Source organism: Blautia sp. BIOML-A1 (genome assembly GCF_009883055.1).
In the GTDB taxonomy this organism is placed as follows: Bacteria; Bacillota; Clostridia; order Lachnospirales; family Lachnospiraceae; genus Blautia_A.
Map to the genome: position 1 here is coordinate 57,672 of NZ_WWVR01000003.1, position 57,671 is coordinate 115,342.

The 57,671-nt window shown below is 42.7% G+C and carries 50 protein-coding genes and 1 riboswitch (2 of these 51 cut by a window edge); all 50 genes read right to left on the reverse strand.

Features of this window, described 5'->3' with window-relative positions:
• Nucleotides 1–298: the 5' portion of a hypothetical protein gene (locus GT674_RS02805; RefSeq protein ID WP_055066296.1), read on the reverse strand. Its footprint begins 1,364 nt before the window's first position; only the first 298 of its 1,662 coding nucleotides appear in the window; the start codon lies at nt 296–298; its stop codon lies beyond the left edge, outside the window.
• Entirely contained in the window at nt 298–1,668 is a 1,371-nt protein-coding gene (locus tag GT674_RS02810) for a DUF4430 domain-containing protein (protein ID WP_161284338.1), read from the reverse strand. Before GT674_RS02810 ends, GT674_RS02805 begins: the two co-directional genes overlap by 1 nt.
• A 13-nt stretch (nt 1,669–1,681) precedes the next feature.
• Nucleotides 1,682–4,006: a DUF3488 and transglutaminase-like domain-containing protein gene (locus tag GT674_RS02815; RefSeq protein ID WP_055066298.1), complete on the reverse strand. Its 2,325-nt coding sequence runs from the start codon at nt 4,004–4,006 to the stop codon at nt 1,682–1,684.
• Complete coding sequence (locus GT674_RS02820) at nt 3,919–5,106, reverse strand: DUF58 domain-containing protein (RefSeq protein ID WP_055066299.1); 1,188 nt, start codon at nt 5,104–5,106, stop codon at nt 3,919–3,921. The genes GT674_RS02815 and GT674_RS02820 overlap by 88 nt, the downstream gene beginning before the upstream one ends.
• Nucleotides 5,103–6,038, reverse strand: a complete 936-nt coding sequence (locus GT674_RS02825; protein WP_055066300.1) for an AAA family ATPase — start codon at nt 6,036–6,038, stop codon at nt 5,103–5,105. Before GT674_RS02825 ends, GT674_RS02820 begins: the two co-directional genes overlap by 4 nt.
• Nucleotides 6,039–6,052: 14 nt before the next feature.
• Nucleotides 6,053–7,021, reverse strand: coding sequence for a prenyltransferase/squalene oxidase repeat-containing protein (locus tag GT674_RS02830; protein WP_055066301.1), 969 nt, complete (start codon nt 7,019–7,021; stop codon nt 6,053–6,055).
• A complete protein-coding gene (locus tag GT674_RS02835) occupies nt 7,018–7,776 on the reverse strand; it encodes a sugar phosphate isomerase/epimerase family protein (protein ID WP_055066302.1) in 759 nt (252 codons plus the stop codon). The genes GT674_RS02830 and GT674_RS02835 overlap by 4 nt, the downstream gene beginning before the upstream one ends.
• Nucleotides 7,773–8,642 (reverse strand): ECF transporter S component, encoded by an 870-nt coding sequence (locus GT674_RS02840; RefSeq protein WP_055066303.1) that lies wholly within the window; start codon nt 8,640–8,642, stop codon nt 7,773–7,775. The genes GT674_RS02835 and GT674_RS02840 overlap by 4 nt, the downstream gene beginning before the upstream one ends.
• On the reverse strand, nt 8,609–10,342 hold the full coding sequence (locus tag GT674_RS02845; protein ID WP_161284339.1) for an ABC transporter ATP-binding protein: 1,734 nt from the start codon (nt 10,340–10,342) through the stop codon (nt 8,609–8,611). Before GT674_RS02845 ends, GT674_RS02840 begins: the two co-directional genes overlap by 34 nt.
• 5 nt (nt 10,343–10,347) lie before the next feature.
• Nucleotides 10,348–11,094: an energy-coupling factor transporter transmembrane component T gene (locus tag GT674_RS02850; RefSeq protein WP_330585446.1), complete on the reverse strand. Its 747-nt coding sequence runs from the start codon at nt 11,092–11,094 to the stop codon at nt 10,348–10,350.
• A gap of 299 nt (nt 11,095–11,393) precedes the next feature.
• Complete coding sequence (locus tag GT674_RS02855) at nt 11,394–12,248, reverse strand: leucine-rich repeat domain-containing protein (protein WP_161284341.1); 855 nt, start codon at nt 12,246–12,248, stop codon at nt 11,394–11,396.
• A 305-nt stretch (nt 12,249–12,553) separates the two neighbouring features.
• Nucleotides 12,554–13,087, reverse strand: a complete 534-nt coding sequence (locus GT674_RS02860) for a DUF4430 domain-containing protein (RefSeq protein WP_161284343.1) — start codon at nt 13,085–13,087, stop codon at nt 12,554–12,556.
• Nucleotides 13,088–13,161: 74 nt separating this feature from the next.
• Nucleotides 13,162–18,357: an Ig-like domain-containing protein gene (locus GT674_RS02865; RefSeq protein WP_161284345.1), complete on the reverse strand. Its 5,196-nt coding sequence runs from the start codon at nt 18,355–18,357 to the stop codon at nt 13,162–13,164.
• 61 nt (nt 18,358–18,418) lie between these two features.
• Nucleotides 18,419–20,455 (reverse strand): leucine-rich repeat protein, encoded by a 2,037-nt coding sequence (locus tag GT674_RS02870; RefSeq protein ID WP_161284346.1) that lies wholly within the window; start codon nt 20,453–20,455, stop codon nt 18,419–18,421.
• Nucleotides 20,456–20,484: 29 nt separating this feature from the next.
• On the reverse strand, nt 20,485–21,024 hold the full coding sequence (locus tag GT674_RS02875; RefSeq protein ID WP_161284348.1) for a hypothetical protein: 540 nt from the start codon (nt 21,022–21,024) through the stop codon (nt 20,485–20,487).
• 217 nt (nt 21,025–21,241) lie between these two features.
• A riboswitch (adenosylcobalamin (AdoCbl) riboswitch) is annotated at nt 21,242–21,369 on the reverse strand.
• Between the two features lie 298 nt (nt 21,370–21,667).
• Nucleotides 21,668–22,366 carry a class B sortase gene (srtB, locus tag GT674_RS02880; RefSeq protein WP_161284350.1) on the reverse strand — a complete coding sequence of 233 codons (699 nt, stop codon included), beginning with the start codon at nt 22,364–22,366 and terminating at the stop codon, nt 21,668–21,670.
• Between the two features lie 68 nt (nt 22,367–22,434).
• A complete protein-coding gene (locus tag GT674_RS02885; protein WP_243149038.1) occupies nt 22,435–28,953 on the reverse strand; it encodes an LPXTG cell wall anchor domain-containing protein in 6,519 nt (2,172 codons plus the stop codon).
• Between the two features lie 155 nt (nt 28,954–29,108).
• Nucleotides 29,109–30,374, reverse strand: a complete 1,266-nt coding sequence (locus GT674_RS02890) for a hypothetical protein (protein ID WP_161284351.1) — start codon at nt 30,372–30,374, stop codon at nt 29,109–29,111.
• Between the two features lie 64 nt (nt 30,375–30,438).
• Nucleotides 30,439–31,599: an ERF family protein gene (locus GT674_RS02895; RefSeq protein ID WP_161284353.1), complete on the reverse strand. Its 1,161-nt coding sequence runs from the start codon at nt 31,597–31,599 to the stop codon at nt 30,439–30,441.
• A gap of 36 nt (nt 31,600–31,635) precedes the next feature.
• Nucleotides 31,636–32,349 (reverse strand): hypothetical protein, encoded by a 714-nt coding sequence (locus tag GT674_RS02900; protein WP_055066312.1) that lies wholly within the window; start codon nt 32,347–32,349, stop codon nt 31,636–31,638.
• 16 nt (nt 32,350–32,365) lie between these two features.
• Complete coding sequence (locus tag GT674_RS02905) at nt 32,366–32,884, reverse strand: hypothetical protein (RefSeq protein ID WP_055066313.1); 519 nt, start codon at nt 32,882–32,884, stop codon at nt 32,366–32,368.
• 56 nt (nt 32,885–32,940) lie between these two features.
• The gene (locus GT674_RS02910; RefSeq protein ID WP_055066314.1) at nt 32,941–34,053 is read right to left on the reverse strand and encodes a hypothetical protein; all 1,113 of its coding nucleotides are present in this window, start codon (nt 34,051–34,053) and stop codon (nt 32,941–32,943) included.
• Between the two features lie 18 nt (nt 34,054–34,071).
• Nucleotides 34,072–34,203, reverse strand: coding sequence for a hypothetical protein (locus tag GT674_RS17595; RefSeq protein ID WP_005423021.1), 132 nt, complete (start codon nt 34,201–34,203; stop codon nt 34,072–34,074).
• A gap of 476 nt (nt 34,204–34,679) precedes the next feature.
• Nucleotides 34,680–34,907 carry a cold-shock protein gene (locus GT674_RS02915; RefSeq protein ID WP_005423033.1) on the reverse strand — a complete coding sequence of 76 codons (228 nt, stop codon included), beginning with the start codon at nt 34,905–34,907 and terminating at the stop codon, nt 34,680–34,682.
• A gap of 113 nt (nt 34,908–35,020) precedes the next feature.
• On the reverse strand, nt 35,021–35,524 hold the full coding sequence (locus tag GT674_RS02920) for a hypothetical protein (RefSeq protein WP_049940373.1): 504 nt from the start codon (nt 35,522–35,524) through the stop codon (nt 35,021–35,023).
• Nucleotides 35,484–36,173, reverse strand: a complete 690-nt coding sequence (locus GT674_RS02925) for a hypothetical protein (RefSeq protein WP_161284354.1) — start codon at nt 36,171–36,173, stop codon at nt 35,484–35,486. Before GT674_RS02925 ends, GT674_RS02920 begins: the two co-directional genes overlap by 41 nt.
• A 68-nt stretch (nt 36,174–36,241) precedes the next feature.
• On the reverse strand, nt 36,242–36,898 hold the full coding sequence (locus GT674_RS02930) for a hypothetical protein (RefSeq protein ID WP_117592333.1): 657 nt from the start codon (nt 36,896–36,898) through the stop codon (nt 36,242–36,244).
• Between the two features lie 18 nt (nt 36,899–36,916).
• A complete protein-coding gene (locus tag GT674_RS02935) occupies nt 36,917–37,369 on the reverse strand; it encodes a zinc-finger-containing protein (RefSeq protein WP_055066318.1) in 453 nt (150 codons plus the stop codon).
• A 91-nt stretch (nt 37,370–37,460) separates the two neighbouring features.
• Nucleotides 37,461–38,423, reverse strand: coding sequence for a S1 RNA-binding domain-containing protein (locus GT674_RS02940; RefSeq protein ID WP_110925766.1), 963 nt, complete (start codon nt 38,421–38,423; stop codon nt 37,461–37,463).
• Nucleotides 38,424–38,639: 216 nt separating this feature from the next.
• Nucleotides 38,640–38,918 (reverse strand): type II toxin-antitoxin system RelB/DinJ family antitoxin, encoded by a 279-nt coding sequence (locus tag GT674_RS02945; protein ID WP_055066319.1) that lies wholly within the window; start codon nt 38,916–38,918, stop codon nt 38,640–38,642.
• Between the two features lie 436 nt (nt 38,919–39,354).
• Nucleotides 39,355–39,459 carry a helix-turn-helix domain-containing protein gene (locus GT674_RS18220; RefSeq protein ID WP_442859853.1) on the reverse strand — a complete coding sequence of 35 codons (105 nt, stop codon included), beginning with the start codon at nt 39,457–39,459 and terminating at the stop codon, nt 39,355–39,357.
• Nucleotides 39,460–39,578: 119 nt separating this feature from the next.
• The gene (locus GT674_RS02955; protein WP_243149039.1) at nt 39,579–39,941 is read right to left on the reverse strand and encodes a sigma factor-like helix-turn-helix DNA-binding protein; all 363 of its coding nucleotides are present in this window, start codon (nt 39,939–39,941) and stop codon (nt 39,579–39,581) included.
• Nucleotides 39,942–40,098: 157 nt separating this feature from the next.
• Nucleotides 40,099–40,731, reverse strand: a complete 633-nt coding sequence (locus tag GT674_RS02960; protein ID WP_161284356.1) for an ABC-2 transporter permease — start codon at nt 40,729–40,731, stop codon at nt 40,099–40,101.
• Nucleotides 40,719–41,582, reverse strand: coding sequence for an ABC transporter ATP-binding protein (locus tag GT674_RS02965; protein WP_161284358.1), 864 nt, complete (start codon nt 41,580–41,582; stop codon nt 40,719–40,721). Before GT674_RS02965 ends, GT674_RS02960 begins: the two co-directional genes overlap by 13 nt.
• A 15-nt stretch (nt 41,583–41,597) precedes the next feature.
• Complete coding sequence (locus GT674_RS02970) at nt 41,598–41,969, reverse strand: GntR family transcriptional regulator (RefSeq protein ID WP_028087677.1); 372 nt, start codon at nt 41,967–41,969, stop codon at nt 41,598–41,600.
• A 332-nt stretch (nt 41,970–42,301) separates the two neighbouring features.
• Complete coding sequence (locus tag GT674_RS02975; RefSeq protein WP_055066323.1) at nt 42,302–42,487, reverse strand: hypothetical protein; 186 nt, start codon at nt 42,485–42,487, stop codon at nt 42,302–42,304.
• Between the two features lie 258 nt (nt 42,488–42,745).
• A complete protein-coding gene (locus tag GT674_RS02980) occupies nt 42,746–43,120 on the reverse strand; it encodes a hypothetical protein (protein ID WP_055066324.1) in 375 nt (124 codons plus the stop codon).
• A 140-nt stretch (nt 43,121–43,260) separates the two neighbouring features.
• On the reverse strand, nt 43,261–44,238 hold the full coding sequence (locus tag GT674_RS02985; RefSeq protein WP_227190737.1) for a M28 family metallopeptidase: 978 nt from the start codon (nt 44,236–44,238) through the stop codon (nt 43,261–43,263).
• 415 nt (nt 44,239–44,653) lie between these two features.
• Nucleotides 44,654–45,361, reverse strand: coding sequence for a hypothetical protein (locus GT674_RS02990; protein ID WP_242858927.1), 708 nt, complete (start codon nt 45,359–45,361; stop codon nt 44,654–44,656).
• The gene (locus GT674_RS02995; RefSeq protein ID WP_161284360.1) at nt 45,358–46,656 is read right to left on the reverse strand and encodes a hypothetical protein; all 1,299 of its coding nucleotides are present in this window, start codon (nt 46,654–46,656) and stop codon (nt 45,358–45,360) included. Before GT674_RS02995 ends, GT674_RS02990 begins: the two co-directional genes overlap by 4 nt.
• A gap of 2 nt (nt 46,657–46,658) precedes the next feature.
• Nucleotides 46,659–47,309: an ATP-binding cassette domain-containing protein gene (locus tag GT674_RS03000; protein WP_044925097.1), complete on the reverse strand. Its 651-nt coding sequence runs from the start codon at nt 47,307–47,309 to the stop codon at nt 46,659–46,661.
• 43 nt (nt 47,310–47,352) lie between these two features.
• Entirely contained in the window at nt 47,353–48,081 is a 729-nt protein-coding gene (locus tag GT674_RS03005; RefSeq protein ID WP_242650130.1) for an ABC transporter permease, read from the reverse strand.
• Between the two features lie 18 nt (nt 48,082–48,099).
• Entirely contained in the window at nt 48,100–48,873 is a 774-nt protein-coding gene (locus GT674_RS03010) for a hypothetical protein (RefSeq protein ID WP_242872571.1), read from the reverse strand.
• 118 nt (nt 48,874–48,991) lie between these two features.
• Nucleotides 48,992–50,476: a DUF6034 family protein gene (locus tag GT674_RS03015; RefSeq protein ID WP_161284362.1), complete on the reverse strand. Its 1,485-nt coding sequence runs from the start codon at nt 50,474–50,476 to the stop codon at nt 48,992–48,994.
• Nucleotides 50,477–50,575: 99 nt separating this feature from the next.
• Entirely contained in the window at nt 50,576–51,997 is a 1,422-nt protein-coding gene (locus GT674_RS03020; protein ID WP_161284363.1) for a sensor histidine kinase, read from the reverse strand.
• Nucleotides 51,994–52,659: a response regulator transcription factor gene (locus GT674_RS03025; protein WP_005423065.1), complete on the reverse strand. Its 666-nt coding sequence runs from the start codon at nt 52,657–52,659 to the stop codon at nt 51,994–51,996. The genes GT674_RS03020 and GT674_RS03025 overlap by 4 nt, the downstream gene beginning before the upstream one ends.
• A gap of 168 nt (nt 52,660–52,827) precedes the next feature.
• Entirely contained in the window at nt 52,828–54,714 is a 1,887-nt protein-coding gene (locus GT674_RS03030) for a beta-N-acetylhexosaminidase (protein WP_161209483.1), read from the reverse strand.
• 78 nt (nt 54,715–54,792) lie between these two features.
• Nucleotides 54,793–55,344, reverse strand: coding sequence for a hypothetical protein (locus tag GT674_RS03035; RefSeq protein WP_148445125.1), 552 nt, complete (start codon nt 55,342–55,344; stop codon nt 54,793–54,795).
• A gap of 249 nt (nt 55,345–55,593) precedes the next feature.
• Nucleotides 55,594–56,355: an ATP-binding response regulator gene (locus GT674_RS17740; RefSeq protein WP_330585452.1), complete on the reverse strand. Its 762-nt coding sequence runs from the start codon at nt 56,353–56,355 to the stop codon at nt 55,594–55,596.
• 318 nt (nt 56,356–56,673) lie between these two features.
• A protein-coding gene (locus GT674_RS03045; protein ID WP_118753126.1) for a L,D-transpeptidase family protein crosses the window boundary here: on the reverse strand, nt 56,674–57,671 show its 3' portion. 541 nt of this gene lie beyond the right edge of the window; the window shows 998 of its 1,539 coding nt (coding positions 542–1,539); its start codon lies off the right edge, out of view — the gene reads right to left on this strand; the stop codon is at nt 56,674–56,676.

The following is a 57,671-nucleotide window of genomic DNA, read 5'->3' on the forward strand; positions in this document are numbered from 1 at the left end:
TTGGCTCTGGTGCAGCAGTCGGTTCCGGCACAGCGGTTGGTTCCGGTATCTGGGTCGGCTCCGGTTCTGCAGTCGGCTCCGGTTCTGCAGTCGGCTCCGGAACGGCGGTAGGTTCTGCGGGTACCGATGGTTCTGCCAGCGTTTCCCCTTCCGAACTCTCTGTGCTGTCTGCTGCATAAACTTCCCTGACAAAGATCGCATCTGTTTCTGGTGCAGCCCCTCCTGCCAGAAGTCCTGCAGAAAGGGTTCCGATAATAAATTTGTTAATGATCGGTCTCTTTAAATTGTTTTTTTTCATTACCAGTCCCCCCATACTTCGCCATTATCCCCGACACCCAGATCTGCTCCGGAATACAGGGTAAAGCGAAGCCTTACTTCGTCACCGTCTGCCGGGAAATAGCCCGACATTCCAATGTTCATATATTCACCGTTTACAAAATACATCCAGCCGGAATTCATGGTAAAATCAAATTCTCCCAGCCAGTTGGCATCATGCCCGGACAGCTGGCAGTTTACTTCTGTCAGATGTGCCATCAGGTCATCCGGGATCGAAGCTCCGGAAGTGATGCCGCCGCGTCCGATAGCTTTCAGGTAAAAACCTCCTGTTGCACTTCCATCATTCCTCCAGTCAAACCCGCTGTTCTGCAGAAGCCTTAAGACCACGGAGGAAAGCTGTTCGCCCTGATAAAAGTCGATGGATGTCGCCGGCAGGATTGTCCCAAGTCCGACAGTCCCCGCCTCAATGCTGACCGTGATGGAGCCGGCAGGTTCTTCCTGGCTCTCATCCCCTTTATAGATGGTAAACGTTGGAAGCGTGGTACTCCATCCCTCATCATCCGTTGCCTTGATATCCACAGTGTTGCTGCCCTCATTCAGATCCAGACGGTAAGCCAGGATTCCCGGCGAAGGCTCCCCTTTTGAAGAAAGTCTTTCACCGTTTCCATTTACTTCCAGTGCCGTAGAGGATAAGCTGTTCCCGTACCAGTCTACCGCCTGTACATAAAATGTACGGTACGCGGCATTTACCGTTTCCCCGTCAGTCAGGTCTGTGGCGATCGTTGGATAATGGTCTTCCTCCGGTTCCTGTGTCGGTTCCGGCTCCGGAGATGGCGTCGGCGTTGCACTGAGCGGTACCTGCGCCCCATCCTGGTTCCGGTTATCGTCCTGGTCCGGTGTTTCTTTCCGGCTGTCATCATCCTGGTCACCATTTTTGTCATAATGGATGGTATTGTCTTTGGAGCTGTCATTATCCTCTCCTGTGGAGCCGTCTTCCGGATCGGTATCCCCTTTTTGGGTATCTTCCTTCTGGCTGTCCGGTTCCGGTGTCTGGGAAGCTTCCGGCTCTGATGTCGGCTCCGGGGTGACAGTCGCCTGTGCCTCTTCCTTTTTCTTTTCCGGTTCTTCCTCCGGTTCATCTTCCAGGATCTGTGCCTGTTCTTCAAAGGAAGATTCTTCACCCGTGGAAGCATCTTCCTGGCTTCCGGCATAAGCATATCCCTTTCCAAGATAGCCCTTTAAGGAGCTTTCACTGTTCACCCCCTGTACCGGATTTTCACTTTTCTCCGGTTCATAGTTTTTCATTCCCAGAAATAATACTCCAGCAAAAAGCAGGAGACAGACAATAGCTGTCAGAAAGGAAAGCCGGTTATTCTTTTTTCTCTTTTTCATGGTCATTTCCTCCTTAATACAGCCTTTCTATATATTTCATGATCCAGTTTCCATACCAGCTTCTGGCTTTTTTCAGTTCTTTTTTCATCTTCTGCACGCACAGAGCGGTATCCTTTCGTTCTTCTTTTGATACAGCATGGGGACTGAACGCAGCCTTTTCCCCGATAACGCTTGTTTTTCGGTAACACTTCATGGCATCTTCCGAATAAAGCTCAGGGCCATGATAATAAAGAAGCCGCGCATATCCGGCCATGGCGCGAACCGCCTGGCGGTCATCTTCACTTTCAAACAGTTTTCTCCGTCTTCTGTTTGCGTGGATGCGGAGCACACAGACCGTAAAGATAAATATCAGGCAGAAGAGGTCAAATACCGCAAGCAGGAGGATCAGAAGCTTTTCGATTCCGAACAGTGCCAGTTTTAAGCTCCAGTGTGTCTGGATGTTCTCCTGTGCAGGCGGTTCGTCCTGTGCTTCCGGGATGGCGGCTGCTTTGGCTCCTTTTGCCTCCAGGCCTGCCGTGAGGTCTGCTTCCTCCATGACATTATAGTATTCCGGTGTCATTTCTACCGGTACCCATCCAAGGCCGTCCATATAGATCTCGGTCCAGGCATGTCCATTCTTTCCCGGGACTTCTATCGTATCCCCCGGCTTTTTATCTTTGATATCTTCCGGTGTGATCAGATAGCCTTCCACATAACGGGACGGGATCCCGTAATAACGGAACATCAGTGCCGCTGCCGTGGCATAATGGACACTGTGGCCGATCCTGGTGTTTGTCAGGAAGTCCTCTGCAAAATCCCCCTGTCCGGTATACGGATCGGCTGCCGTGCTGTAAGTCAGGTTCTTTTCCAGATAGGAACGGATCCTGCTGATCGCTGTATAGTAATCGGTATGCCCCTGTTCCCGGTTTCCACCGTCCCCCAGTTCTTTGCGGAACAGGGTTTCCAGTGCACCGGACAGCTTCGTATCCTGGCTGTACACAAATGCGTTGTAATAACTCTCATCATCACGGTAGGAATCCCCTTCATCCCTGGCAAGTGCCTGATAGACCCTTGCCCCCAGCACCGTAAAATCTTTTACCAGGTTTCCATTTGCCTGATAGTGATAGTTTCTTGCTCCAAAGAGTCCTTTTGCTTTTAACATACTGTCAGCAAACGGTGTCTCTTTCCTGTATCCGACAGGCAGTTCTGTGATCTCATAAGGGGTATAGAGATAACGGCTGTCTGCCTTTTCATTTTTTATGTCCACTTCGGATACTTTGTCAGAAAGGGCATCATCATCTGCAAGTGCCCTTGCACGGCTTAGCTGGGTCTCCCCATAAAATCCATCCTGGTGGAGCCAGTAAAAGAGCGTCCTCTGTTTATAGGCATCCTCCGTATCCAGGCTTTCCCAGGAAGAACCGTCATACACGCTTCCCACAAATCCTCTCAGGTAGAGAGAATCCGGATTTTCCATGGTAACGGAAAGTGCCGTATCGTCTGAGGCACTCCAGGCACCGCATTCTTTCAGCTTTCCATCCGGAAGGGTATTGATCTTTCCTTTTTTGTACCGCAGGCTGCTGATCCCGTCCAGGGCCTCTTTTTTAGCTTCTGTGACAAGTGTCGAGGAACCATAGTCTTCGGACGGCATAAACTGTTCCAGAAGGATCCCGGCTGCCAGCATTACCGCACATGCCAGGATGCTTCCTGTCAAAAATGCCCGGCTGCTCTCTGCCCGGTGGCGTTTCCTTCCAGAACGGGAAAGGATAAGATTCAGTTCCAAAAGGATCCCCATGTAAAAAATAACTCCTGTGCCTGCATCCGGTTCCATACCAAGGATTCCCGAAAGGACAGGAAGTACCAGAGCCCAGGCAAGCACCAGTAGATAAAACTTCAATTTCAGGATAAGGAATCCGCAGACTGCCGCTGCCATTCCAAGATAAATAAGGAATACCATGCGGGCGGCATCCCCTCCCTGTATCCCGGCAGTCTCAAACCTTTTGAGGTAAATTCCTGCCCGGCTTCCCAGGATGTCTGCCATATCATTCCAGTATAATGCCATGCCGTCTAAGAGCTGTCCATGGAACAGGAAGATCCCTGCGATGGAAACCATTCCCAGTCCCAGCCGTCCATAAAGCCCATATTTTCCCATTCTTTCTGTTGCAGTACAGAACACTGCCATAAGAAGCACGCTTCCCAAAATCGGTGCCATGCGTTCCTGCTCAGTAAGGACACTCATAAAAAGCAGGAGCCCTCCGCCTGCACTAAGCCAGATCAGTGCAGTTTCCAGCAGGATACCGGACAGTTGTTTTCCATATGCTGTTTTTGACTGTCTTTTGGATTCTGTGATCCGTATTTCCATAATACCTGTTCTCCTCCACTGTCTCTGCCGCCTGTGCCGCATCCTACGATCGTCACTTCTCCCTTTGCTGCCAGGAGTTCTGCTTCTTTGTCCTGCGGGTCGCCGGTTATATATACATAGTTTGCAAAATTCTGTATTCCCGGGTCTTTCAGATATTCCCGTACTGTGACCGGCGTTTTTGCATCACTTCCATAACGCAGGAAGCGGTACAGGATGTTTTCGCGGTCCTCTTCTGTACGGATCTTCTCCAGCCGGAACTTCCCAGTGCTGTGGTCATAGACTCCGGCCTGGCAGGAGATCTTCTTTTCCATAAAGCTCTGAAGGACTGCTGAAAAGACTTCTGCCACCGTTTCCGCACGCTGCGGATCCCGGTCTGCCTGAAATGCTTCTGCCAGGATCAGTACCGTATCATCCACCGGGAAGCTTTTTTCCCGGATCATAATGTCATCCAGCTTTCCGGACAACTTCCAGTGGATCTGCCGGATACTGTCACCGGAACGATATTCCCGGATGTCATAAGTTTCTCCCGGATCATCCCCCGGGCGGCTTCCGGAATAGCGGAAACTTTCCATGTCGAATCCTTCCCTTGTAAAAAGGGAAAGCTCACCTTTTTGTCTTTCCGGCATTACAACGGTATAAGCGCATGTATCAGCCTTCCTTTTTAAAGAAAAGACACGAAAAAAATCCTGGCATTTCCAGTCAGAAAAACAAAATCTGATGCAGCCGCACCAGCTGCTTCCGGTCTCAAACCCGATGACCTGTTTTTCCTTTCCTCCCAGGGAAAAGGAAAGAGGGATCTCTCCTTTTTCACCGGTAAAAAGATTTTCCCATCTGAGCACTCCTGCTCCGCCAAATACCGGCCATGCAGACTGATTTTCCAAATACATTTTTCCATGGAAACACTCCATTCTCTCTGATGCCTTTGGGAGATGCAGTTTGATAACGGCTTTTTTTCCGGACAAAACCACACTCCCTGCAGAAAAGATCAAAATAAGAATGGTGAGCAAAAGAACCGCTGCAAAAAGCCATGTGCCTGTAATTACTGCTGCTCCTGCCATGCAGACCAGCCACAAGAGCCACAGGATCCTGTCCTTTATCATCCTTCCACCTTCGGTTCCGCCACGTCTGCCAGAATCTCAGAAAGGATCTCACGGGCAGATTTTTCCTGATACCTCGCCTTGGAATCCAGAATCATTCTGTGTGCCGCAACGTCCTTAAAGACATCCTGTACGTCCTTTGGAATAACATAATCCCTTTCTTTCATATAGGCGGCTGCCTTTGCCATCCTTACCAGTGCCAGGGTTCCACGCGGGCTTAATCCCAGCGTGATCAGCACATGTTTCCTTGTAGCTTCCGCAAGGTCTGCCACATAGTCGAGCACCTGGTCTGCTACATAGATCTCCTGTACCTCTTTCTGGAGTTCCAGCACCTCATCCCGGCTGACAACAGTTTTGGCATTTTCCAGTGGATTTTCCCTCTGTCTGTCCCTTAACAGTTCGACCAGGCTCTGGTGATCCGGATATCCCATGCTGACACTGATCATAAATCGGTCAAGCTGTGATTCCGGAAGGAGCTGTGTACCGGAAGAGCCCACCGGGTTTTCTGTGGCAATGACTACAAATGGGGATGGCACACAATGGGTTTCCCCGTCTACCGTCACCTTTCCTTCTTCCATTACTTCCAGAAGGGCAGACTGGGTCTTGCTGGAAGTACGGTTGATCTCATCTGCCAGCAAAAGGTTGCACATGACAGCCCCGGCACGATAGGAAAACTGTCCGCTCTGTTTGTCATACATGGTAAATCCGGTCACATCGGAAGGGACAACATCCGGGGTGAACTGGATACGGTTAAATTCCATCCCCATGAGACGGCTCAGTGCCAGTGCGGTCGTCGTCTTACCGACACCAGGAACATCTTCCAGAAGGACATGTCCCTTTGCGAGCACTGCCATGAGGATCTTATCTGTGATATCTTTTTTTCCTTTAATGATTTTCTCCAGCTGATTCTGAAGTTCTGTTATTTTCTGCGGCATTTTTTCCTCCATCCTTATCTGTGGTCTGTCATATCAAAAAAACTGTTTTCCTTATCCTGATAACGCTGGTAAGCTACCAGTGCACAGAATCCCTGGTCTGTTGCCATGGGGTTGCTTTCCCCGTCCAGGGTATGTTTAAAACTTCCATCCTTCTGATAAAAAGTCATCAGGGTATCATACAGGCCTTTTCCATCTTTCTGGAAGCGTTCATCCTCATTGCAGTCTACGCCTACCGCACTGAGGGCGATCACGGTCTGGGAAATAGATTCTGAGCTCTTTGCGCCAAATGCGGTATAACCGCCATCATCGTCCTGTATATCTGCCAGAAATTCCACACCCTTGTCAATGACTTCCTTTACATCTTCTTCATCCTGGTATGGTTCCAGGCTCTGCAGTGTCATGGCGGTCAGATCCACATCCCCGTCTTTGGCGTTATCATCCAGGGAAAATCCGCCATCTGCTTTTTCCCGTTCCAATATGTAATCCAGATATTTCTGTTCCAGTTCCCCGTCTTTATTGGCATCCGGGTCATCGGCATTTAAGGCAATCAGTGCATAAATGGCACCGTTTAATCCCTGGGAGACCACTGCATCAAAATCTTCCAGCGGCTTTTCAATATCGTAACCGCCAATATCCGTTGGATCCTTTCCTATGGATTTCAATGCCATGACTGCCCTGGAATACTCCGTATAACGGTTATCACTGAGCACGCCTTCCTGGTCTTTGACCCGTTTTTCAAGATTGGCACGATATTTTTCGAAATAGTTCTCATCCACCGTTTCTCCCGAACGGGCAAGTGCGATCACCGTCCATTCCCCGCCCAAGGTATCCGATGCCGGTGATGTTACGGTTTTCTGTTCATAAGCAGCTGTTTTTTTCAGTGCATCTTCCAGTTTTGGAGTCCCGCCCCCGCAGCCTGTCAAAAGCCCCGCTGTGGTAACTAACACCAGAAACTGGCATGTCCGTTTTTTTAATCTGTTCATAATTTTCCCCTCATTTTTTCGTTTATCTGTTTTATGCAAAGAATCACATCTTCTTTATTGGAACATTCTATCGTCCAGGTCCGTTCCTTTGTGCAGGGAAGAAGTTTTAAACCCTTTTCCCATGGAATTGTGCCCTTTCCTAAGCCCAAATGGGAATCCCTGTCCCCTGCATTGTCATGGATATGGACATGTCCGACATATGGAGCAAGTTCCTTCGCCCATTTAAGGACAGAGATTTCTGAATAGCAGTGTGCGTGCCCCATATCCAGACACAGCTTAAAGTTTGGATGATCCACGAAGTTGTATACATCCAAAAGAAGCCGCCAGTCTTCATCCAGGACATTTTCCATGACGACCTGGGGACCTTCCCGGTCTTTCAAAAACTCCTGGAAAAACCGGCCTGTCTGTTCCGCCCATCCTTCCCGGAAATATACCGTAGGGATCATCCCTGAATGATATACGATCTTTTTGGCTCCAAGGCGGATTCCTGCCTGGTAACACTGGTCAAACCGTTCCATGGTCACTTTCCTTATCTGACTGTCAAAAGATGCCGGGTTTAAGTCCAGAAATGGCCCATGCAGGGTAAGCGGTGGATTTCCCATCTGCTCCAGTCTTTTTTGATACTGTTCCATTTTTCTTTCCAGCCGGTCCAGATTGTCAGATATGGAAAACTCGATACTTTCCACACCGGCTCCATACTGACCGCAGATCTCTTTCATATCTTCATCACAAAGCAAATGGCTGACATAGATCAAAGCATTTCCTCTTTCCCGGACTCAATCAGCCCGTATTTTTTCTTAATGCGTTCCAGTTTTTCAAGAAGCGGCCTGCTCAAAAACCATAAAAAGATCACGGTTGACAGTGCATGCACCAGGTCCACCGGGATTCCTGAAATATAGAAAGCAACCAGGCTGGCCGGTGTGATGTATCCGTAAGACATTAAGATGCTTGCCGGATTCATGATCCCGCCATAGATGAGCACCACACTTAAAAATCCATAGATACAAAGATCCCGCTTCCTTGCTTTTAAGATTCCTTTCTGGTAAAGAATTCCTGCCAGGAAACCGATGATGCCAAAAGAGAACATCTGCCATGGCGTCCAGGGGCCCTGTCCCATAAACATGTTGGATAACATCATGATTAGACAGCCAACAAGAAAACCTGCTTCGCCTCCGAAAGAGACACCGGTAAGGATCACAATAGCAGCCACCGGTTTGAAACTGGGTACCATAAAGAAGGCTGCCCTCCCTGCGACACCGATCGCTGCAAGGACAGAGATCACCATGATCTCCCGTGCTTTTGGTTTGCGTCCTTCAAACATCATAAAAAACGGGAGCATTGCAGCCACGATCACAATCAGGCTGCATATCAGATATTTCCTTCCATGGAAAAACCGGACTGACAGATACAAAAGCAGTGGTACGACCAAAAGCATCAAAGCAAGGGCAAACCAGGTCCTCCGGTTCACTTTCCCCTTCTTTTCCATCTGCCGGATGATCATCCCATCGGAGGGAAGGGTATATTCTTCCAGATCTTCTGCTGGTTCCTCTTCTTGTGCTTCATTTGGGATATTTTCCCAGAATTCATCTATAAACTGGTCCAGTTGCTGCTCTGTAAGCACGTAACCACATCCTTTCCGGTCACAGCTTCCGGAAACAAATGCCTTGCCATCCGGTTTGCTGCGGTTGTGTAGAAATTATTTCCGGCAAAAAACTCCCGGGTATTCTGGCTGGTAACGATGTTTCCCTCAAAAAACAGGCCTACCCTGTCCGCATATTCTGCAACAAATTCCACGTCATGGGAGATCATAAAGATCGTCAGGCCATGCTGTTTCAGCCGGGTTAAGATCTTTCCGATCTCTTCTTTATATTCTGCATCCATTCCCTTCGTAGGTTCATCCATCAGGAGAATCCTCGGACGAAGCAAAAGGACTTTGGCAAGTGCCAGCCTCTGCTGTTCCCCGCCACTCAGATCATAAGGATGTCTTTCCAGAAGCCCTTCCAGCCTGGTAAGGCTTACGATCCCTTCTATGGCCTTTTCTTTTTTCATATGAATCTGATATTCCGAAGACATTTTTTCTCTCCTGCCCCCGATCACAGAATACAAATCTTCCAGGACTGTTTTCTTTAAGAAAATGCTCTGTGGGTTCTGCGGCATGACTCCCAAAAGCCCACAATACAGATCCCGGTCTTTATACGAACGGATATCCCGCCCTTCCAGAAGGATCTTCCCACGGTATGGACATCGCACCCGGCTTAAAAGAGACAGCGTAGTGCTCTTTCCCGTACCGTTTCCACCTACCAGTGCATAGAACTCTCCTTTTTTTACCTCCAGGGAAAGATCCCGGACAACATCCGGGCTGTCCTTTTCATACCGGAACCAGACATCTTTCGCCTGAATGGACAATTCTTTCTTCGAACTATCTGTTTTTGTGTATCTGACTTTTTCAGTGCTTTCGCTCTTTCGCTGACTATCCGAAGCAATTCCTTTTTCGTTACAGTAACGGGAGAGCCACTGTCTTCCCTCACTGACTGTCAGCGGACAGGTTGCCTGACTGTCTGTCTCACCATAGATCTGCATAGGAATCGGCATGGAAAGAAACATGCCATGTTTTTGTTCCTTTAATTTTACCCCGATTTCCCTGGGAGTTCCTTCCAGATAAACATTCCCCTTATCCATGACAAATACCCTATCCGCATAAGGGATGATATCCTGAAGCCGGTGTTCCGTAAGGAGCACCGTTGTTCCAATATCACGATTAATCTTTTTTACGGTTTCCAGAAAATCAGAAGCAGCGATGGGGTCCAGCTGAGACGTAGGCTCATCCAGTATTAAAAGGGAAGGATGCATTGCCATGATCGCAGCCAGGTTTAAGATCTGCTTCTGCCCTCCTGACAGCTCTGAGACATTTTTATAAAACCACTGATGGATGCCAAAATAGCTGGCCATCTCCGCAACCCGCAGCCGGATAGTCGCATTGTCATATCCCAGGCTTTCCAGTCCAAAGGAAAGCTCATGCCAGACTTTATCCGTTACGATCTGATTATCCGGGTTCTGCATGACAAAACCGATCTCCTGGCTCTGTGTCCGGTGGTCGATCCCCGAAAGCGGCATCCCCCGGTAAAAGATTTCTCCCTCTGACTTTCCAACCGGGGCCAGCACGGTTTTTAACTGGCGCAACAGCGTGCTTTTGCCGCATCCGCTCCGTCCGCAGATCACATTTAACGTTCCTTCTTCTATTTTCAGATTCGCATGGTCCAGAACCTTCCTGGAACATTCCGGGTATGCGAAGCTAAACTCCTTTACTTCTACAAGATTCATAATCATTATCCTTCCTGTTCCAGAGTTTCGTAGATTTTTTTGTAAGTCATATCCAGATCTGTTTCACAATGCTTCCGGCTTCTGGCAAAACGGATAGTCTCCGTCACATCCAGGATCACCGGAAGGAAACAAAAACATGCGAAACAGATGTATGTAAGCATTGCTTCAACTACTGGAACAGATACCGGAGCCTGATGCCCCTGAATGGTAAAACCAGCAAGTAAAATCCGGGGATCATAACTTGCATAAGAAGCCCCATTCATACAGCCAGTGGCAAATACAAGGAATAAAGCTGCCATCACTGCCAGAAGCCCCTTATCTTTTTTTGTAAACTTGTAAATGGAAAAAGCAGTCCTTCCTTTTAATCCATATCCCCTGCTCCGCATGGAATCCGAAGTCTCTATGGCATTTTCCAAAGCCCATGTGACCAGTATCGACAGCATGTTAAAGCCCGCACGGATACGGTTAAAAAGACTGCCCTCTGAAACATCCCTTCCCATAGATTTCTGACCGTTCCGGATCACTTTCAGCTGCCCCGTAAATCTGGGGACAAAGCGAAGTGCCATGGAAAGGATCAGAGAAAGGGCCGGTATCAGCTTTCCAAACAGGTAAATAAATTTATCACTTGTCATAACTTTATTATAACAGGAAAACCACTGGATCACTACGAACATGACCGCTCCAAGGACTACGCCATAGACTAAGGCCTCCAAAGTGATCCAGTTTCCACTGCTTTCTACATAATATAGCATCGTGACCCCATAATGATTGAAAAGTGGATTCAGAAGAGCCACGATCAAAAGACTGGGAAGGGTAAAGAGAAAGCTTTGCCTAAGTGTCCTTTTTCCTCCAAGCAGAAAGACGGAATAAGACAAAGCACCCGCATAAGAAATGCAGATAAAGACGGGATGCTGATTAAACATAGTAAATAACAGTACTACAGCAAAATAAAAAAAATTCAAAAATGGATGGCATGTGGAAAAAGCATCAATGATGGATTGATCCGCAGGCTGTCTGTTTCTTTTCTCGGTCTTATTTGTTGATAACACGTTTAAATGTACTCCCTCTTTAATCCCTGCTCTTCACAGTACAAATCCACTTTGCTTCCCTTTTTGCAACGTATCGTGCAGTTTTTGTTCACGATCTTTGAGCCAATATGCTCAGGATCATGATGTATCTCCAGATATTCCAGCCGGTTGCATCCATGAAAGACTTCCTCTCCAAGATACATGATATTTTCCGGAATATATACCTCTTTCAATTTCTTACATCCGAAAAAGGCCCTCTGATCTAATTTTTTAATTTCTTTTGGTAAGACTATGGTTTCAAAGCCACAGAAGTAAAAGGCTTCCAGACCAATTTCTTCCAGTGTATCCGGCAGCGTGATCTCCTTTAATTCCTTACAGCGGTAAAAAGCTCTTCTTCCTATACTCTTTAAATGCTCCGGGAATACCACTTTACTTAACTGCGTGCAGGAATGGAAACAGTACTCCGGAATCCTGCGGCATTCTGAACTGGTTTCAAATACTACCGTTTTAAGGGCTGTGCATCCTTTATAACTATAATCTCCTAAAATTTCCAAAGATGCCGGAAATGTTACTTCTCTGAGAGAATGATTTTCCGAAAAAGCACTCTCTTTGATTTCTTTAACGGTCTGTGGGAATACAACGGGCTTACGGAGCTGGCAGCTTGCAAAAGCTTCCTTTCCTATGATTCTGCAGCCGGATGGCAGGATTATCTCTTTTATTTTCCCGTTGCCCTTATAACAGCAATCATCAATATAAATATATTTTTCAGGAATTGCTGCTACCTGTTTGTTTCTTTGCATACTGGCAAGCTGTGCCGTAAATGTACGATGATTAAATCGCAGTATACTCCATGTTGCTTTATCATTTTGTGAGCACATATGATCTCCTTTCCAACGTTCGAATCATACAAACTGTATATCTTTTACATGTTTGTATTCTTTGCCTGACGTGTTGGATATACTGGCTCAAAATGCTTTCATAAGGCGTTTTTCATTCGATACATTTCACACAGAGAAAAGCAGCTCCGGAATCGCACCGGATTTCCTTAAATCGGCTGCCATCAGCCGAACCACGCTCGATTTTTTTGTTATTCTAATTATAACGATACGCCTTATTTCTGTCAATGTTCGCCAATGTTTCTGGTCTTTATCTCATACCAGTTTAACTATTTTTCACAATTTCTTTACTTCTTATCTTTGTATGGGTTTCCAACATCACTTCCAAGATTGCAGGTATACTTCCATTCAATCTTATCCCCATCTTTGGGCTTATAACTGGAAGCACCATAATTCGGGAACTCTCCATTTACACTGTACATCCAGCCGGAATTTTTTCCGCAGTCAAATTCATAAAGCTGATTGATGCCTTCCACGTAATAGCTTTTATATAACGGGGTGTATTTGGAAGAGAGCTGGATGTTCTTTTCCCCACAGATTTTTTTTAAGATGTCAAATACGGTATCGCCCGTAGTAAATTTAACTTCCATTTCCGGAAGTATCCAGCCGTCTTCCGGGACAAATTCTTTTTTGGTTTCTTTTAAATCACCGATATTGTCAAGAATCGTCTGGCAGTCTATCGAAATGGTACAGGCAGCAGGCTTTCCGGAATCCCCTTTCCCGATTCCACAGCCCGTAAGGAGACAGCTCCACAAAAGCAGAAAACAGCTGATTCCTATTACCCCGATCCGTTTCCAATATATTTTTTTCAGTTGCTTCATAATTATCCTCTATCGGATGAAAAGGTACCAAAAACACTATTTGATTTTTGATACCTTTTACACCCTTACTCTGTTTACTTAACTGTAATTTTTATCTTTTTTGTCACCTTTCCAGATTTAACTGTGATGGTAACGGTTCCTTTTCTCCGGCCTTTAACCACGCCCTTCGAGCTGACTGTTGCAATCTTCTTGTTGGAAGAACGGTAGGTCACTTTCTCCTGGGAAGTGATCGGGCTGACCACTGGTTTTAAAGTAACGCTCTTTCCTTTCTTGATGGTCAGTTTTTTCTTGAGGCCGCTGATCTTCGTAGTCTTTACCTTTGCAGTCTGGACTTTTACTTTCAGAGTCGCTTTCTTTCCACTCTTTAAGGTAACGGTGATCTTTGCCGTTCCTGTTTTGGTTCCGGCTTTGATCTTTCCTTTCTTATCAACGGTCACGATCTTTTTGTTGTTGGAAGCCCAGGACTTTATGGAATCCCCGTATGCCATGGAAACCTTCACCTTTGTGGTGGCCTGTTTCCGCTTCAAGGTAATGGAGGATACGTTCAGTTTTATAGTTGCCTTTAATTTGCTTCCATAGTTCCGTGTCTGTTTTTTACCGCAGAGGGAACAGGTTCCTTCCTGCTTCGCCGGACGGAATACCGTAGCTTTTGCCGTAGTTTTCCAGGTGTATTTATGCGTATGTGCAATTACAGGAATCGTTTCCGTCTTTTCGTATCCGCAGACCTGGCAGGTATATCTCATCAGTCCGGTTGTCTTATAAGTAGCAGCCTTGATCTGCTTTCCTTTTCCATAGGAATGTTTCTGGTAGCCACCCTTTTTCGTATTATCCGTGATGTCACATTTTCCGTACATGGCAACACACTCATGCCAGTGAGCGGTCTTATCAGATGTCCATTTGCTGTCCCATACATGGTCATGCTCCAGGGTATAATCATCCGTATAATGGAAGATGATCTCATCCCCGTCTTCCAGGTACTGCTCTTTCACGCCAAGGTCCGGATGGATTCCGTTTAAGGTATACATCCAGCCGGAGTTCTGTCCATTGGAAAATTCTGCAAGCTCCTGACCACCCTTCGTGATTCCCGCAATGTAGGTTTCATCCCTTAATGTACGGCAGCTCATTCCATTCTTGGCAAGCACTTCTTTTAAGAGTTCCAGGACATTGGCATTTCCATCGATCGTGTAATCTTTTGCTGCGATCCAGGTATCCAGATTTCCTTTCCGCAGGGTGTGTTCCTGATCCTCTTTCGCACTGCCATGAACAGAGTCTCCGAGAAGCGTAAAGCTTACCGTGATCGTACCGGCATCTTTTTTCAATACCTTAACGGTCAGTTCCACGAATGCTTCCTTATAGGAAATTTTCAGTTTCTGTTCCCCACGTTTATCCTTGTTATATCCCTCTATGGTAAGATCTGTCAGCGAAAGCTCCTGTCTGGTTCCGTCACTGATCACAGCAACCACTTTCATTCCACTGAGATCCAGGTCCTCCCCAAGGTAAAACTCTGTCCGGTAATCACCAGTCAGCTCCAGGGAATCCACATAAACACGCAGGCCTTCTGTAGAGACCAGTTTTTCCTGGTCTGCCCCCAGTGGATCATCCGTCCGGTTATATCCGGTCTGCCATCCGCAGCCTTCCACCTTCGGGCAGCTGGTGGTTTCTTTTTCTGTATTGACATAAGTGGCTCCGCTTGCCGTCTCATGGGTCAGACAGTTGGTATCAATGTATCTTACAAAACCGATCCCTTTATCTGCCCCGCAGTCTTTTGCATAATAATTGTTGGTGATGTCATCGATCCGGTTCAGGCTGTCATAAAAACCAATGATACCTCCTACATATGCTGCGTCTGCCTTTGTTGCCTGTACCTTTCCTGTAAAGGAATTGTTCTTAAAGGTATAAGTGCAGTTATTCCAGGTCTGTGCCACATAGAGGTCTCCACCAAGGATTCCTCCCACCTTGTCAGAACCGGTGATGCTTCCCTCTGAACTGCAGCTGTTGATAGTTATCTTGCATCCGTTCGGGGCTGTGGAATTGTCATAACCGCCGCCCACAATACCACCAGCCACTTCACCAGAAGCCTCTACGGTGCCATAAAATTTACAGCCGATCACAGAGCAGTTGCCCATGGCATTGTCCCTGGTTCCGATAATACCGCCTACATAACTGGTTCCGTAAACGATCGCATAACTTACACAGTTTTCTACTGTACCCTGCATACGTCCGGCAATGGCCCCGATCTCATTCTCATTTCTGTCATATCCGATGACAACATCTTTCTCAATCGTACAGTTCCGTACCGTTGCCTCAAAGGCTGAAGAACATCCGGCATAAGGGCTCATCGTCTTATTAGCACCCAGAAGGCCGGATTTCAGGGTACTGGAACCACTTTTCAGGGTAACATTGTCGATCTCAACTGCCATTCCGGAAAGTCCCACACCTTCAAAGTTATTGACAAGGCCATAACCGGCAATCTTCTTTCCATAGATGTTCAGGTTACGGATCCTTGTATTACGGACATAACCAAAGAGAGGCAGCCCGCCCTCCGGTACTGTTACAGTATGGTTATTTCCATCAAAAATACCGCTGAATGCATTAAGGTTCTCGCCATTTTTCAGGTCTTTCCTTCCATCCTTAGTCACACCGATAGGCTTCCATCCAGTTGGCAGGGTGATGTCTTCCGTAAGCTGGAAGTATGTATTTTCAAAGGAAAATCCCTCTGTATTTACTTTGTCCCGCAGTGCTTCTACATCTGAAGCTGTCTTAAGGAGATATGGAGAGCTTTCACTTCCGTTTCCCTCCCATGGGAGAGGAGCTTCTGTGACGGTGACACAGGCAATATCCGAACAGATCTCTTCACTCGATATCTTTACACCATCACCATTTATATATGCTAGAATATTTGTTTTTACTTTACAGTAATAGTAAGTTATTCCTGTTTCTTTTATTTCTGGACTATATGTATTTTCAGTCGCTCCAGATATTAATATTCCATCTTGCGTTGAATTTACTCTATTTTGATACCACTGATACTCTGTTTTAACGCCAAACTCGTTAGATTTTTGTACAACTATTTCCAATTTTTCTGTAATAGGGATTCCCTTGACATAGGTTGTGTCTTTAGGCTGTTGGAGTATTACAGGCTTATCTGCTACATGTGGGTATACTCTTGCTGAAAAAACGTTACTTGTCGCAGTATAAAGATGTGTATTTATTTCATAAGAAACAAGGCATCTATAGTATCTAGAATACTGTGGCTGAGTTGTATTTATTGTGTATGAATTTTCAACTGCATTCTCTATTTTATCATAATCTTTAATATCCGAACTTGCACTTGAACTTACATACCATTGATAAGAAAGTTTTCCTTCATTTTCCTGTAAAACAGAAGCTTGCACTATAAACGGCTCAGCTTTCTCGCCTTGCATAATCCCTACTCCATTTGGCTCCCTGTTATCAGTAAGTATTGGAGTATAGTCAATTTCTCCCGGCTTTATGGTAAGCGTATATACTGTATCTTCTGAAACATACTTTGCATCATCTTTTTTTAATGTTATGACAGCTGTATACTCCGAATGACTATTCCAATCGGGCGTGAACCGTAAAGCCCCTCCAAGTGGTCTTGTAGTAAGTTCAACGCCATCCATCGCAATCAATTCCGGATTTTCCGCAATTGAGCCATAGCAGTCATTGTCACTTCCGGCAATGTCAATATATTCCGTATTTTTCGGTACAGTCACCTCGAGGTTTTGACTTTCTGTAGTATCCTGCAATCCTGTAGAAAGTTCGTGTCCCCAGGAATCACTGACTGTCAGCTCATTTAAACGTGCTTTATAATGTATCGGAACTTCAACAGATTGTAAAATATTTCCATTCTTTCTTACTTCAAAGCCAATAGAAAGAATTGCTTTTGAAGAATATTTCACACTCGTATTTTTTAATAGAGTTGAGGAATCCTGTGACAATTTCACTCTTTTTACTGTGTCATCCAATGGACTGGTGTAAACTGCATATAAAGTACAACCCTCTGGAATGCTTTCCATTGTACTTACATTTACATAAAACTCGCCATGACTGAATCCTGTTGGAAAGTTAAATGCTTGTGTCCCATCAAAAGTGTTGACTGATTCCTCTTTTACCTCAGTTTCACTTTTTTTAATGCAAAGTTCAACGCCGTTGATATAATCGCCTTTATCACCCTCATCAGGAACAACTGTGACGTTTGCATATGCTGCTGAAATCGCAGTACTCTCTGTCCCATTATTATTGATTTGTTTTTCTGCTGTAATAAAGTAGGGAGTTTCTCTTGCTTCCAGCACTGGAAGTGTTACTTTTCCCTCTGCATCTGTTATAATGTTTTCCTGCTTTTTTCCATCTATATAGATAGACGCTCCCTCGCAGTTTGAATATGCACGTCCGGCATCATCTTCCTGTCTGAGTCTGAGAACGATCGGCTGTCCTTCTGTAACTGTCTGTTCTTCTTCTGTAAAAAATGCAAGTTTATCCTGGCCATTTTTCTGTTGGATAAAAAAATGCATTTCGTCACCATTTTCTACAGTTCTTCCAAGCGCAGAACCATAATTGGCACTGTTACGATTTAACGAAGACTTAATATATGGTACATTCTTTTTGTCATATCCCCACAACCGGTAAATCACGCCATCAAATATACCTGCGTCATCCGCGTGGTAATCATACCCAGCTTCTGCTCCACCTGGGTAATACAAGTCATGTGCTGCTTTCAAAGCATCGTCCATGGTATAAGAAGACTGACCAGTTAAGGTCACGGTGCGTCCTGCCATTGGATTTCCGTCTTTATCATTAAGAAATTTTCCATCTTTGCTGATACTGACAGTTACCTGTATTTCTTCTTTTGCAGTACCATCTTCGGACTGGTCTGTTCCATCACTGAAAAGTGCAGTACTTCCATCCGTGAATTCATCTTCATCTGTAAATTCACTTACGCCAGATTCTTCCATATCAAGATCAGAACTGGTATCAGTTTCCTCTCCTACGTCAAACGAATCTTCCGTTGGAATCTCTTCCTCGATATCAATCTGGTCTTTCGAATCTGATGCTTCTTCTACATCGGTTTGATCACCTGATGAATCACTTTCTTCTGAAATATCCTGCTCATCTGTAAAATTTTCTTCAGATAAATATGGCGTATTATCCACCCATTCTCCCGCAAAGGCATTTACAGGGAGCTGTAATGCAAGAAGAAAAACAAGTAGCCATCCAGCTATCCTTTTCCACAACTTTGTTTTTTTCATTTTGTCCCTCCTTAAAAAAAAGCTCCTCTTCCTCACGGAAGAAGAGCTCTTCAACTCTTAATTATTTTACCTTGACAGTCACTTTAACGGATTTAGATCCGGATTTTACTGTTATTTTTACAGTACCTTTTTTCTTTCCGGTTACAACGCCCTTGGAAGAAACGGTTGCAATCTTTTTGTTGGAACTTGTATAAGTAACCTTCTGACGGGATGTGAATGGAGTTACGACTGGCTTCAGTGTCACTCTCTTTCCTTTCCGAACAGTTACATTTTTGGACACTGTAATTTTGGAAGTTTTTACTGCTACTGTCTGAACTTTTACCTTAACAGTCTTCTTCAGTCCGCTGGCAAGGGTAATCTGCAGTTTCGCAGTTCCCCTCTTTTTACCAGTGATCTTGCAAGTTCCGTTAGACTTGCCTCTTACTGTGAAGATCTTGCTATTGGAAGATTTCCAGGATTTTACAGAATCACCTTTTGCAAGTCCGGTAACTTTAAGTCTGGAAGTAGACTGTTTTACTTTTAAGGTTACAGTAGAGGCATTAAGAGTTGCTTTCGGTGCAAGCTTTTTGCCTATATTTCTGGTTTCACTCTTATTGCATGCAGAGCATTTTCTGGTCTGAACTTCTGGTTTAAATACTGTAGCTGCTGTTGTTCTTTTCCAGTTGCTCCACTTATGTCCTGTCGCTTTAATAGTTTCGGTCTTTGTTTCGTTGCATCTGCTGCAGGTATAAGTAAGAGTACCATCTGCTGTACAGGTTGCTTTCTTGGTTACTTTGGAAACAAAATCATGTCCAAGTGCCGGAATCTCCTGTACATCCTCTTTGGCATCACAGGCTGTACAGTGTTTGCTCTTTTCACCAGCTTCTGTGCAGGTTGCTGCTTTATCTACCACATAATCCTCGGACCATGTATGACCAGTAGCAGGAATCGCATTTTCCTCTGTCGGATAAGAATAGTGTTCTCCGCATACTTCGCAGACACCAACTTCTTTCCAGCCGTTTTCTGTGCAAGTTGCATCTTTTGATTCTATAGCATCTGCTTTGCAATGAACAATAGTTCCCGCTGGAATTGTCGATCCTGACCAATTTGCAGCCGGAATCATAGAATCCCATTGTTCTTTTGTTCCAGTATAACAAGCTGATTTCAGATTTGACTTATTAAATGCATTTCTTCCAACACTAGATACATTTTTAAAGTCAAAAGCCTTTATTGCTGTCTTTTGAAAACATTTCATCGGAATGTTTTCAATATTGCCTTCACAATTAAATGTGATTAATGATGTGCAACCATCGAATGCATTCATGCCTAATGATTTAATACCTTTTACAGTTACTGAAGTTAATGATGTACATTCTGAAAAAGCATTGTCTGCTATTATAGTTCCCGCATCATCCAATGTAATATTTTCCACTCCAGTTTTCCAAAAGGCAGCAGTACCAATCTCCTTAACATTATTTAAATTAATATTTTTTAATGTCGCAACTTCTCCAAATGCGGAAGCAGCTATTTTTGTGACACTAGGAGATAATTTTACCGTTTCCAAATTATCATATGCACCCGCACGGCCATTATTAAAATTGAATTCACCAATTTGAGTGATTTCCCCTTGAATCTCTATTGTTTTTACATCATTAAGCTGTGATCCATATTTATTGCGCCACTCACTGGTCCATCCTGATTGCTTATAATCTGGCAATACCACAGGTTTTTCACTTTTTAAATATAATGTTTGATTATTCACATCATATTTAAAAGATAACCCCTCTACTTGTTCGGATTGTATCCAGTCATTCGTTTCCGATTCGTTTCCAACGAATTCCGAAATATTATTACCGTCATCAAACAGTTCTATAGAATCATCTTCCGTACTGTTTAAGTTCTCAGTATTCTCCATAGGTAGATCAAGCTCTGCTGATTCATCTACAATTTCAAAATTTTCACCATCAGATGTAACTATTAAATTTTCAGATTCATCACTGTTTTCAAAATCAGCATTGGTATCTTCAATAATATCTATTTGTTCTGCTGCCAAAATAGGAGTTGGCACACTTAAAACCATAGACAAAGACAAACAATATACTAAATATTTTTTTTTCATTACAGATTTTATTCCTCCAAGATCTACAATTACCAATCAAAACGTGTAGTATCGTAACTTAATACGATAGAAAACTCATTTGTTGACGGTACTTTTGTTCCACCTAAAGTGGTCTCTGGATAGGAAGAAGTATTTTTCAATGTAACATCATTACCCGGATACCACATCCAAGAAGTGCCTTCCCATGTAGCATGAATCATGTTTCCTGCACTATCATACTGTGGGTTTTTATTTTCTCCACCATTAGCTCTAGCATATCCCTCGACAGCAAATGCCGTTAAATATTCTGGATATTTTGTGTTCCAAGAAGTTTCCAACAGTCCTTTAGATTGTGCTAACAAAAGTGCATCTTTATAAGTTCCATTTGAATCCACACCTGTTACAGTGACTACCGGATTAGTGATTCCAGGAATCGGTTTCGGAGTTCCTAAATAAGTGTTGCTACTTGTTCCCTGCTCCCATTCTCTGATGTAAACATGCATTGTCGCTGCAGAAGCCATTACTGTTGAACCAAGCATCATAACAACTGCTAAAATGACTGCTGATAATCTTTTGAATTTTTTGCTCATACCTTTTTCTCTCCTTTTCTTTTCAGATGCTCATTTTTCGTAGTTTCTCCTTAGGACAGCGGTTTCTGTCCCGTACAGATCACGAGTCTGGACCTGCCTTTCTCCTCCTCTCCCGTATTTGGAATATCCTGGTGTTCTGGGATGTGATGGTAACGTGCAGTTTTTCTTGCAAAAAAATAAGCCGTACCCTACGCATGGCACGACCCAGTCACAAAATACCCGTGCCACCCTGAAACCGAGGGCTTATGCACAACATTATAGAAATAGACCTGACTTGTAGCTTTTGCTCATCACAGTAGCGTTCCTGTGTCGGATTCTCACCGAACTTCCTATATATGAGTCTTTGACGAACCACTCATATATAAAATTCCTACAATATTACCTTTCTTATAGAATAACTTTTTTTCCATATTTTGTCAATCATTTTGTCTTGAAATAATACAAAACGTCATTTATTTTTACAGACAAGTTTCGAGAAAAATCGACATTTTTACTCTATTCTAAAGATAGCACAAACTAACATCTTTTTCTTTTTCTGCGGTCATATTCCGTTAAAAATACCATTTTATGCCATTTTTTGCAACAAAAAAAGGCCTTTCCAGGACAGTGTTCTGTCTTAGAAAGACCTGAAATTCAAATTGCTTTACCCTTCAAAAATCTGTTCTGCTTTTTCCTCCTGTTTTTCACACCATATGACCAGACGTTTGGAGGCATCTGTTCCACAGGTAGAAAGCAGAAGCGTTGGAACTTCCTCCTGCGTTCCAAGTAAGAAAGCATCTCCATCTGCCGGTGTATACTCGCATTTTACGATCACAAAAATCCACACACCTTCATCCGGAAGATAAAGATAGAGGATCTGGTGCTCTTTTAAAAATTCATCGTCAAGAAAATTCCGGAGTCCACGGAACATGCTTCCATCTTTCATATTGTGACCATAAATGATGTTCTTGTCATCGGAAAAATCGGCATTGTTATCGGAATCCAGGAAAATGGCCCCTGCCACATGTTCTGTCTTCTTAAAAGTATGTGTCAGGTAATAGGAGTCATCGTTTCCCTGGACTACCGGGTAATCAATGCTGGTATCCGGGATCCGGATCCATGCAACGATATCCGGATTGATCTTTTTTAATGCCTTAAAATCAACCACGGTCTGTTTCCCATCGCTTCCGTCTGTTCCTTCTGTGGGGTCATCCTCATCTGTTTCCTTGACGTATGTACGCAGGTCTTCATATTCCTGCACACCTTCCCGGTACATAAAGTAAATGCCAAAACCAGTACATACGCAAAAGCTGAGTACCATCAGGCAGACTGCCACGATCATGATTTCTTTTATGTGTCTCATACAAACCTCCGATTATTCTTCCTGGAAAAAGGGCTGCCGGTAAATCGAGCAGCCCTGAACCGTATTCCTTAATTTCCTTTTTTCTTCTTATACCAGATCACGCCGCCAATGCCGCAGGCAGAAAGGACTGCCAGAAGGATCGGAAGCCAGATGTTGGTGCTGTCCCCTGTTTTCGGGCTGTTTCCTGTCGGTGTGCTGCCGGATGGGGATTTGGTGTTTTTGATCTCTTTTACGATCTCGATCACCTTGGTTTTTCCGTCTTTGTATTCAAAGCGGATCTCTTCTTTTTTGCTGCTTAATTCATAACCATTTGGTGCTTTGGTCTCTACTAGGATATATTCCACGGTTTTCTCTACTTTTCCATTTTTATAAGTAGCAATCGGAATCTTGCCGCTTGTCGCTGTTCCGGTCTTATCCGTTACCAGTTTTTCTACGACTTTTCCGCTTTCCTTTTCACGCAGTTCAAATTCTGCTCCTGGAAGGGCTGCCTTACTGGTGGAATCGGTCTTTTTAATGACCAGTTTTCCATACGGATGTGCGTCCTTCATTTTGACTTTCTGGATTTTTCCAGTATCTTTTACCGTAAATTTCACATCTTCCGCAATGAGGTATCCATCCGGGGCCTGCTCTTCACGAAGGGTATATTCGCCTACCGGAAGTTTTTCGACCATATGCGGTTTATCTGTGGACGTCCAGCTTTCAACTTTCTTTCCATCTTTATCCAGGATGATCAGTTTTGCTCCCGGTACCTCACTGGAATCCGTAATGTCTTTCTTGCTGATTTCCACTTTGGTCACATCATCAAGCATCTGGTGTTTCTGTACTTCTTTGGTGTTTTCAACGGTAAATTCAATACTTTCCGCAGTCACATAACCATCTGCCGGCTTTGTTTCTGTCATCTTGTATTTCTTTCCTACGATAAGACCCTTGATGATATGTGCTTCCTCTTTGGATACCCATTCATCCACCGTATTTCCATCCTCATCTGTTACCTTTAAGGATGCTCCCGGAAGTTCTTTTTTGTCCGTCAGGTCTGCTTTGGAAAGTTCTACCGTAGTCTGTTCATCTTCAAAGGTGAACGCATACTCTGCAACACTGGTTCCACTGCCCTGGTACTCAAAAGTGAATTCCTGCGGTTCCTGGTCTGTCACATAGCCATCCGGGGCGGCAAGTTCCTTAATGTAGTACCTGCTGTCAACCGGGAGATCTGCAACAAACTGGATCTTTCCCTCCTCATCTGTGGTCTTCAGTTCGATCAGGGTGTCTTTCGCAAGGAGTACTTTTCCTTTTGAAGATACGATGTCGTCTGCTGCATAGAGGCCAAAGATTGCCCCGGAAAGTACTTTGTCACTGTCCTTTTCTTTTTTCAGGACTTCCACCTGTACCCTCTGGCGCGCATTCTGCCAGTCGGCACTATAAGTAACCAGAGATGTATCCTGGTCACGGTATGTAAGATCCACATATCTTGGTTCATTATCCAGAACGTAGCCATGTGAGGTCTCTTTTTCCACGATGTAATAACGTCCAAGCGGGAGGTTATCCATCTGTGCGATGCCATTTCCATCTGTTGTAATGGAGCCGACCAGTTCATCTGCCGCATAATAATCTGCACTTACCCCGTCTGCTGCACGGATGGCTTCTGCCGCGTAAACATTGAAGGTTACATCAGTCAGGTTTCCGGTCACATAGTTGAACAGGTGCTCGATCATGCCTTTTGCATTGTCAAGAAGGGATACGCTGTCTAAGAATTCCCCTTTCTTGTTTACCAGAAGTCTTGCTACCGGGACTTCATCTTCCATTTTGACTTTCTGTACTTCTGCAGTATCAGAGATCGTAAACTCTACGTCTGTTGCACGTAAGTAGCCATATGATGCAAGCTCTTCACGCAGAATGTAAGTTTTTCCAACCTGAAGTCGCTTGATCACATGTGGGGAATCCTTTACGGATGTCCAGGAATCGATCACGTTGCCATCCTTATCCAGTACACTCATGGAAGCCCCGTCAAGTTCTGTTCCGGTCGTGATATCTGCTTTTGTTACTTCTACCGTTGTCGGCTGGTTTTTCTTCACGGATTTTAATTTGATCGTTTTTACGTCCTGGCCCTGGTATGTGGCATCAAATTCCAGGATCTCATCAGAAGATACATAACCCGCCGGTGCCTGCAGCTCTTTCACATAGTATCTGCCAAGCGGAAGATCCAGCGTAAACGCTGCCTTACCTTTTTCGTTGCTTGTGATCTCCTGAAGCAGTGTATCTGCTTTTACAATCACCTTGTCGCCGGAAGAAATTGCTTCTTTATTGTATAATCCAAAGGTTGCACCTTTTAAAGCCTTTCCGGTCTCAGCATCCTGTTTTTCCACACTCAGCTCTACTTTCTGGCGTTCATTGGAAAATTCCAGTTTTTCTTCGATCTCCGGTGTGTTCTGATCCTTATAGATAAAGGCTACTTCCTGACTGTCTGGATTTAAGACAAATCCGGCCGGTGCTTTTGTTTCTTTCACACGGTATTTTCCAAGCGGAAGGTCTTTGATAACAGCTTCCCCATTTTTATTAGTGGTCACTGTTTTTACCAGGGTATCCTTTGCATAGATCACGTGACGGTTTCCCTGCTCGTCCACCTGATGATCCGGTGTGAAAATATCTTCTGCTGCGTAGATTTCAAATTCTGCCCCTTCCAGGGAAGCTTCTTCGTATACAAAATCCTTTTTAAAGGATTTTAAGGTTTCACCGGATTTATGGATCACCAGTTTGCCCTTGACCGGATGGTTTTCATAGGTCACGGTAATGATGGCATCCCCGCTGACGGAATCCATCTGATAAGCTGTATTCTTATCAACTTTGATCTCCACATACTGGGTATTCTGGGTGTAGCCATCAGGCGCTCTCACTTCCTCAATCCTGTAATTTCCGCATTTTAAGGATTCCGGAAGAATCAGGTAACCATTTTCGTCCGTAAAATAGGATTTATGGACAACCGTATTTGGATAGGTCGTTACCTGTTCCACATACTTTTTCGCATCCAGGTCGTACATTTTGAATTCTGTATTGGCAAGGAGGACCGGCTGTTTGGTCTCATCATCCTGTTTCACGATCTTAAGCTTTGCTTTGAACTCATCGTCCAAAAGGACTCTCCATACCTGCGGTGTGCTGCTGTTCTCGGTTACGGTTACGATAAAATCATCTACCGGCATGAAATTATGCGGTGTTGTGGTCTCACGGACAATGTAGCGTCCATAAGGAATCGGGATGCTGCACGCATAGCCGCGTTCATCGGTAAACATTTCTGTTTTTCCATCTTCCGTAAGAACGATCGGGGTCGCATTTGTAAAGTCATAGCTTCCATCGTCCTTTACAGTCAGGCTGCTGATCAGATAAGCAGAGAATCCGGCACCTTTTAAAAGGTCCGCATCGGTCTTATCATTATCCGCTGCTTTAATCAACTGGAATGGCTGTTTGATCACGTCTTCTTTGGAAACGGTATTTCGTTTTACCGTCTCTACCTGGTCTCCTTCGTAGTTACAGTTTACATCATGCTCCTCTTCGTCCAGAAGATAACCTACTGGAGGCGTGATCTCCTTCAAATAATACTTTCCAAGATACAGGTTGCTTACGCTTGCTTTTCCCTCTTTATCGGTCGTCAGGGTAGCTACCTGTTCGTCCTTTTTATAAAGGACTCCGCTCCTGCCATCCGGATGGTTAATGTCTTCCCTTGCATAGAGCCCGTAAATGGCTCCTTCAAATACGGCATCTCCCTGTGCGCTGTTTCCTGTCTCGCTGTCTTCTTTTACCAGGTCGATTGTTGCATTTACACGCTTATTTGTAAAGGTATGGCTAAAGTTTACCTTTTCTTCCTTATCATTGGTGAACTTAAAAGTGAAGGTGTAAGTATCCTCACTGTTTCTAAGGTAAAGTTCCGGTGCCTGGATCTCCCGGATGCTGTAGCTGTAATTAATCGGAAGTTCCGCTTTATAAGAAGCTTTTCCATCGGCTCCGGTCGTTGCTTTTTCGATCAGGGTTCCTTTGGGAACAACGGTCTTACCATCAACTTTGATATCTTCTGCTGCATACAGCCCGTAGATGCCTCCGGAGAGCGGATTTTTTGTCTCTTCGTCCTGCTTTTCCACACGGACTGCAGCCTTCTGGCGTTCATTTAAAAATGTTGCACTGACAGTCTGCACTTCTACGGTCTGGCCTGCATACACAAGCTCAACAGTCTTAGACTCTCCTTTGCATACATAATTATCCGGAGCTTTCGTCTCGGTTACTGTGTAGGTGCCAAGATAGAGATCCTTTAACGTAACGCTTCCGTCATCTCCGGTAACCAGATTATCCTTGACAAGTGCACCTTTTTTATAGATGAGGGTGCCATCTGCCGCCTTGATATCTGCACCTGCATAAACACTGTAAACGGCTCCTTTCAATTTCCGTTTTTCGTAGGCAAAGGTCACACCATCTTCCGTGACGGTCGCTCCAGTAAGCACTTCTCCTTCTTTATAAATGGTGAGTGCACCTTTTTGCTCTTTATCCGTTAAGTTCTTGGAAGCGGTCTGCCCCACGACCAGTTTTACCCCATAGGCTTTCGTATCCAGCACATATCCGGATGGGCCTGAGATTTCACGAAGGTAAACGGTATCCTGTGTTTTGGTGATCTTTACTTCGGATTCCCCTTTTGCATTTGTTGCCGGCATTTTTTTGATAAGTTTCGTGCAGGCTTCATCTGCATAGATGCCGTAAACGGCACCTGCAAGGAGCGCGTTGCTTCCCTTATCTTTTTTGATGATCTTGACCGTTGCTTCATCCGGCCAGTCTACCTCCAGATTCAGCTCCAGTGTATCGGTATAATATCCAAAGCCGATATCCTGGCTGTTCGCCAGCTTTAAGAGCATGGCATGGAAATTAAGCGGATAGTTGGATGTGATCGCATATTTTCCTTTCAGGCTTCCAATATTCTGGGTGGTTGCTTCCAGATGGAATTTTTCACCGCCCTTTACGCTCACATTTCCGGTCCCGGTTTTTCCTGTCGTCTCATTTACAAGGGAGACCCCGTTTTCCAGATGGATCGTGATCACAAAAGCTGCGTTTGCCTTCCATGTGAAGGTCGGGCTCTGGTTTCCATTTGCAGAAGCACTGAGCCCAGGTGTCAGCTCCATGGTCGTTGGATCCGGCATCTTTGCAAGGGCTGCCTTGATCTCTTTTAACATGTTTTTGGCAGTTGTCGAAAGGGATCCTCCAAATCCGGATTCCCCGTCATATAAATAATCGACCAGATAATGCTGCATTGCACGGGTCTCGGAGGAACAGCCGTATTTTTCCATGATGGATTTGATATTATAGCCGTTGAATGTGCCGCCCCATCCGGGACCGCCATATCCGTAAAACATGGCCTTCCTTAAATAACGGTCATCGCCGCCTTCATCCAGTTCGACCATATTTTTATAAGTCGTTCCACTTGGCGGGGACTGTTTACTGTGCTGCATGCAGTATGCATAGACGGTATAAGTCTTTCTGCCTGCTTTGTAACGGATATACTTATAGGAATCATTTCCGCCCTGTCCCATTACAGAATCAAAAGGATGCAGTTTTCCATCTGAATAATAGTAATAGGTATTAGCTTCAATGTCTGTTGAATCATCCCACAAGTCTCCATCGGAAGCTGCCATGGTACTAATACCGCCCTCAGCCTGGTCATATAGCACACTTAATGCAACATCATCTTCCGGCATCTCAAAGCTGAAGGAATTTGTTCCCTCATCGTAGCTTACTTCTGCATACAGAAGATCTTCGGTATTCTCTGTCTGGTTTGCTTCGACAAGACTTGTTCCCACTGCGATCAGGCTTCCCTGCGGGATATCACCGGAAAAGTTGACCGTCTCCCCCGTCTGGTAACGTCCGTCCTCGTGGTCCAGTTCAATATTGAATTCATTTCCCTGTACAATGTCAACCTGATGGCTTCCATCCTCTGTTTCCTCATCGGAAAATTCTTCTGCTTCCTCTTCTTCTGGCTCCTCCGTTTCTTCCGGCTCTTCCAGAGTTTCCGGGGCATCTTCCGGGCTTATGGTCGGGAGGACGGGGTCTGCCTCCGGTTCGTCATCGCCGGTTTCCTGTTCCTGGCCGCCATTGGATCCGTCTGTTTCTGCTTCCCTTGGTGTCACCGTAATGTTTCTGGCAACCAGATAGGCTTCCCCCGATGCGGGCGTAACAAGATATACGCATTTATAGGTCCCCGCATGGTTATAATCAAATACAGTCCCGTCTTCCATTGCTGCTTTTTTCAGTTCCACATGGTCTCCGTCAGAGAGTTTCAGTCCTGTAAAATCATTCTGGATATCAAAGGCTTCCCCTTCGGTAACCATAAGCGCAAGTTCCGGATCAGCAACGGTTTCCTCGATCAGTTCCTCCTCGCTTTTCTCCGTCTGCGTTTCTGTCTGCGTTTCTGTCTGTACCTCGATCTGTGTCTCGCTCTGTGCGGAAACGCCTCCCACCTCAGCGGCGGATACTGCAGAAGCTCCCGTCTGCAAGAGCGTAGTGCAGCACAGAGCAAAAGCCATCGCACCCGCCATCCATCTTTTCTTCCAGTTTTTTTCCAAGTGCACGTTCTCCTTTCATGATCGCTTTTTTCCCTGCAGTTTTCTTTTGGTCCGTCTCTTATCTGCATCGCTTTCTCCTTTCTTCCGGCTTTTTCAGCCAGATAAAAAGGAAACTGAAAAAAATTCCAGTTTCCCTTTTATCTGACCAAACCATTTTATGCCGTCTTTCTGTTTCCTTTTTCCTCTTTTCGAAGGATCCAGTCATCCACGCCTTTGTAGTGTTCCATCCAGGTACCGGATGCATCGGTATCCCAGGTGACTCTTTTGCAGGATACGTTCAGTTCCTCACAGATCTCATATAGTTTTATACAGCCTTTTCGGATCATGTCCCGCTTTCTGCGCTTTCTGGGGCATTCTCCATGATACAGATAAATTCCATGTTCACATTGCCGGCACGCACTTTTTTCATCGTGCTTACAGGACAATTCCATCATTTTATCCATGTCGTAACATTCGTAAACTCTTTTTAACCCCTGCTCTTTCAGTTTTCGCAAGACAGTTTCCAGTCCTTTATGATTGGAAACTCCAGGGACTCCGATATAAGGATTTCCTGTACACATCCATGCGATCTCTGCCTTTAAGATCCCTTCCGTTACGTAAACCGTGCCATCCTTTATTTCCCCAAACATTCCTGCCGGGCTGCCGCTTGATGTGCCTTTTTCTAAGCCGCTGCTGGTAAACCAGAGGTACTTCCGTTCTTTTAAAGGAACATCCAGCCGGATCTGGAATCCTATGATCCGTTCCTTCCCATCCCGGACCGGGCAAAGATACCCGTTATTCTTCCTATAAAAAGCAGCTTCCCAGTCACCATCCCGGTTGATGAAAAATCCAGGAATCCCATCCAGGCGAAATTCCTTTTTTAAGAGCTTTCTGGCAATGGCCACGGAATTCTCCTCATCCGTACTTAAAAAACCTCGTTCTTCCATCTGTCTGACCTCATTTAACGTCAGCCCACGCAGGAGAAGGTTCCTCCGGTGTGTTTCCTTAAGCTTAAGAAAAGTGAGCATTTCCTTATATACATGGTCCCGGTAATCCCATTCCTCTTCCGTAAGGGAAATGCGTTTCTTTTTAGGAACGATAGAAGCGAACCCATTTCGTGTCGTGGACTGCTGCCTTTTATCCGTTCCAGAAAAAGAAAGTGCCTGCTTTATCTCCCGGTAGGCTTCTTTATACCGGTTTCTCCCGTAAATGCCGGATAGTTCCGCATACAGTGTCAGCATGTTTCCGGATGCTCCGCAATGATAGCAATGGTAAACATTTTTCAGTTCTCCATTTTTGCGGATGCAAAAACTGCATTTTCCTCTTAAATCCCCGCAAAAAGGACATTCCACCGGAAATTCGTCCTGGTAAGAATCACTCAGTCTTCGGATTGATAAAAGATCTGCTACTTCTGCGATCGTAAACGATTCTCTGGCATACATGCCTTCCTCCTTTTCATAAAAGATGGCCCCGTTCCCGGAGCCACCTCAAACTATTTCTCTGTTTTCAGGCTGCTTTTTGCATTTCCTTTTCATGATCCAAAAGAATCTTCGCAGCTTTCTGTATTTCCTGATTCTGGCCTTTGTAACGCTGTACCAGCCATTTGATCGTCTGGTAACCTCTGGCATCCTGCATCATTTCCCCAAGAGGGGTCCCGGCATAGACACCAAAATTGCAGATAACCTTTCCTGCCCATTTCACTTCATCCTCTGCATCCTCTTCGTGAGCCATATCCTCCAACACTTCCTCTGCAGTCTCTTCTGGTGTTTCTTCCTCTTCTTCTGCATCAAAAGAAATCTCATCATCTTCATCAAATGGAACTTCATCCGTTTCTTCTACTGCACGGAAACCGTCTGCATCCGTCTCGGCAGTAATTTCCTCATCTACGGAGATTTCCTCGGTCTGAACCGGATCTTCCGCTTTGGTTTCTTCAGCGGAAAATTCTTCCAGTCCGCTTTCACTTTCTTCCATTCCAAAAGTCATCTGTCCAGGAAGGTTTTCTTCTGTATCCGTCACTGCATATTCCACTTTTACAGTACCTTCTGATATGGCATTTCCATCACGCAGTTTTTTACGGTCCGTTTTCTTTTCCCTGACCGGTTCCGTTTGCTCCTGCTTTGCTGCGGTTTCTTTTCTTTCTGCCTTTTCCTGTTTCTTTTTCGGTTTTTCCGGTTTTACGGAAGCTTCCTGCTTCGGCATTTCTTCTTTTTCCGTCCCACGCATGTCCGGATCGTCTATTCCGGATGCCTGCATGATGTTGAATTTATTTAAGAAATAATACTTCAGGCCATACGTCCATGCCGCACCTTTTGCTTTATCCGGTGCTTCATTGGTTCCAATGACATGCAAAAAGCTCCGTACCTTGTCTCCCGGACGGTCTGCATTGGTCCAGCACAGCTCCAGGTCAGCCTCATATCTCCAGAGTGCTCCCATTTCCTTTAAAAACACGGAATTGCCCTGTTCGTCCATCTGTGTCGGCCTTTCACTTAAGATGTCAAAATCGACCCCGTATTTATTAAGGGCCGGTGTCAGGCATTCATAGATATCATCCAGTTTTACAAAATCATAAGTAACGTCCTCACTGTACCTTTTGCGGATCAGCTTCGGCACTTTCTTCCGGATCCTGATCATCTTCTGGTTCAGATTCATGTAATTGTATTTACCCATATTATTCGTTTCCTCCTGATTTTTTCATTTTTTATACTAAGCAGAACGCGGAAGGCTTGCCTCCGGCCCTGTCCCAGTCTTATTTAACATTTCTTCCATTTCCTCCCGGATACATCCGATACAGATCTTCTTTTTTGAGATCTCCGGAAGTTTTTCAAGCAGCCACTTCTGGGCGAAAAGCTCTGCTGCCCGCTGTGGGTTGCTTAAATATTCCAAAAACATCCAGTCAGAAAATTCCCACTTCATATCCGCAAAATGAAACTGCGGCTGATAGATCAGATCCTCCGGCCGCTTTCCTTTTTTAATAAAACGGTCTGCATTTAGCTGGATATAAACCCTGCTGATTTCCGGGATCATCTGTGCAGCTGCATACCCGCCTTTTAACAAAAGTTCATCCCATTGTTCCCGGATAAGTTTCTTTCCAATGCGGCTTATCTGTGTTTCCAGTTTCGGGATCAGATCCTCACGCACAGGAAAACCAAAATCATCCGGTATCCCGATCGGCTTCAGAAAAAGATCTTCTGCTTCATAAAGGGAATACTCCGGCATGTGGATCACGGCACACCAGTTCCGGTCTGTTTTTCTGTTTTCCTTTAAACAGTCAAAGAAAAAGAAACAGTTTCCATATCTTGCCTTTATAAACAGCTGTCCGGAAAATTCTTTTACTTCACAATCCGGCGATTTCAGCCATGCGATCAGTTTTTCTGCCTCCCTGCTCTCTTTTAACCAGTCCGGAAGTTTTCTATCCATCACATACCTCCGTAATTTAGATATATGGCAGGGAATACCTGGAATACACTATCTTTGCCCGTTTTAAAAATGCAGAGCCTTTTTCTGCTTTTGCAAACCATTCCACAAAAAACCGTGTCAGGTTCTGCTGCAGTGTCCGGTGGGTATCAAGGGCATAATCCACAAATTCCCCATATCCGTCCATACTTCCTGCAAGCAGGTAGCAGGTAAACATTTTTGCCATCTGCTCTTCATCTGAAGGATTGATCTCCATTTCCTCTGCACCTTCATACACCAGGCGCACCCTTTCTGGCTGTTCCTTTACATGCAGACACAGATCATCGGCCATCAGTTTCGATGCTTCGTTTCGAAGGTCGTAATATCTGACCTCTGAAAGACCTTTTAGCCAGGCAAACCCAAGATAAGTGTAATTGTCTTTTATTTCCTGCTGCTCTTTTGCCATGGACTCCATAAATTTTTTGTGTCCGGTGGGATGGCAGTTCAAGTATTCATCTACCAGCAGCCTTGCCACATCTTTTCCATTCGTAACCTTCATGTTTTCCTCCCATCAAAAAAAGACAGTCCATGCTGTCTCCATTCTTTTAAATCCTGTTAGTATTTTACAGTGCCAGGAATATCATATTCATGCCAGCGTTTTGACACACAGCCGGCAATTTTTTCTTCCAGAGCTAAAAGTCCTCTCTCATTCGTCTTTTCCTGCCTTGCAATGGTAATGGATTCACAGATCCCGCAGTAGATCTCGTATGCGCTGCATGGCTCATCCCCAGTAGTAGCCTTAAACTGCTCCACGGTTTCTGCAAGCAGTTTTTTGCCAAATCCTGCCTGCTTCATGATCCCTGCCATGGCATTTGCCGGATGCTCGATCCAGATATCACACAGCCGCATGACCCCTTTTAAGACTTCCCGGTAGTAATCGAAGATCGACTCTATGTTTTCCGTGAAATCTTCCATTCCTTTACAGTTTTTGTGCGTAACCTTCAGGGCATTGCCAAGGATCACATTTCTTGTCGGCTCCTGCAGGGAATAAAAAATATTCGCTCCGGACACACCAACGTCTGACGTAGTGATCCGTACAACTGCTTTTATGTCCTTATCAGTCTTTCTTCCATAATTCTGCATCAGTTCCTTATAAACATCTGTAAGTTTCGTATCTTCCAGCTGCCAGGACGCCGTAACAGAATAATGATCTGCATAGCCGTTTAAAAACGTTGCCTTCTCATAGTCCCCATGGATATATGCCGAGGTAACCATGTACATATCCGGCATGGATATGATGGCATAATCTTTTTCATCACCAGACAGGACTGCCCTTACTTTTCCTTCACAGAAACGGATCAGTGCTCTTCCTCTTGCAACCTTCAGGCATTTATTCAAGATCTCTGCCAGTGTTTTCTTATCGACATCTGCCAGGGCTTTGCCATCAATCCTGGCCCGTCCTTTCAACGATTTGATTGCTGAATTTCCTATATAACAGATCCTCTCGGGCAGGATAAGAACCAGCCTGGAATGAGATAAGGTATCTTTTTCCAGTGCTTCCAGGGAAATGCCCGGAACCTCTGTACAGGTTTCCTCTCCTGCAGCTGCCACCTTTAATTTCTTACTGGTGACCCGGATCCATTCTGCCCGGCTGTCTATCTCTTCCAGACACTCGCACAGTTCCTTTTCTGTCCGGAACTCCTTATAAAAGTCATCTTTATAATACATAATGTCCGCCTTTCCACGCTAGCTGAAAATCCGGACTTCAACAGCCTGTATCTTTCCATCTTCGATGCAAAATACATAGCCGTCTTCTGCCATCTCCATAAGCATTCCAATTTCCAGTGCATTTGCGTTTTCCCATTTAATTGTCTCCATAATCGACCCTCCTGATTTTACAATGTGTTTTCTTTTTTTGATGTTCTTAAGGTATTTCTTTTTGCAGTTTCTTTAACTGACAGTTTCATTCGTGCTCCTCCTTTCTGCTTTTTATGCAATAAAAAAAGACACAAAAAGAATCTTCTTTCCTTCTTGCATCTTCCTTATATTTTGCATATCCATTTTTTCTCATTAAGGGCAAGACCGCCCCAAAGTGTTTCTTCCGGAATGTCCGGAACTAAAGAATAACCACAGTCTTTTATAGACTGTTAAATTATTTTTCATTTAAAGACTACCACAACATTTTGTGGTTGTCAATTAATTTTAACTATATATTGTGTTATTGCGTGAGTTATCTTTATTATTCTGCTACATGTTGTGACAGGCGGCATGATACCGCCTGTCTTTTCATCCGTCTGCATAAATGCATGTATCTGAGGGGAATAGGTAATCTGTACATGCACTATGAAAACGTCTTACTCAGCGTTTGGATCCGCCGGGGAAATATTTTTGGCAAGGCTTCGCCCGTTGGCATCCGTCCCTGCTTCAAAAAGGACCGGCTGGCCACCGCTTAATTTCCGGTATCCATCCATCTGGATCTCCGAAAAGTGGGCGAAATAATCAATCCCGTCTTCACCGGTGATAAAACCGTATCCTTTCTGTGCGCTGAACCATTTCACGGTTCCCTGTAGTGTTTCTGACATATCCTTCTCTCCTTTGCTGTATTTCCCGCAATAATCTTTTGCGGAAACAGGGCAGCATGGAATCGAACCATGCCTGGTGCTCCCCTCCCTGCTATAAAAGGAATCTCTTCCTCTTATATTTCTTCGTTTCCCAAAAAAGTCCCGTTATTGAGCGCTGCATCCACCCGGCGGATTCCTACCAGCTTCTTTTCATTTATGCCAAAATAAAACCGATAGCGTTTTCCCTCCAAAACTTTTACGTTTTTATCCAGCAAAAGTTCACTCTGCCGTCCGGTCGGATCACTTACCCGGATCTTCCGTAATCTTGCAAAGGGATTTTTCCCGTCTATCCCGGTTACCAGCCCTTCCACGATTTCATAGGTCTTTTTATCCGCGGTGCGGAAAATAAGATATGTTCTTATAAACCCGATAATCCCAAGCAGAAAAGACCAGAAAATAAAAGTTTTATCTTTCATCCATGTTCCCATAAATGATCCGAAAAGCAGGATAAAAAGAGACAGGATACCATATCGCTGGATCCTGTCCTTAAAAAAATCCGGTATATTCTGATAACGTGTTCCAAAATCTTCCAAGCATCTATACAGCCTGTGCCAATACGGATGTTCCGTTTGCTTCAAGGCAGTCCTCCCTTCTTATGTAGTCGATCACAAGCTGTTTCTTATAGTAAAGCTGCGCTACGCGGATTATAAATTCCCGTTGTATCTGTTCCTGGCGGGAATCTGCTAAATTGGGTTCCCTGCTTTTTGCCTCTTCTTTTAAACATTTCAGGTGGCAGGAAACATCCCCTTCTCTTTGAAGATAGGAAAGTAGCTGGTATTCCTCTTCTGTAAGCAGCGGCTTTTTAAAAGCTCTCAGTGAAAACTTCAGTCCTTTTCCCATGGAAAGGGCTTCCATAAAATGCTTCATGCGTTCTGTCCGTGAAAAGGCCATGGGAGACATGACTGACCGGCTGATAATGCTGTATACAGCTTCCTCTCTGGTACATCCTTCTGTCAGCACAACCAGGCCCCGCTTTACCAGACGGTTCAGGCAAAACTGAAAATCCTCTTTGTCCGCCCATTCCTGTGCCTGTTTTTCTCCAAGGCTAAATACAAGAAGACGATGCATCTGGGAATGGACCTTATCCTCTTCACAGAAAGACCAGGTGAGCGCAGCCCACAAAATAGTTTCCATTTCTGTAAGTACTTTTTCTTCCCCATCTACCCAGACACAAAACCTTCCATCTGCATCATCTTTTTTCATTCCGATTGCTGTATACCATCTCATGACATTTCCTCCTTGTCATTTTCACTCTTTCTAATCTCTGCTTCTGATCTGTTTTCTTTCATAACTTGTTACCCATACATCATCATTTCCAGGAGTTTTGGAAGTACATACCCCAAAAGCATGCCTGCTGCCGTACAGATTCCGATATTCGGCCGTCGCAGTTTCCATACTTCCTGTGTTTTGGTCCCGATAATCCTTGTTCTTCCCGGTACGATCCACCTGAGTTTCCGATAAAACTCCATGAATCCCTGATTGTCAAAGCCAAAGGATCGTACACAGAAAACATCCCGTTCCTGTTCTTCTTCATCCAAAAGGAAAAAGCTTTTCTGTTCTTTCCCTTCTTTTCGGATCACGATATAAAATTCCGGAACTCCCCGTCTGGTTCCTTCTACGATCTTATCCATCTCATCGTAAAAGATCCTGCAGGACTCATATTTTCCGTTTTTTTCCGGCTGGCAGACTGCCAGGCTGTCCTCTTCAAGTGCCATATAACAGTTTTCTGCCTCCATGATCCTCCGGCTGATTTTTATGGCCTGACGAAGAAGCAGGATTATCGCAAGCGCCAGTGCAGTACACAAATATGCAAGATCCCAGCATCTTTTCTGGTATATGAAAAAGTATGCGCTGATTCCCTCTGCCACACTGCATATTGCTGTCATAATAAAATACTGTTCTTTAAGGTCCATCAGATGATATACATCATCTTCTGTCGCCTGTAGTCTCAAGGGCATCCATCCTTTCCGTCATGCCACGCTTATTTTATCCGGGGATTTCTTTTTTTCCTCTCGGCTTTTTATATAGTCTGTACATTCCCGGATGGTCTGTTCACACAGGTAATAAGAAAACTTCCCGATATGTGTGTCCTTTTCCCGGAGATTCAAACGGTTCTGAAGCCAGATATATGTGCTGTGTTTGGTCATATAACCATTTTTCCAGATTGCATCCAAAGCTCTGTGTGCTTCGATCCGCTTATTACGCAGATTGCTGTCAGCCATGGTTCCCATGGGACGCATACTTTTTTTGTGTGCCCCAATGTATGAATCACAGGAAGGATAGCCGCTGCATACATACAGGTATTTCTCCGGATCCAGGTTGTTATCCCCATAGACATAGGCTGCCGGCCTAAGTACCCCGGGTCTTTTGCAATATGGACAGTACAAGGTTTCCCGCATCTGTTTTTTCTTCTTTTTTGCCATCTGACGTCACTCCTTTCCATCTTTATCTCCGATGTTAAAGAAATCCCTTTTTCTGTGTCAACAGAATTCTTTGAAAATCATAAAAACATTTTCAGGAAGCTCTTTTGATAAGCCTTGTGATAATGCCTTCTGCCACTTCATAGTTGTCGTTGATGCGGGTCACCACAAATCCGATCTTATCTTTCTTTCCCGGAAGTGCGGACATATTGCAGGAATGTGCCACGGCATTGACTCCGATATCAAGGCGGATAAAATAGGTTCCCTTATAGACTTCCGTAATGATCCCTGTATATTTTCCCTGTTTATGGCATTTCCGGAGGTTATCTTTATTGATATTGGCTGTCGGACTCTTTGCATCCACTTCTATAATGATCTGGTCAACAGAGCTTGCTTCCACCTTATTGACCATGACCAGCACCAGATCACCTACCTGGAATTTTTCTCCGGCATCTACCATCCACTCCCAGGCCATGTCTCTGGCCCGGACAGATACTTCTACACCAAAGACTTCCAGGCGGACTGCCTTGGGAGCTACCGCGATCACCCTTGCTTCTACGATCCTGCCTTCATAAAGCATTGGTTTTTCTGTATCTTCCCCAAGGTAAAAAGTCTGCCTCTTTTTAAGCATTGCATCTTTTCTGGATGCTACAACACTCCGGCTCTTGTTATCCAGATCTTTGATGATGAAATCAATGTCACAGCCGAGCATGTTGTTAGCAATACGGACCTGACGGTTTAAGGTATCCGCGTTTTCACGCCCGTCTCCCTGAAGGTTGATCATCATTTCATTCATTGGGATAATGATCCGGAAACCATTAAAGTATGTAACAGCAACCATCCATCCACTCTCCAGTTTTTCAATGCCCCCAAGCTGGCCCGTCAGGATCTTTCTGGTACGATGTGCATTCAAAAGCTGATGCCATCTGGCTTCTTCCTGTTCCTCCATGCTTTCAACCTGCGCGTCTACATCGATTGTCAAAACACCATCGTAGACTGCACGCGGAACATCTTTTTCCCCGTTTCCCGCCAAAACTGTTTTTTTGGTATCCTCCATATACTTCCTCCTGTTCTTATTTATTTTTGTCTTCTCTGCTCCATCCAGAAAACTCCTTTTCCTCCGGTACTCAGGAAAGACAAAAGAAGACACAAAAAAAGCAGCCCGTTTAAAGCTGCTTTCTTCATGCCTTCTTTTTACAGATACCATTCTATAATACATGGAATTCTATGTCAATATTACCTTAATTGCAATAGCGTCGCATATCGGTTTCTTTCATCTTTTCAGGTCAGCAAACAACTCGTCAAGGTCATTGAAGCCCTTTACAGACGGGTCTTTTGCAATCCTTTCCGCTTCCAGCATGGCAGCAACCGTTTCTTTGTTCGGCTGTTCCAGCCTTACTTCAAAGGGAATGCCGCCTTCACGAAGCGACTGGCGCACAAAGATGTTAAACGCCGTAGTCAGGTTCATGCCAAGTTCAGTAAACAGTGCGTCCGCCTGCGCTTTCAAATCTGCGTCCATGCGGATACTGATGTTTGTGGTATTTCTAGCCATACGATCAACCCCTTTCTGCTGGCAATTATAGTATATGCCATTTGCACGAAGAAAAAAATATTTTGCACGAATATTTAACAATAAATTCATTCAATGAGGTTAGCTACACGATGAAGCCTGTATAACAGAAGGATTTGGTGGTGATAATAATTGCCTGATTCCTGTGGCCTTTTAGTTATTTGTAGTCCCATCCTGCCCGCCTCATAGCAAGCTCCATCTCATATATATTTGTTTCATTGTAGAGTTTTTCTTTTTGCCCGCCAAGCTTGATTGTCCGCAAATAAGATAACCGGGTATTTTGCGTATTTTTGATATAAGTAGATTTTATATAGCAATTCTCAGGATTCACAGTCGTATAAAGCAGAGCATCGTTTTCAAGGATTTCCAATGGGCGTAAGTTATGTGATGTAAAGATCAATTGTCCTTTAGCTTTATGCTATCGGTCAAGCCGGAACTTAAACAAGCTTTCAATCAGCTTTGTTCTGATGTAATCCTCCATATCAGAGTTATAATAACCGTTCATCTTAGAGAAATAGCGGATATATCCGGTGAACGGTTAAGGACGGCTTTTACCGCTTTCGGATCACCCTCATGTGCCTCTATAATCGTGTCATAGGGGAGAAACCGGTTACTCATGGGACAACACCTCCATTTTCTCTTTCAGCCTCTTTGTTCTCCGATTTCTTTCTGCGTCAAGTGCTGGAAGTAATACAAAAAGATTTCCTCCTGTGTCTGTTCCGGCAGCCGGGCAAGAGCCGCTGCAAGGGAACGGCTGTCTAAAAGTATCGTCTGCCCCCGGACAGAAAACGGATAGGTTTCTCCATAGTCCGGCACTTGAAAATACTCATCTGTGGTGCTTAGCGGGACAAACTTTTCTTCGGTCAAATATTCAAGGGAGATTTCCCGTTTCCACCTTGCTGCCAACATACGGGCAGCGTCAAAGGACGCATGACGAATAACAATCCGGCAATAGGTATCATGGGTATAGCGGATATGTTCTTGATAGGCTTCCTGTTTGGTCATGGAAACTCCCCCTTTCTTCGACGGCAGCACTTTTTGCTGTCGCCCCTTGATTACCCACCAGCAGGGACAGACGGGGCTGTCAACGGTGGGCGCAGCCCATTCACTTGCCGTTGACTGGCTCGGCTGGGTTTGATATTTTTGAATGGTAATTGCAGATTTAATTCTTACGACTATATCCAATGGTGCTTATTATGAGGGAAATTCCAAAAATCAAAATTGCCGCTATCCCTGTGATTAGCACATATGAATGAACAGAATTTACCATAGTAGCCATTCCCGGTCCATCTTCAAAATATTTTACAAAGTAAAACATTGGAATTACCACAATCAAGCCCATAGTTTGCGCAGAACGAAAACCAAACCAATAAGTTAATGGCAAGCAAATTCCTGTCCATAATAATGGGATAATAATTGCTGCTGCAATCGAAAATAACCAGATAAGCATATCAAAGTTTTGAAAAATTATGCTGGATAAACTATTGAACGCAATGCTTCCCAAAATGCTGATTGCAACAGTATATATTACGGAAACATATTTACTTGCAACAACAGTAAAATTGCTTATCGGCATAGCTAATTGATATTTTTTCCAGCTTGCCTTTTCATCACTTGCGAAACTCATAATATTTTGCATACCGATTGTCATGGCAAACATAACGGAAGCAAATAAGCCAGCATAAATTCCAGCATTGAAAATAAGCAGAACAATAGCTGCTGCTGCAATCAGAATAAGTTTCTTATCAATACTCTTGAAGAAAATGGATATGTCTTTATATATCAATCCTCGCATGATGTACCTCCTTTAACATAGAAAAGCATAATATCTTCTAATGTGGCATTATCCACAATGATGTTTTTGTATTTTCGTTTGAATGCTTCCTTGTCATGAACAAGACACTCCACGCTCATATTTGTAGTTCGGTGTATGATATAATCATCAGAGGAAAGCTGTGCAAATTTTTCTTTTCCGCACTTTGCCACGCCATAATTATAAACAAGATTATCCTTCTGTTCCTCGAAAATGATTTTTCCCTGATGAATTAAAATCACATAGTCTGCAATTTTTTGTATGTCCGAAGTAATATGCGACGAAAAGAAGATAGAGCAATCTTCATCTTGGATAAATTCCAAAAATAGGTCTAATACTTCATCACGCACAACGGGATCGAGACCTGTTGTTGCTTCGTCCAAAATCAACAGTTTAGGTCTATGTGCTATAGCACAAATGATAGACAACTTCATTTTCATGCCTTTAGAAAATGTGCCAATCGTTTTCTTGGTCGGGATTTTGAATTTTTTCAAGTATCGCGAAAAAAGGTCACTATCCCATGTCTTATAAACTCCTTTCAAGATTTTTTCAATATCTGCGGTTGTAAACACATCATGAAAATTACATTCATCAAAAACAACGCCAATATTTTCTTTGACAGTTGGAATTGTATGGTCTATTCCAAAGACTTGTATCTGTCCGCTATCTTTGTTTAGTTCATTTAATATCAGATTGATAGTAGTGCTTTTTCCTGCACCATTCTCGCCAATAAAGCCTACAATCCTGCCTTTAGGGACTTTGAACGAAACATTGTCCAAAGAAAAATCTTCGAATTGCTTGCATAAATTCTGCACCAAAATGTTGTTATCCATGCCTGTCACCTCTCGTTATTCCTCGTAAAATAGTTTTAGAATATTCGTCATTTGCCCAAGACTAATGCCATGTGCTCGACCAATTTCTGCGACCTTTTGTAAAAGTTCTTCAGCAATTCGTAACTGTTCCTCTTGAATAAATTCCCTATTCTGTGATGCTACAAAACTGCCTTTTCCAGATACAGTTTCTATAAATCCATCTCTCGTTAAATCTTCATATGCTCTCTGAACGGTAATAACACTGATATGTAAATCTTTTGCTAAAGCTCTCATAGAAGGGAGGGCTTCGCCAGCAGATAATGTGCCGTCCATAATAAAACTTTTTACTTGCATACAGATTTGTTCGTAAATAGGCTTATCACTGCTATTACTTATGATAATCTCCACTTGCTCACCTCGCCATGTGCACTTATCGTAATAAGTGTACTTATTCGATAAGCACAGTATAGGCGGTTTGTGTGAACCTGTCAAGAGAAAAGATGTAAATACATTCGGAAAAGCGAGTGGCTGTCTATCAAATTCTTGTATGTTACTTTACCGCACATGAGCATTATGTGTGGTCTTGGATCCAGATGATTCTGGTTCCGTTTTTACAAACCAGTTACTTAATCACTTTTCTTAAAAAGGCAAAAAAATAGAACGTATAGATTATTTCCATACGCTCTATCTCACATTTCATATTAAATTTTTGAATTCTACAAACTTGAAATTGACATAACTCACTTAGATTGCTTATGCCAAGCATATAAGTAGATAGCAAGGAACACTCCCGCAAAGCAACTAATGATTATGCCTGCAATCAAAGCAGGATAATAACTTGTAATCACTCCTGTATCTGCTGTTATGATGAAGATAATACCAATAACGAATGCTATAACATAGATAATAGGCATAAACTTTTTCATAAAATCACCTCCTAGTCAACTCCAGATTTGTTACTCACATGATATTTCATTGAAATGATAACGTTTAGGATACAACGAAAAGTGAACCCTTATGTACTTGAAGAATCTGAAATACGATTCCTCCCTGTAAATACCAATCTGTTCAACAAAGCAATTAAAATTTATTCTTCTCAGTGGTCTTAATATATAGTTTATCAAAATATAGAAGAAATGAATATATATTTTCTTTTAATACTTTTCTAAAAAAGCTTTATTTTATCACTCTCCAGTCACCGGACGCATCATGGAAAGCAGCTCTTTCCGGTAATGATCGGCCTTTTCCTGATTGCCCTGTTCTTTCCGTACCATCTTTGTGATTCCCGGATACTGTCCCGGGAAGCTTTGCAGCATGATACCATCTCCATAGATCAGGTAAACATCTCCGTCTGTCATATCTTCCTCTGTCAGCTTCTTTCCATTCTCATCCGTAAGCTTATCCGGTATCGTTCCGGAGAAAATCGTGTCCGTGTCCAGATCCGCAAAATACCAGCTGTTATCATCTGTATGAAAATACACTGCTGTCATCGGCTTTTCCCCGCATCCCGCCAGACAGAACATAACAAGTACCGCCAGCATCACGATCCATTTTTTCATTATTCCACCTCCTGGTCTCTGTCAGTATTTGATTATTTCGACTTCGCACCGTGCTAGCACCATGAAAAACATTAATATTACTGACTTCTACAATGTTTTTTATCTGGCACTACCATTAGTGGGAGATTTTTGATATAAATTTAATTGATCGTTGGAAGTACTTCCATAACCTGATCAATCACTTCCACAATTCTCTGTATATCCATATTTTCTTTTACATCAGAACTATCATTCACGTTCAAACCATCTTGCCAGTCCTGGACAATAGATACTGCCGGGATATTCACTAATGCAAACGGATAATGGTCACTGTTGGTTGCCATTGTCAGGAAAAATCTGTCACTGGGTGTAAATAGTTCTGACATACTGTTTTTATTTAATTCTGCCAGTTTTTTCAATCCCTCATCATCATATTCCGCATTGTCTGGTCTTTTGTTTCCTTCGATCATCGCCATATAACCCAGATCACTTTTTTCTGCAATAGTATCAATATTTATTACTCCGATGATCTGTTTCCGCTCGTCCTCCGTCAGCTTACCAACATACCATCTTGAACCCAGCATATATTTCTCTTCGCCCGAGAACAGGATGAATTTTATATTATACGGTATCTCTGTATCTTTTAAAATCCTTGCCAGTTCAAGCACTGCTGCCACTCCGGAACCGTTATCATTGGCGCCCACCGAATCTTCTGCACTGTCATAATGGGCACTTATGATCAGATTTTTTGTAGTATCAATGGATGAGTTTTTTGTCACAATGATATTTTCACCAATGCCGTCAACAATTGCATTCTCGGCTGTTGATGCCAGAAACACATCCGCCTGCGAGGAATGCCTTATTGCATTCTCATTGTTTTCATCGTTATATTCGAATTTCTGGTATTCTATATTGTCATATCCCAGATTGCCAAAATATTTACTAATATATTCTTTTACATTCTGTATTGCATCAGAATTTATTGGACGCGGTTCAGAAGTGATTTCATCGATGATCTGTTCAATATTCTGTTCCAAAGGCTCTATTATTGTACCGTTCTGGGTAACACTCTCCGCCATTGTCTGAATTGGTGCTATTAATGATATAACCATAATTAAGGCAATTGTAATTTTTTTCATTTGTGAGCTTCCTCATTTTACCAAGTATTAATCAGTATCTTTTATCCAATAACTTTCCATGCAGAACCATAGGCTACAACGAAAGCTTTTTTCCATACCATAAACATTATCATTTAAATCTCAGATTTTGAAAAAGGGACAGACATTGATAAATTCACTTAGTTCCATTCTGGGCTATGTACGGAACATTACAACCACATGATCAAAAAGCAGTAAATCTGATATTCAAATGTACATTGTGATTCTTTTTTTTACAAAATTAGCTTTTTTATCATTTATGTTATCAACTGATACTATTATACCATGAACTGCATCACCAACCAAGTGTTCTTTTTTGCTTTTACAGCGTTCGTACAGTGCTTTTACAATTCATTGCATATCTGTAAAGGAAAGAGACTTCTTGCTATATATTATGTTAAATTCCTGAAAGTAATTTCTTTGCGTTCTCCAGGTTATTCTTTCCATTTATTTTTAGATATACTTTACTGATTTCAGAAGGCTCTCCTATTTCTCTGCAGAGATCCTGTGCCTGGGAAATGGGTATGTAGATTTCGTTGCCTTCTGTTACTACAGCGGCTTTACAGGGCATATATGAGGTTTGCGGTTCTCTTGCGGAATTGCCGGATAAAGTGGTAAGATCATCCGCGGCTTTGGAAGTATCCTTCTCTTTTTCATCCAGGGAATAAAAAATATTCAGGTTTTCACCCATCTCTAAAAATTTTTCCTGTTGTTTTTTTGAAATGGCATGATTATTATAGTCTTTCATATCCCGTAGGGAACCATTTCCCAGCAATAACAACGGCATCTTCCCCAGTTCATTCTGAGTTGGATTTTTTCCAAACGCATTCATATCAATTCCTGAAAAAGTCGTTGTTTCCGTATAATCTTCAATTTTGATGACAACCGGGACTTCTATGACTGGCCAGATTTCTTTTATACCTTTTATCTTCTTCGCTTTCTGCAAAAAATCTTCATCATAAGCCAGATCTCCAAGTGGGAGCAGCACAGTAAATTGCCGTTTTTCTTCTTTCATGCCTGCCAGCAGCATTCCTAATAATGTAAGTATCAATGCCAGCAGAAGTATGACAAATAAGGTAAAGCTGTCTATTTTTTTTCTTTTCAATGAGAAGCCGCCTTTCTCACTTCTTCGAGAAGGATATTTTTCTTATGAAGCTTTCTGACCAGAATCAGGATTATGGAAATAAGCAGTACTGCAACAACTGCAGCTATGGAATACCACCAGTTATTGGTTTTCTCCTGGTCATCTTCAACCTTTAAAGACTTTATCTGGGTTTCTTTGATTTCAGAATCAAATTTCATTTCTTCCTCGTATGATTTGCCATCTGCATCCTCATACGTAAGAATTAATTGACCTGCACATTTTCCTGTTTTTCCTTTTACATATATGCGAAGACTTCCCTGGGATAAATCTCCGGCCTCTATGGTCCCTAAGAATGCAGTATCGTTTGAGCTTAATTCATCAGCCTTTAAGCTGACACTTGCATTGTAAATTTTGTCTCTTCCGAGATTCATTGCTTTTACCGGGATCTCTACTGTATCCATAGTGTACAAAACAGATGGAATATCTGAAGCTTCCAGCTTAACACGAACCGGTTGGATGATCTGAAAAGACAGTAATTCTGTACCGGTAGTTGCCGTTGCTTTCGAATCTTCATAATCCAGAGAAAAAGTAATGACAGCCTGGCCAGGATCACAGTTTTCTGTTATAGTAATCATCTGTTCCAAAGTAATTGCTTCACCAGGAGCCAGGACTTGTACATAAAAAGAGTTTTTCTCAAATTCGATTCCTTTGTTCTCTGTAGAAAGGGAAATTTTTAAACCAAATACATTTTGACTGCAGCTTTTATTTCGAAATGTCAGCGACATTTCTGTTGTAGAACCAGCCTCCAATCGTCCACCTGAAAGATTGCTGTCTTCTAATAATACCTGCGGTTTATGTAATATTTTTTCACTTGATGAGTCTGATGTTGAATTACCTCCTCCCCCACCGCCCGAATACCCTCCGTTGTCTATAACCGGATCTGTTATCTGCGGGGCGTCACCGTCTTCCGGATTATCACTGTCTATTACAACATGAAAAGGATTCGATTTAGAACCATCACCAAAGTCATCTCCTGATGTAAAAATATCCGGATCCGGATTTTCTTTATCGGTATCAGCTTTATCAGGAGTCTTTTCATCCTCTGCCGGAGGTTCGGTACTCGTAGAATCATCCTCTTTTTCATCAAGGGTTAACGAGTTGTCATTCTCATAAGATACGGACGGATCTGAGTCCGTAAATCCTTCTTCAGCAGATGTAATCTCCGTGTTTTGAGGCTCTGTGGCAAAAACGGTAGCTGGAAGAAATATTATTGTCGTACACAATACTAATGCCGTTTTTACAAATAAATTTCTCATTATCAGGCAGTCCTTTCTCTTAAGATTCCTCCATCCATTTCATATACGTGGTCACATAAGATTCTGATGTCCTCTTCATTATGGCTTGCCAGCAAAATGGTTTTTCCTGCTGCTTTTAAATCCAGCAGCAGTTCTCTTATTTCTTCCACGCCATGTTTATCCAGTCCATTAAACGGCTCATCCAGGATCAAAAACAGAGGATCTTCCATAATGGCCTGTGCAATACCAAGGCGTTGACGCATTCCAAGGGAATATTTTCCGACTGGTTTCTTCATGTCCGGATCCAATCCTACCCTTTTTAAGACTATGCGGATATCGGCCTTCGAAATCCGGCCATTCATGTCTGCCAGGATCTCCAGATTTTTAAAGCCCGTATATTGTGTAAGAAAACCGGGAGTCTCGATAATAACTCCAAGACTTTCAGGAAAATCCACATCATGGCCTATTTTTTTTCCAAATACAAAAATAGTGCCCGTAGTTACAGGGAGAAACCCACAGATGCATTTCATAAGAACGGTCTTTCCGGAACCGTTATTTCCAACAATCCCATAGACGTTCCCTGTTTTCAAGGAAAGATTTACTTCCTGTAACACGATGTCTTCACCGAAACGTTTGGTCACGTGTTCTATTTTTACGCAGGTGTTCTGCATCATTCCACTTGCTCTTTGCGGATCACAGGCCAGATTAAATGTCCCTTCAGATTTCTTCCAATCTTCCATATAAAACACCTCCCAGAATTCCCAGCATTACTAATAAAAACAACAGTAGAAATAGCCAAAGTCCTATTTTGTCCGGTCCCCAATTTTTATCAGCCAGTATCCATTCTACTGGATAAAACCATATCTGATTTTTAAAATAGCGGTCATGAAGAATAATTCCGAAATAGAAGCTTACAAAAGGGATTCCATATACCATGTAAGCAGAATCCCATAAAATCCCGCAGCTTCCACCGAAAGTACTTATGATACTTCCGATAAGTCCTGTCCGGAATGCCTTCATGAGCAAGTCCAGAAGTGCTTCTTTCTGAATAGCACCCTGTATCTCCAGCGGATAGAACACAATAAAATTGATAAAAAGTACCGTTAGTATAGCTAATGTCCAGACCATAAAACCAGACATCATAATAGAAAAGACTTTACCTTCGACATACTGTCTGCGGGTCGTTCTGGGAAGTATCTCCTTTAAAAATCCACTTTTATATTCTTGCAGAATGGAATCACTCCATGGCAATACGGCCGCTACCGGAATGGCAAAAGATACTGCCTGACTTTTTAAGGAACCTTCCAGTATACTGATAAAAGTACCACATGCCAGTGCTTTTTTTAAGCTGGGATAAGTCTGGCCAATGGCGATGGAGATGCAGGCTATCAGCCATGCTGCCAGAAAATTCTTATTAAATAACATACGTTTTGTTTCACCCCACACAGGTATTCCCCCTCCCGATCATGTCTTTTCTCCAAGAAATTCAAAGGTATATTTTTTCATCCGGTTAATTGCAAAAACTGCAAGAAGAACTAAAATACCCAGAAAAAACATGTAGGAATGCGTGATTTTCGGGAGCAATGGGTCATAACCTAAGTTATGTTTTCCGTATACTGCCTGGTTCAGAGGACTGATCCAGCAGATTAATACATTTACCTGATACATTTCGTATTTTTCTTTATGTAAAATTGCAGCCAGTACTTTCGGGTCCAATAAAAAACCAAAAACACTGTAAAGAAGGCCAAAAATCATCCCCTTAGTCTTCCCTTTATAGAGATTTCCTACAAGGATTACAAAGCTTAAGGTCAGCGAATAACAAAACAGAAGGAAGAAAACCTGCAGCATACAGCCATAGGGTGAGATACTTTCCATGACCCTTACTGTAGAAGGGACCTGCAGGTTTTTTCCTAATTCTGAATAACCAAGCATGGCCGCAGTTTCGCTCCACAGGTTACCTGGATAACTCTTTTTCATACACAGCACGGCCGTAAATAACAGCATCAAAACCGTATATAAAACAGTTACAAGAATAACATAAATGAATTGACCTAAAAGCCATTTCCTCTTGGTTGTCCGGGTCAGCTGGTATGGAGTAATAGGTGTCATCTTCGGCAGGTCAGAAAACATAAGAAGCAAGAGCAGCGAACTGGACAGTACTGCTATCCCATCCCCAAATGTCCAGATAAATGGCTCAATGGCCTGTACCGGTGTATCGTAGGTCTCCATTACAACCATGATTCTGCCTGTAAGTAGAAAACTAAGTACAAATTCTAACAGAAATATAAAAATAACTTTGGGATTGCGTAAAAATCCGAAGAAATTGTACCGTACAATTCCAAATACCTGCCTCATGTCAGTAACCCAAATTTCGGTCTATAATACTGCCATCCACAGCATTAATGGTAAGGAAACTTTCATTCGGAGTTTTTATGGTATTTGATTCTGTTTCTCCGTTATATTCACTTTCTGAAGTCATGCTGCCGAAAAAATCCCAGACAGGGATCATAATACCTGTGTGTGCGTCAGTAGACGGCTCATATATTCTGGCATAACCAAGAACGATCCGATCAATATTATAGACCCTGGAATTTTCATATTGCATATTATCAGCGTTTGTTACCACCATCATTTTTTCATAAATTTTCATAACCTCGCTGAACGAAAGAAGATTTAAATTCTCTGTCTTTATTTTACCAATTGTGTAGGGATTTGAATAAGTCATGCTTTCTATGCCATCTTTATCGACATAGAAACAGAGACTTTCATAAGACCATGTTTCCATTGTGCTGTCCATATCTTCCAATGCCCCACCGTCTGCAATTGTCTGAGTTACCGGCACACCATTTATGGTACGTGCATAATCAATTCTATATCCATTTCCAAAATTACCTGAACTATTATCGCCTTCAAAACTTTTGCACACCGCGTAATTCCAGTTAGAAAACTGCAAATCTGTGATGCCCATTTTTTCAACTTTTTCCTTTACAAGTTTTTTTGCTTCATCCAGGGACAGCCCGATAGATTCTTCTGTGGGTTTTTCTTCCTCTTCAGAATATCCGTAATCACACCACATTGCATCCTCCGGTATTTTTTCCCCATCCTTGTTTGCTGCTTTCTTGATCTTGACTAACAAGGTATCGGAGCCATCGAAAGATATTATATAGTAGTATTGTGAATCGTCTGGCATTTGTGCAACACAATTGAAATAATTTCCGGCAACAGGTTTTGCTTCTGTCAGGGTTTTCTTTTCCGGAGCAGTTTCGTATTCCTGTTCCCATGTCTCAATATCTTCATAGATATCATAGACATAATTTCCATCATCGTCTGTTCCATAGTTATACGGATCCAGGTTTCCGTTTGCAACGTCTTCTTTTAGTTCATCCAGAGTTTTTTTAATTTCATCCTTTGTCTTCACATAATAACTATCTATGGTATAAAGTTTTGCCTCTGAGAAGAATGCGTTTGTAATACGGTCGAGAAGCTCCTGGGGAACTTCTGCCGCGGTGACAGAAATAGCAGATATCTTTTCCACTTCCGGAATTTCTACGCTTGCATCTGTATTTACCACGAGCTTGGCACTGTCATCTTCCACATGGCTTTTATAATTTTGAGGAGCATCGATGAGATTCCTGATGGTTGTCTTTGAATCTGAACCGTCATCGTTCTTGCTTTCAGATGCTTCTCCTTTAGAACCGCTAACATCATCCGCTTCCGTATAGGCATCTACAGCCTTGCTCCCCTTCGGCTTTACCAAAGAAGAGTCCGGGGTCTGTGCGCATCCTGTAAACATTCCAATACAAAGCACTATTCCTGCAAATTTTTTTATGTTTTTTCTCATTTCTGGTAATTTCTCCTTTCTAAGGTTGTTATAAGTATATCATCGAGCATTACACCAAATCTTTCGCGATTTGTAACTGATATGTAAACGTTAGTGTGATTACCAGAAAACAGAGACGGTAGTTCCTTTTCCCGGATTGCTTTCAATCTTCAGTTGGAAATCGTGCAGTTCTATAATTTTCTGACATAAAGAAAGACCGAGTCCTACACTTCCTTTTGCCCTGGAACGAGATTTGTCTACCATATAAAATGGTTCCGTCACCATTTCCAGATCCTCTTTCGGTATTCCCTTTCCAAAATCCTGAACCATCAGATGGTCTGGGGTTGCCTCAAGCACAATTTTAGATTCTTTCCTGGAAGCTTTGACTGCATTATCAATTAGATTTGTCACTACACTTATCATTAAGTCCTGATCAAACTTCTTTACCAATTCTTTTGGTTCACAAAATACATCAAGAGAGATGTTTTTTTCTTGAAGCCTGCAATCAATGAGTTCTTTTACTTCTTTCAGGAAGTTATCCACCTGTATTTCAGCTGGATTGAATGAGTCTTCCGAAGCCTCGTAGAGTCCGGTTAATTCCAGCATTTTTATAGAAAGTCTTGAAAGCCTGCGACATTCATTTTCAATATAAATAAGAGCCTTCTCCTGCCTTTCCGGGGTTAGGCGCACAGTAAGCAATGTATCTGCATAGCCTATGATTGCAGTCATTGGGGTCTTCAGCTCATGAGCCAGACTTCCAATAAGCTGTTTTTGTGTCCGGTTTATGTTAGAAAGACTTTCAATTTGTTCCTTTATTTTACCTGTCATAAAATTAAAGGTTGCACCTACCTGCGCAAGTTCTGTATTTCCCTCTGACGGTACTTTAAAATCATAAATACCTTCAGAAACAAGAAGCGTAGCTTCTCTTAGGCTTATAAGCGGCGCTGTGATTTTTCGAAGGCTCAAATAAAGGACAATTCCCATCACCACGATCAAAGATAAAGTAAATCCACCAGTCTGAAAAAACAGCAGATGACTTTTTTCTATTACATCTGTTATATCTTTATAAGTAACAATCTGATATCCCATATTTACATTGCCATAGTAAAATAACAAAAGTGTCCTTCCATTTATCTGACTGATCATAGGGCCATGACCGTCACTGTTGCTGCCATGATCCACCATGTTTGCCTTACTTTTACATAATTCTCTTAACTTTTTTACGTCGAATTCATAAACAGTTCCATTATAGGTCATTTTTCCATCAAGATATAAAACCGCGCTGTCATGAAAAACCTGCCGAAAAGCATAAGTAACTATTTGGGGGCGCATTTCGTTGTCGGCATTCTGTTTCTGATTGTCAGAAAGGCTTGTTTTATTTTCAAACTGTAAGATATTTGTTCTGAATATACTGCTTTCATAACTGTTAATATTCTGTATACTCTGATTTTTCCAACAATAAGTGGTATAGAGAAAAATCCCTGACGATACCACCAAAATGATACATGTAGTCTGAGAAAAGATCTTTATTAAGAGTTTCATAAATCCACCTCAAGTCTGTAACCGATTCTGGGAATTGTTTTAATCTTATCCTGCCAGCCAAGCTTTTTCCTGATACGACCCACATGTGCATCCACAGTTCTTGTTTCTCCGCAGAACTCTTCATTCCACAGTTCCTGCAGAATCTGATTCCTGGTCAGTGCTTTATTCGGGTTTTTGGCGAACACCATGAGGCAGTTATATTCCATTGGCTTTAAATAGATTTCCATACCCATTTTTGTAACAGTACGACTAGCAGTATCAATGATGACATCACCAATTTGAATCTGTTCTTGTACAGTGCCATTACGTTCCAGTACTTTTTCAAGACGGACCATCACTTCCAGCATTTCAAATGGTTTTACAATATAATCTTCCGCACCGTCTTTTAATCCCTTTATCTTGCTCGCGATATCTCCCTTTGCGGTAAGAAATATTACGGGGATTTCATACTGCTTCAGTTTCGGTAACAGGCTATATCCGTCTCTTCCGGGAAGCATGATATCTACAAGTGCACACTGAAACGCATGATCTTGAATAATTGCTTCATATGCCTCATTTCCATCCAGATATCCTACTGTTTCATACCCTGCAATCTCCAAATTCATACATAGCAGGTCATTGATTGACATTTCGTCTTCTATCACAAGAATTCTTGCCTTCATGATTATTACCTCACATGTTTTTATAAATATCTTTTCACAGGTTAATTATACATTAAATTCTATATCGCAGTTGTAACTGATTTGTAACAGCAAAAAAGGAAACCAAAACCATTCTGTGAGAATAGTTTTGGTTTCCATACGTAGCCGGATTCCTTTCATTTACCTTTATCAGATCGTATCATTCAAATCACATCCACTGATGATGCGATTCCATAAGTTCTCCCGCTTGTCCATTCCTTTGGTAAAATAGGGAAGTCTTTCCTCTTCCAGCTCTTCCAGACGAAGCACATTTCCATTCAGATAATTGTCAATCCGGTATCCTGTACTTTTAAGTCTTGTAATTACGCCACCAATTTTTATATCCAGAATCTCATAACCAAATGGCTTTGCATCGTTCATCCAGATTTTTTCTCTTGATGATTTCATATCTGTCAGATTGCAGATGATTCCAGGAATAACATTCTGACTGATATCTTTCAACGCTGCTCTGTCCGATCTGTCATATGCTGATTTTATACACATGCCCAAATCGGCTTTATCAGCTAATACCGCCGCCAGTTTTTCATAAAATGAAAATAAAAGCTGATATTTTCCTGTTTTTTTTGCACATTCCTTCATACATTTCTGTATGTTTTGGTAGTAAGATTTTGTATTGACACCTGATTCTTTCACATGATAATCAAAAATGCCTAACATTGGATCCTGGTATAACAGATATTTTGAAGGATTTTGAGCCTCTTTATTCTGTTTCGTATTTAAGAATAAGGAATCAAAATTGTCAAGTGCCATAAAATCATCAAATTCCCCGCCTGTGCAGTTCCTGAACTCCTGCTTAAGGATTGTTTCGTCATAGTCTCTGTGAAAATCAAGGTGTGCAAAAAGTACAAGTCCCGGAAGCAAAGCATCCACCGGGGTTTCTGCACCATTATCCATCCATGCTGTACAGAGCACCTCTTTTATATTGTATTTTTTACAAGTAAAAAGAGCTGCTTTGGTACACGCATAGGTCTTAGAATAATTGGGGGAAATTCCGTTCCAAATCCAAGATCCTCCTGCAAAAATAACGTTATCCGAAAGCTGCGCATGGATATCCAGCATTTTTTCATAGGTTCTGGTATCATCATGATAATAGTCCCAATATACTAATCCTAGATCTTTTTTCGGTTTTTCCCATTTGGAGCAGTCCGTGTTTTCGGGCAGATCATAGTATCCGCCTGTAGAATTTGCTGTAATGTACATGTCACTCCATATCATAGGCTTTAATTCTAATTTTCTGCAAATATCTACGACCCTGTTACAATGTTCCCTGATTATCAGTGACCCTTTTTTATATCCATTTTCTTTTAGATAATTTCCAAGTCCCAGCATGACAGCCTCATCCATTCCAAGATGTACCCTGTTGGTAGAAAAATTCTCTTTTACTGAGCTGAGCAGCTTTTCAATAAACTGATAAGTTTCCTCTTTTTCAGGCTGGAGAATATCCGCAGAATCACGAATCTTATCCATTCCCGGCCACTTCAGCACATTGTGCAGATGAGCCAGGGTCTGAATACACGGAACAAGCTCTACCCCAAACATGGAAGCGTAAGCATCCAGCTCTTTTATTTCGTCCTTGGTGTATTTTCCGCGATAAGCTCCAAAATAAGGCTGCCCTTCTACTTCATAGGTATCTTCTGTATAAAGCATGAGTACATTCATTCCAAGTTTTGCCAGTGTCTTGATCAGGAATTTCACCTTTTCAACTGTAAATACAGCATTTCTGGAACAATCCAGCATAAGACCGTTTCTTTCAAAACAGACATGCTCTTGATATTGAAATTCATCTTCTTCCATATGATGTATGGCATAATTAAGTGCGCGGTAATAATGAGATATTTCCCGACAGATGATATGAATCTGGTTTTTTCTTTTATTGATCAATATTTCTGGTCTGTCCTGAAATTTAACAAACAATTCTATGTTTTGGTTGAAACCGTCATTTTCAGCCAGCAGTATTTCAGTACCTTTTTTAATAGTATTATATTCTTTCTTATCAGATGAAAAAACAATGTTCATAAGTATTCCTCTTTCTTTAGGAATTCTGCTCTTCTTAACAAATCAATCTTTTTTAGCAAAGCATCCCCTGTCAATGTTCTATTTTATTCGTTTGTAAATAATCGGCTCATCATAACCAAAAGTTCTTTTCCCATTTACTTCCATGGACTCTGATACTTCCAATTGATTTTCAGTGAACTTTTCATGCAGAGAAAATTTCAATACGGGAGAAAACATACTTACACTTCCGCCTTCCCATGTATCACCTGATTTTCTGAAAAATGCAGGAGTAAATTTTGCAGAACACTTTAGCTGATCATAGTCGGCACCTTTGAAGATTTTGTAAGTAAAATTCTTTTTATCATATCCTTCCGGTATCTCATAAGAAATAAGTTTTATTGAATTGTTTTCTTCCATAAAAAGAAACAAATGTGAAGAAGAGCGGGTAGTCCCCTGTACAGAATAATAACTCTCTTCAATCATAAATACGCCTTCGAAACCATTTGGGAGATTTGCGATTTTTGAATTACATATTGTATTGATGTGCTTTGCATATGGATACTGTGGATTTGTCTTACTTATTTTCTCAAATTGATCCTTATTATCAAATTTTCCATTCAACAGCGTAACAAAATTTATCAAATTAGCCATGATCTTATGCCTCCATAATCTTTATCATATAGTTTTCATTCACTATACACCTTTCATATAAAAGAGTCCATGTACAAAATAAGGGAATATATAAACAAAATGCATCAGTTAACAAACATCGGCAGAGGGGCATATCATTGTCCAATTGATATGCCCCCTCTTTGTCTGGATTACTGTTCCATTTTATAAATTTACGCATAATATTTCGTACCACACCCTGTTTCTATGGCTGAAATAAGAACGTTACTGTTAATTGTGTTTGTATCTACTTAAGGCACGAATCAGTTTTTCTGACTCCAGTGGTTTTGTAAGATAATCGTCCATTCCAGACTTCAGTGCTTTAGTCTTATCTTCTGTAAAAGCATTGGCGGTCATAGCTATAATCACAACAGCAGATGCATCACTTCTGTTCATTGTACGTATTTCTCTGGTAGCTTCCAGGCCATCCATAACTGGCATCATAATATCCATCAGAATTACATTGATCTCACCAACACCTGATTTTGCAAATGCTTCAACAGCTTCCTTGCCGTTTGAAGCCTTTATAATTTCTGCTCCTGCATTTGTCAGAAGGAATTCCGCAATTTCCATATTCAATTCATTGTCTTCGGCCAAAAGGATTCTCATACCTTCAATTGATACATCGTCTTCCTGGCTTTCTGCCTGCTTCATATCAGCAGAAATAAGGAATGGGAGCTGTACCATGAATGTGGTTCCTACATTTTTCTCGCTTTCAAATTTAATCGTACCGCCCATTTTCTCTACCAGTTTTTTTGTAATTGGCATACCAAGACCTGTTCCTCCATAAACAGATCTTGCACCGCCTGTTTCCTGAGTAAATGGTTCAAAAATATGGTTCTGAAATTCTTTACTCATTCCAACTCCGGTATCCTTGCAGTGAAACTCAAACAGTATATGTCTGTCATCCACCTGTGTTTCATAATAGCTGAGCAGTATCTCTCCTTTTTCTTTGTTATACTTGACAGCATTACTTATGATATTCATAAGGATTCTTTCTAAACTTTAATCACAGCACTTTTGCATGCTCTGTCAATGTGTTTATTTCCATAAATAAATTTTTCTTTGTACCCATTATATGGTTCCAGTATTGATACGTCAATCCCATTAATGTGCCTTCTCTTCTTCACTCTTTGTGAAAGGAAGAGATTGCTAGCTTTTACCAATCGCTCTTCCACTTCCACATCAAGTCTGCTTTGTTCTGGATTACCGAAATGGTGATCATGCGTCAGGCTGATACTGTTGACAATGAAAAACAGGAGCCAGCTGCATTACAACTTAGCTCCTGTCCTGTACATCTTGAATATAGAATTAGTAAAAACAGATTATCGGGACATCATACTGAATAAGACTATAAAGCTGTCCGGCATTTTCTGGTGGAAGATTGATGCATCCATGAGAACCACCTGTAAGATATCTGTCACCACCAAAGTACGGCTGCCAGTCTGCATCATGAAAGCCAATTCCTCCATTGAATGGCATCCAGTACGTTACCGGCTGTTCATAAGAATAGGTTCCATTTGCTGTCATTTCACCTCGCAGCACGGACGGACTGCTCTTTGAATTCAATGTGAATATTCCAGGGGGTGTTTTTCTATCCGGATCGCTTGGCAGTCCGGATACGATTTCTGATTGGAAAATAATATTTCCATTCTGATAATACCACATATACTGCTCTGTAAGATCTACCTCTATATATGTATTTCCGAGATCATTGATCCCGTGTGCATTTGCCCTCATAGAATATACCGGTTCCCTGGTTGTCTGGGTTCCTGACTGAATTTCCTGCATGAGCTGTGCTACTTCCTTGTCCTGATCAATCTTCCATCCATAGGCTGAGCCATATACATACACTGTCCTTCCGCTTATGGTCTGAAATTGTCTTTCAGTGCCAACTGTATCATGATCTGCTGCAAGCTGTGCCACATAATCCACTACATGCTGCCGGAAGGCTTCATCATTCTGGAGCAGCTGCCCTTTCTCGTCAAACTGCAGCCAGTTTTTGATGGTATTCCCATCGAGTGTTACCGTTTCGTCTCCAAATGTATATGTGATATTTGCTTTTGTCAGGTTCTTATATGTATTTACCATATTCTGAAGTTCTGAACTTTCTTTCGTCACATCTGCTTTCTTATAAGCCTTTGGATCACTTTCCAGATTTACCTCTGCCGCATCGTTATCGATTGCCCTGCATATCATCTGATAAGCTTCTTTGGTATTTAATTCGTTGCCTTCCGTTTCTGGCACAATAGTGAATTCTGAGTTAACAAAACTTACATACGCATTTTCCGGTGCTATCTGATTCTCTT

What these genes read in the sequence shown, in the direction of transcription:
- GT674_RS02875 (WP_161284348.1), bottom strand. Translation starts at nt 21,024, where the DNA reads ATGAGCAAAAAATTCAAAAGATTATCAGCAGTCATTTTAGCAGTTGTT.
- GT674_RS02915 (WP_005423033.1), bottom strand. Translation starts at nt 34,907, where the DNA reads ATGTCAGAAACACTACAGGGAACCGTGAAATGGTTCAGCGCACAGAAA.
- GT674_RS03015 (WP_161284362.1), bottom strand. Translation starts at nt 50,476, where the DNA reads ATGAGAAAAAACATAAAAAAATTTGCAGGAATAGTGCTTTGTATTGGA.
- GT674_RS02820 (WP_055066299.1), bottom strand. Translation starts at nt 5,106, where the DNA reads ATGATAAAGGACAGGATCCTGTGGCTCTTGTGGCTGGTCTGCATGGCA.
- GT674_RS02900 (WP_055066312.1), bottom strand. Translation starts at nt 32,349, where the DNA reads ATGGATAGAAAACTTCCGGACTGGTTAAAAGAGAGCAGGGAGGCAGAA.
- GT674_RS02965 (WP_161284358.1), bottom strand. Translation starts at nt 41,582, where the DNA reads ATGGATAACAACATTTTGGTGCAGAATTTATGCAAGCAATTCGAAGAT.
- GT674_RS02940 (WP_110925766.1), bottom strand. Translation starts at nt 38,423, where the DNA reads ATGGAGGATACCAAAAAAACAGTTTTGGCGGGAAACGGGGAAAAAGAT.
- GT674_RS02810 (WP_161284338.1), bottom strand. Translation starts at nt 1,668, where the DNA reads ATGAAAAAGAGAAAAAAGAATAACCGGCTTTCCTTTCTGACAGCTATT.
- GT674_RS03000 (WP_044925097.1), bottom strand. Translation starts at nt 47,309, where the DNA reads ATGATGCAGAACACCTGCGTAAAAATAGAACACGTGACCAAACGTTTC.
- GT674_RS03020 (WP_161284363.1), bottom strand. Translation starts at nt 51,997, where the DNA reads ATGAAACTCTTAATAAAGATCTTTTCTCAGACTACATGTATCATTTTG.
- GT674_RS03035 (WP_148445125.1), bottom strand. Translation starts at nt 55,344, where the DNA reads ATGGCTAATTTGATAAATTTTGTTACGCTGTTGAATGGAAAATTTGAT.
- GT674_RS02860 (WP_161284343.1), bottom strand. Translation starts at nt 13,087, where the DNA reads ATGAAGCAACTGAAAAAAATATATTGGAAACGGATCGGGGTAATAGGA.
- GT674_RS02925 (WP_161284354.1), bottom strand. Translation starts at nt 36,173, where the DNA reads ATGAGATGGTATACAGCAATCGGAATGAAAAAAGATGATGCAGATGGA.
- GT674_RS02845 (WP_161284339.1), bottom strand. Translation starts at nt 10,342, where the DNA reads ATGAATCTTGTAGAAGTAAAGGAGTTTAGCTTCGCATACCCGGAATGT.
- GT674_RS02960 (WP_161284356.1), bottom strand. Translation starts at nt 40,731, where the DNA reads ATGCGAGGATTGATATATAAAGACATATCCATTTTCTTCAAGAGTATT.
- GT674_RS02985 (WP_227190737.1), bottom strand. Translation starts at nt 44,238, where the DNA reads ATGAAAAAAATTACAATTGCCTTAATTATGGTTATATCATTAATAGCA.
- GT674_RS02865 (WP_161284345.1), bottom strand. Translation starts at nt 18,357, where the DNA reads ATGAAAAAAACAAAGTTGTGGAAAAGGATAGCTGGATGGCTACTTGTT.
- GT674_RS02980 (WP_055066324.1), bottom strand. Translation starts at nt 43,120, where the DNA reads ATGAAAAAATGGATCGTGATGCTGGCGGTACTTGTTATGTTCTGTCTG.
- srtB (WP_161284350.1), bottom strand. Translation starts at nt 22,366, where the DNA reads ATGAGACACATAAAAGAAATCATGATCGTGGCAGTCTGCCTGATGGTA.
- GT674_RS02825 (WP_055066300.1), bottom strand. Translation starts at nt 6,038, where the DNA reads ATGCCGCAGAAAATAACAGAACTTCAGAATCAGCTGGAGAAAATCATT.
- GT674_RS02870 (WP_161284346.1), bottom strand. Translation starts at nt 20,455, where the DNA reads ATGAAAAAAAAATATTTAGTATATTGTTTGTCTTTGTCTATGGTTTTA.
- GT674_RS02830 (WP_055066301.1), bottom strand. Translation starts at nt 7,021, where the DNA reads ATGAACAGATTAAAAAAACGGACATGCCAGTTTCTGGTGTTAGTTACC.
- GT674_RS02945 (WP_055066319.1), bottom strand. Translation starts at nt 38,918, where the DNA reads ATGGCTAGAAATACCACAAACATCAGTATCCGCATGGACGCAGATTTG.
- GT674_RS03030 (WP_161209483.1), bottom strand. Translation starts at nt 54,714, where the DNA reads ATGAACATTGTTTTTTCATCTGATAAGAAAGAATATAATACTATTAAA.
- GT674_RS03025 (WP_005423065.1), bottom strand. Translation starts at nt 52,659, where the DNA reads ATGAAGGCAAGAATTCTTGTGATAGAAGACGAAATGTCAATCAATGAC.
- GT674_RS17595 (WP_005423021.1), bottom strand. Translation starts at nt 34,203, where the DNA reads ATGGAGACAATTAAATGGGAAAACGCAAATGCACTGGAAATTGGAATG.
- GT674_RS02905 (WP_055066313.1), bottom strand. Translation starts at nt 32,884, where the DNA reads ATGAAGGTTACGAATGGAAAAGATGTGGCAAGGCTGCTGGTAGATGAA.
- GT674_RS02815 (WP_055066298.1), bottom strand. Translation starts at nt 4,006, where the DNA reads ATGGAAATACGGATCACAGAATCCAAAAGACAGTCAAAAACAGCATAT.
- GT674_RS02975 (WP_055066323.1), bottom strand. Translation starts at nt 42,487, where the DNA reads ATGAAAAAGTTTATGCCTATTATCTATGTTATAGCATTCGTTATTGGT.
- GT674_RS02890 (WP_161284351.1), bottom strand. Translation starts at nt 30,374, where the DNA reads ATGTATGCCAGAGAATCGTTTACGATCGCAGAAGTAGCAGATCTTTTA.
- GT674_RS02850 (WP_330585446.1), bottom strand. Translation starts at nt 11,094, where the DNA reads ATGCTATATTATGTAGAAAGCAGTGGAAACTGGATCACTTTGGAGGCC.
- GT674_RS02995 (WP_161284360.1), bottom strand. Translation starts at nt 46,656, where the DNA reads ATGAGAAATTTATTTGTAAAAACGGCATTAGTATTGTGTACGACAATA.
- GT674_RS02895 (WP_161284353.1), bottom strand. Translation starts at nt 31,599, where the DNA reads ATGGGTAAATACAATTACATGAATCTGAACCAGAAGATGATCAGGATC.
- GT674_RS02935 (WP_055066318.1), bottom strand. Translation starts at nt 37,369, where the DNA reads ATGGCAAAAAAGAAGAAAAAACAGATGCGGGAAACCTTGTACTGTCCA.
- GT674_RS03010 (WP_242872571.1), bottom strand. Translation starts at nt 48,873, where the DNA reads ATGGTTGTAATGGAGACCTACGATACACCGGTACAGGCCATTGAGCCA.
- GT674_RS02955 (WP_243149039.1), bottom strand. Translation starts at nt 39,941, where the DNA reads ATGACCAAACAGGAAGCCTATCAAGAACATATCCGCTATACCCATGAT.
- GT674_RS02910 (WP_055066314.1), bottom strand. Translation starts at nt 34,053, where the DNA reads ATGTATTATAAAGATGACTTTTATAAGGAGTTCCGGACAGAAAAGGAA.
- GT674_RS02855 (WP_161284341.1), bottom strand. Translation starts at nt 12,248, where the DNA reads ATGTGCTCACAAAATGATAAAGCAACATGGAGTATACTGCGATTTAAT.